The organism is Janthinobacterium sp. BJB426 (assembly GCF_002735705.1).
Taxonomy (GTDB): domain Bacteria; phylum Pseudomonadota; class Gammaproteobacteria; order Burkholderiales; family Burkholderiaceae_D; genus Janthinobacterium.
Genome location: NZ_PDZL01000015.1, coordinates 1 through 55,758, shown reverse-complemented (window position 1 = coordinate 55,758; position 55,758 = coordinate 1). Strand labels below are relative to the sequence as shown.

Here is a 55,758-nt window from a genome sequence, read left to right as displayed (position 1 = left end):
ATGCCGGTGGCCTTGATGGTGATGTCGGCGTTCGAGGTATCCTTCATGCCGACCACGGTGCGCGTGGCAGGCAGGGCCATGCCGATGACGATCAGGAAAGGCACGACGGTCCAGGCGATCTCGACGGTGGTGCTTTCGTGGAAAGTGGCCGGCTTGTGGCCCAGGGACTTGCGGTGCTTGAAGATGGAATAGAACATGACGCCGAACACGGCTACGAAGATCACCAGGCAGATGATCATCATCAGGGTGTGCAAATCGTAGATTTCATGGGCGATCTGTGTCGCCGGCGGTTGCAGATTCATTTCGAACGGCACGGGACCGCCGGTGCCGGGATAGGTACCGGCAGCCGGTGCCGCCGTGGCCCATCGCCCGATGCCAAACGCTGTCAAAGACAGCCCGAGCAGCAACGATTGAAGTCGCTTTGCATGTGTCATGTTTTCCCCAACCACCCAAAAATAATGATATTTTAAACGGCTGCGGACTTCTCCGTACTGGACCGCTGCCGCTCCTCCATGAAAGCAACACGGCCAGAATGCGGCCATGTGCGTCAAGCACCAGCGAATTCCATGCTGGCTGCCGACGCCAAAACGCTGACGGACAACCATGCTGGAACCCTGTTTTTCTTCCCCACACTGAAATGGCCTTGTGTGGAAGATGGTTACTATACTAATGCAGTAACTTCGAATTAGTCTTGCTTTGTTTTTTTTATTTTGTATGCAGCCCTTGTTTTTTCTACTTAACAAGCTGACAAACAATCAACGATTATAATCAAGTAAACTTGAATCCATCAAGCAATAATCGGCTTTGTGCGCGCCCTACTCCCGGCCGCCGCGCGCTTTGCAACGGTTGCTGCAACATCCATGCGCGGATGGCGACCAAGTGTCGGTTTCTTTACACTTTTATTTGGGTTTTCGCGGCAGGTCGAAGCGGATGATCGCCTCGCCATTGCGCGTCACGCGCGGCGCGGGACGGAAGGCGTGGCCATAGATCACCTCGAAACTCAGACCCAGCTTGCCATCGGGACGGCGCATCTTTTCCAGCGCGGCCAGCATGCGCTGCCAGGCCGCCTTGCCCATCAGACCGCGCCGCCGCGTGGTCAGCGGATTGCCGCCAAAGGCGCGCACGTCCGCCAGCAATTTTTCCGCCGTGTCGTAGGTGACAGTGATGATTTCCATGTCCAGCACGGGCGTGGAAAAACCCGTCTCGACCAGCATGTCGCCAAAGTCGTGCATGTCGACAAAGGGCAAGGCATGCGGATATAAATCGGCCTCGGCAAAGGCGTCGCGCACTTCGCGGAAGGTGTCGGGACCGAAACAGGAAAACATCAGCAAGCCATCGAGACGCAGCGCGCGCCGCCATTCGGCAAACACACGGTCGGGCTGGGCATGCCAATGCAGCGCCAGGTTCGACCACACGAGGTCGATGCTGCCCTGCGCCAGCGGCAAATCGCCGAGGTCGCCGCACAATAAATCCACGCCCGCCTTGGCCGGCAGCAGTTTGCTGAGGAACTGGTTCAGGCTCGCCAGTTTCGACGCGGGCGCGCGCGCCGCCTGCATCATCGCTTGCGCTGCATCGAGACCGATAATCTGCGCAGCGGGATAATCCTTTTGCAACTGCGCCAGATCCGCGCCAGGCCCACAGCCGGCGTCGAGCACGCGGTGCGGCGTGATTTTCACCAGCTCCAGGCGCTCGTGCATGCGTGCCGACACTTCGCGGCGCAGGAAGTCCGATGGCGCGACGCGCGCCGGACGGGAAAAGAAATCGCGTACTTGCACCGCATCGATGGGCGCACTCATTTTGGGCGGACTGGTGGGAACTGGCATGTTGAATCGGGTGAGGTGAGATAATGTCGGCAGTGTACATGGAACGACGCCATCGCGATGCGGACGGCCACCCAACTCCGCCTTGAGGCCGCCTGGCAGGCGCTGCGCCAGTGGCTGGGCGCCACGGTGCTGCCGGCCCAGTGCGCGCTGTGCGGCATCGGCTGCCCGCAAGTGCTGTGCCCGCCCTGCCGCGCGCAGTATCTGGGTCTGCTGCGCCCCCGCTGCCGCCAGTGCGCCAATCCGCTCGACGATGTGGCAACACTGTGCGGACGCTGTCTGCGCCAGCGCCCCGCGTATGACGCCACCGTCACGGCGTTTGACTATGCGGCGCCCGTCGACCAGTTACTGCTGCAACTGAAATTCGGCGCGCGCCTGGCGCTGGCGCCCCTGTTGGCAAAGCTGCTGCATGTTGCCATTCAACAACAACCAGCTTGGGAGGTGCCGCAACTGCTATGTCCCGTGCCGCTGGGCCCGGCCCGGCTGGCCGAACGGGGTTTTAATCAGGCGCTGGAAATTGCCCGCCCGCTGGCGCGCCTGCTGGACGTGCCTTTACAGCCCCGCCTGGCGCAGCGGGTGCGCGAAACCCGGGCGCAAAGCGGCGTGGCGCCGCAAGAACGGCAAGCCAACCTGGCGCACGCGTTCGCCATCGCGCCGGAACACGCGCCGTCATTGCAAGGGTGCCATGTCGGCATCGTCGACGACGTGATGAGCAGCGGCCATACCGTCAACGCGCTGGCGGCCGCCTGCAAGAGCGCAGGCGCAGCCAGGGTCAGCATATTGGTGGTGGCGCGCACGCCGCCGCATTGAATTAGTTATATATATGAGGAGAGCATTTTGTTTCACGTTGTTTTGGTAGAACCTGAAATCCCGCCCAATACGGGCAACGTCATCCGCCTGTGCGCAAACACGGGCGCGCAGCTGCATCTGGTCGAACCGCTGGGCTTTCCGCTCGACGATGCCAAGATGAAGCGCGCCGGCCTCGATTACCACGATTACGCCAAGATGAAGGTGCACAAGAACTGGGACGCGTTCCTGGCCGATACCCAGCCCGACCCGGCCCGCATGTTCGCCATGACGACGCGCGGCTCGCGCCCGTTCGGCGACGTGGCCTTCCTCCCGGGCGACGTGTTCGTGTTCGGCTCGGAAACAAAAGGCCTCGATCCGGCCCTGCGCGACGGTTTTCCTGCCGAGCAACGCATCCGCCTGCCGATGCGCCCCGATAACCGCAGTTTGAATCTGTCGAATACGGTGGCCGTGGTCGTCTACGAGGCTTGGCGCCAGCACGGCTACTCTGGGGGAGCTTAACGCTGCGCCAACTGCGGCGCGGCACCGTCCGCATCCAGCATCACCAGTTGCGTGCGCAAGTCGCGCGTGGCGGCCAGCTTGCCGTTCACGTACAAATTCGTCTTGACGCCATACACGCCCTGCGACACGCCGGCCGGCAAGGTCAGCTCGAACGAGTTTTCAAAGCGCCCGCCCGACTTGTTGTTGCTGGCCAGGGATTTCGAACCGGACTTGAATGGCTGGCCTTGCGGGTCGAGCACCACCAGCTCTTCACGCACGTCGTTGACGCTTTGCGCGCTGCCGTTGACCAACTCCACCACCGAATTCACCTTGAACGGCTGGCCGCGCTTGACGGTCGACGCGCTCAGCTGCGGCGTGTACGACACCACTTGCGGTTCGCGCGGCAGTGCGCCGCGTGTGCGGATGTAGTCGCGGTCCGCCTGCGCCGCCGTCTTGGTCTGGCGCGAATTGACATTGATGGCCAGGCAACCGGCCGCCGCCAGGCCGCCGCCGATGGCCGCGCCCTTCAGCGCGCCATTCTTGCCGCCGGCCAGCGCACCCAGCAGCGCCCCCACGGCCGCGCCGGCCGCGGCCGTCGTGCCTACGCTGCACGGGTCCTCATCCGTGGCCGCCTGGCTTCCACCTTGCGGATAGGAAGCGTCCTGGCGCACGCCGTTCGGGCTCATCGGCGCCGTGGCGCAGCCGGCCAGCATGGCGGCGATGGTCAGCGCAGCGGCCGTCCGCAAGGTGGTGTGATTCAGCATGATGATTTCCCAGATTTCTAATTGATCGTTGTTTCCGTCTGCAGCACTTGCCGTTCGCGCTCGCGGATGCGGCGCGACAGATTGTCGATGCGCGCATTGCCCGGATCGACGCGACGCGCGCTTTCCAGATACGTCTTCGCCGCATCGAACTTACCTTCCAGCAAAGAACGCTCGGCGTCGCGCAAGAACGATTGCGCCATTTCGTTACGCATGGCCGCGCCGCTATCGACGGACGGCGTTTCCGGCGGACGGCGTTCGGCCACCGCTGGACGTTCGACCGCGCGCGCGGGCGCAGGTTCCGTTGGCACGACGCGGGCCGGTGCCGTTTCCACGGGTGCCGGGGCAGGCTCCGCTGCCGCAGACAGTGCCTGCACATCGGCCTTCAACTGCGGCAATTCCACCGCTTCGCGGTCGATGGCTTCCAGCCGGGCGATGCCATTTCTTGCCGCCGTCGCATCCTTGCCATCGAGCGCCTGGCGCACGCCCACCAGCACGGACGCGGCTGCCGCCTGCTGGCGCGCCAGCTGCTTGCGCAAGGAATCCACGCTCGATGCGCCCGCGCAATCGGCGTCAAGCGCGGCAATGCCCCTGGCGGCGCTTTGCAATTGATGCCCATCAATATTGCGCTCGATGGCGCGCACGCCGCGCTGGCAACCGCCCGATGCGGCGCCGGCCTTGCCGATCGCCGCCTGCAAATCGTCCGCCTTGGCGCTGGACTTGCCCGTACACACATTCTTTGCCGTCGCCAGCTTCTGGCGGGCGCCGTCCAGGCTGCCATTTGCCACCAGTTTCAGGCCGCTGTCGATGGCGTCATTGCAGGCCGATTCATTCTTGCCGCCCGGCTTGCCATTCATGTAGACGATGACGGCTGCCAGCGCGGCGATGCCGCCCAGCCAGCGCAGCCACTTGCGCGGCGGCGATGACCGTTCGGTTGATGCCGGTGGCGCTGCCGGCACGGGCTTGGGCACGGCTTTCGGCTGGGCCGGCTTAGACGGCGCTGGCGGCGGCACGGCCGCCGGTGCGGACACCGGCACCGGCGCTGGTTTCGGCTTCGGCGCGGGCGCCACCGGCACGGGCGGCGGCTTGGACGCTACTGGCGGCGGCACGGGCAGCGGAGGTGGCACGGCCACAGCTGGCCTGGCCGCGCCAGCCACCGCGTGGCCACAGTACGGGCAATGGCTGACAACGGTCCACAGGCCCGTCTTGCATTTGTTGCAGATATCCAAAACTAATCCTTCATTCCAACGTCATTCCAGCGTTCACAGAGGCGGCGGCATCAACGGTGGCGGCGCGCTGAGGAACAAGGGCGCCAGTTCGGGGAACTGGGCCAGGTCGGCCCAGGCCGGCAAGCCGGCGCGCCACACCTTGGTGGTGGCTGGCACGACCTGTCCCGCCTGCACGTATTGCACGATCTGCTGGGCCGTGAACGGTCCCTGCTGCTGGCCGTTTATGCCCAGAAAATACTGGTATTCCACCAGCGGCGGCGGCATGCCGCCCAGCGGTGGCGGCGCCATGCCGAACGCGGTTGCCGCCGGGGCAGCGGCCGCGCCGGCCGGGCGCAGCAATTGCTCGAGGCGCCCCGCTTCCAGCATTTCCCCCTTGATCGCATATTTCAAACGGGGCTGGCCGTCCGCTTCCGGCTCGCGCACTTCCCAGTCGTATGCATCGCTGTCGGAGTCGCCGATGACGTTCGCCCACTCCTTCAGGCGGCCCAGCAAGGCTTGCACCGTGCGGTCGAGTTCATCGCTGGCCATGCCCTTGCGGCGCGCCGACTCGCGCAGACGCGCGCCCACTTCGGCGGAAATGGCGCTGCCAAAGCCGATGTAGGGCAGCTGCGAGCCGTCGGCCTGCGCCACCAGCTTGGGCGCATACACGCCCCGCTCATAGTATTTTGCCAGCGCCGCCATGGCCGCCGTCTGCACAGCATCAAGCGCCGTCAATTTTTCCTCGATGCGCAGCGCGATATTTTTCTCGTACGAGGCGGGCATGCCGTTCTGGCGGACGGCCCGTTCGTTGCCGATGCGGCGCAAGTCGCCCGGTTCGACGGCAAACTGGTACTGGCCCGGCGGCACGACGCGTCCCGTGTGGCGCGTCAGCACGCCCAGCATGATCGCTTGCAGGAACTCGCCGAAGTCTTCCGCCAGGCGCTTCATCTCGTCCGTGTTCGGCGCGATCGGGTGCGTGAATTGCGTTGGATCGATGTGCGTGTGGGTCGGCGCCTTGTCGTTATCGCCTTCCTTGCGGTAACTGGTGCGCCAGCCTTCCAGGCCGCGCAGCACCGTCATCGGCACGCCGGCCAGCTCGCAATAGCAGACGGCGCGCCCGCGGATACCCGTCTCGACGATTTCCAGCTGGCTCACCGTGATGCCCACCTGGGTCGGCACGCACGATTCGAGCTCGGCGCCGAATTTCGCCTTGAAGGCGGCTGCGTTGGCCACACCGATCACGCACTTGAACTGGTCCGACACGACCGTGAAATCGCCCGCCATGTTGGCGTCGATCCATGGCATGGAGCAGGCCAGCAACTTGCGGAAGCGGTCCAGGCGTTCGGATACATCCATCTGTTCCAGCGCCTCGAACAGCGGGTCGGGCGTGCTCGTCGCCCCTTCGGTCAAGCCCGCCGTGGCGATCATGTTTTCGGCCATGCGCGTGACCTTGGCCAGGATCAAGCCCCGCTGCGCCGGTTCGGCCAACATGGGGAACAGGGCTTTCGAGCCGCCCATGTCCTTGAACGCTTCATCGGCCCACTGGCGCAAGGTGGCCGCCGATGGCAGCGCAATATCTTTTTCCGTGACGGGAATGACGATCAGGGTCGCGTGTTCCTTGTCCAGGTCCTTCTGCAGGATGGTATTGGCCGTTTTGAGTTCCGCCAGCATGGCCAGCACGCCTTCGCGGCCCGTTTGCAGCTCGCCCACCAGGCCATTCCACTGGGCGCGGCCTTGCGCGTCGACGCCGATACGGTTGCCCAGCCAGCGCGACAGTTCGCCCAGCAGGATGACGGACTCGTCCGCCGCCTTGGCGCGCAAATGGAATTTCAGGGCATTCGCCATTTCCGTGCGCAAATGATCCATCACCACGCCGGCCTGCTTTTCGCCATTGCTGAGGAAACCGAAGGTGCTGCGCGTCTGCTCCAGGTTGTTCAACAGGCGCTCGTACTCGCGCGAGCGCACGGCTTCCTTGATTTCGCGATAGCGCTCGGCATTGTTGCCGATCTGCGCCGTCAAGCCGCTGCCCGGCGCCTCGATGCGGTCCTTGATCTGCTCCACCAGCGACAGCACGTATTCCAGGCCGCCGAATTCCTTGTTGTCCAGGTAGCCATACAGCTGGTCTCGCACGACTTTCTTGACGTCTTCCAGCACTTCGCGGCGGCGCTTGCTGATGCGGTCTTCCGTCGTGTCGGCCGTGGAATCCTGGTCGCGCACGGCGTCGCGTTCCAGGTGTTTCATGGCGTCGCGCACCTGAGCCGGCCATTCGCTGCGGTCGAAGCCCGTGCGGATATCGTTGATGCGCGTATTGACCCGGTTTTCCACGCCGGCCAGCAAGTGGCCGTGGCGGTCTTCCAGCAATTCGTCGACGACGCGGAAATCGATGAAGTCGCCGCTGGAACGCTTCAGTTCGATGCTCTTGTCGGAAAACTCGGGGAAATCGCTGAACGGCGTGCCCTTCAGGAACATATTGGCAGCGAGGAAATTATCGCGCTGCGTATCCGTGGCCCGGTTGGCGCCCGCATCCGTGCCGCCCACGCCAAAGAACGCTTGCAGCATGGCGCCGGCCCAGCGGTGAGCCCGCTCGTCGCGCGCCGCTTCCTGGCGCGTATCGAGCACGGCCATGCCGAACGAGGAAAAGCGCTTCGAGAAATACAGGCGCATGTCGCCGAAGCGGTCTTGCGGCACGGGCGCGTTGTACAGCGAATTCTTGTGCTGCGCCTGGTTGACGGCGATCGAACGCTTGGCGCGCGCGAAGTCGGCCGAGGCGAAATCCTCGAACAGCGAATCGGCCACCATATGGTAGACGTCGCTGACATCCTTGGTGTGCTGCTGGGCAAGGTTGCCCGAATCGATCAGGTAAACCTCGCTGTACGGCTCGCGCGTCAGTTCCGGGCGGTCATACGCATCCCAGCGTCCAACATAGCCCTTGTTGCCCATCATCGCCGATTCCAGCTCCATCAGCGCCGCGTAACCGTTGGCCTCGACCCGGTCCTTGTTGGCCTTGGTGTAGCCGGTCGGCAAGAACAGCATCAGCTCGACGTCGGCCGCGCCCACTTCGCTGCGCGCCAGCCAGCGCGCCAGCAAGCCCATGTCCAGGAAGGAACCGGAACCCGTGCCGCCCGCGACGGAGCCGACGATGACGATGCGGAAACGGTTCGTTTCCATGCGCAAACCCAGCTCGGCCAGCTGGCGCTCGTGCGACAGGCCCGCCTTCAACGCTTTCAGCTTCAAGCGGATCTTGTCGCGGATTTTTGCATATTTATCGAAGAAATACAGGCGCGACACGGCGCGGATCTGGCCGGCGCCGCTGCTCATGTCGAAACGCAGTTCGCGGATGCGCTGCGGCGTCAGCGGCAGCCACTCCTTAATGTGCGGATATTTCTCCAAGGAATCTTCATCGCGGCTGTACTTGTCCATGTCGAACGATTCGACCACCTTGTCGTCGTCCGTGAACTTCACCTGGTCGAACTGCAAGTCCTTCGCCTGCGACTCGCCGCTTTCGATCACGGCGCCATTGTCGAGGTCGAAATGGATGAATTGCGCGATGGGAAAGTCGGCCAAGCCCTCGATGCGCGTGCGGTTGCCCGCGCCGCCCCACAGGGTGTTGAGGATACGCCGGCGCACGCGCATCAGCACCTGCATGCCCGTGCCGCCGATGCCGATGAACAGGGTCGGGCGCAGTTCGATGATCTTGTCCTGCTTGCGCTCGCTGGCGCCGCCGGTGATGGTTTGGTTCAGGTTCTCTGCCATGGTGGTTCCTTCGATGATGCGTGTTACGGCGTGCTCTTAGCGGCGGCTCGAGGTGAATGTCAGCAACAGGGCGACCAGACCCACCAGCACCAGCGGTCCCATGAACAATGGCGCGAGGAATTTATGCGCGTTCACGGCGGCCAGCACGACACCGGTCGCCAGGCTGGCCAGGAAGATGAACAGCCACCAGCCCGAGGCATTAGCCTTGTTCGGCGGCACGCGCTTGGCCACCAGGCCATTCGCATAGGCATTCTTGGCAAAGAAAAAAGCGATGAACAGCAGCAACAGCACGACGCCGCCGACCAGGGTGTCGCGCGACGAGGTATCGGTCGTGCTGACAGGATCGAGCGCGGGCGCAGGTTCGGTCGTTGCGGTGGTAGCGGCTGCGCTGGCGGCCGGTGCGTCCGCGGCGGGTGGAGCGGACGCCGGGGCCGGCAGGGTAAAACCTGTGTTGTCTTTAGGAGTCTCTTGCGCCATGGTATGCCTCTGGTGGATTTGAATAGTTTAAAAGGAAATCGTGATCAGGCCAGGCTCAGGGTATGGCCTTCGGCCACGCGCACGACGGCCGGCTTGCCCATACCCCGCTTGAGTTCGCCAATATCTCGGCCGTCATCATCGCGGATCTGCACGCTCTTGAATGGTTTCAACAGCACTTGCCGCTGCACGCCGTCGGCCAGCACCTTGTAGCGCGTGGCGCGCGTGCTGACCAGGCCCAGCGCCAGCAAACCCAGCACCAGCGCCAGCACGCCGCCGAGGATCACCAGCACGGGCAGCAGCGGATACTGGATGCGCACCAGCAGCGGTATCGTCGCCTGCGACGCGCGCACGCTGTCGGGCGGCGTGAACATGCTGGATATCGGGTCGCCAGGGAACAGTTCCTGCAAATCCTTGCCAAAACTGGACGCCAGCGCCAGCCGCTGTTCCGACAGGCCCACCTGCGCCTGCATCGGCAGCATCACCTGCTTGCCCATGGCGGCAATCGCCTGCGCCGACCACGGCGACGGAATCTGCGCCATCGGCAGCGCAAACTGTACCTGCACGGACTGGCTGGCGCCCGGCTGCAGCTGGCGGATTTGATCTGGCGCAACGTGCAGGGGCGCATTCTGGCCCGCCAGACTGGCGTGCACCCTGGCGCTGTCGATCACGTACGGGAAAAACATGTTTTGCAGGGACGCCTGCAGCACCACTTGCGGCACCAGGTTGGCCGCATCGACGTCGAGGACGATGGTGCGCCCGTCGCGGCCCAGGCTGGCGTGCACATTGGCGCTGTTCTTGACGGACTGGGGCACGATGCGCACGGCATCCTGGTCCACCGGTTTCAGGCGGGCGGGCGGGCGCGTCAGCACTTGCGACAAGCGCCCTTCTGCCAGGATGCGGGTCAAAGCCTCGGACGCCGGCTGGCCATACGCGAGCGCATACACCATCAAGCCCTTGGCGCTGTACAGCTTGCCCTGCACGGGCATGCGCAACGGAAACACCACCGTCTTGGTGATCGACGGTTCCAGGTGCAGCAGGCGGTAAAAGTCGCGGTTGCGCTCGGCCGTCTGGCTGTCGTTGTTGGGGCTGTTCTTGTTATTGGTAAAAATCCACACGATGCCGGAGGCGGACTGGAACGGGCCCGTGATGGTCTTGGTGACGGCTTCCTGGAAATCCGTGTCGGCCAGCGCGCCGCCGGCGCTCTTGCGCGCCAGGCCGAGATTGGCCAGCTGGCCCGCCACGCCGGCGCCGCCCTGCCCTTGCCCCAGCAGCGACGGCGACACGTGCGCGCCGCTGCTCTGGCTGAAGGCCAGCGTGTAGACCTTGTCGGACGGGCTCGTGGCGGCCTGCGCCACGGCGCCCACCAGGGCTTTCAGCTGCGAATGCTCATCCGTATAGAACGGCTCCATCCAGCCCGAGTTTTGCACGAGGAACGCTTGCTGGATGCCGGCCGCCTGCACGCTGGCGGTGGCGAAGGCGAGCAAGGCGGCGCCGGCCGCGATCAGGGCGCGCGTTTTCATGCCTGCAAGGCCCAGCCATCGATGCGCGACAACAAGGGGTGATACGCCCACAAGGTGCCTTCATGCACAAACAGGCGCACCCGCCACGGCTCGCTGACGGCAAAGGTATGAAACACGGTTTCGCGCAACTCATCGTCCTGCACCAGCTGGGCCGCCAGGCGCTCGTTCGAGCGCAGCACGCTCGACAGGCCGGCGCTGGTAGCGAACTTCACGCCAAAGACGCTGTTGCCGCCGCTTGACTCCAGCAGCGGCATGACGGCCTGATTCTTGCCGCCATCGTCGCCGTGTTCCGGCTCTTCCCACGGCGCCGTTTTCAGCTTGGTGGCGAAGCGGTAATTGAAGCTGCCCGAACACAGGCGCGGCGCCAGCGCGTCGGCCCGCTCGGACTGCGCGCCCAGTTTCACGTAGACATAGGTGCCGCGGCTGCGCTCGAAGCACAGCTGCCACAGGCCGCCATCGCGCGACACGTACGGGCTGCCGAATTCGAAATGCGGCACCAGCCCTTCGGGCCACGGTGTGAACGAGGCGGCCACGTTGCCATCCGGCTGCAATTGCAGGCGCAGCTGGCCGTTGGCGCAAGGCCACACGGCCATGCGGTTGTAGGCGACGGGGGCGCTGACGGTGCCTAGGTCGAGCACGCCGTCGAGCAGCACGTCGCTGCCCGGCTTTTGTTGCGCATCAAGGTTGACGAAGCGGATGCGGCCATCGTCGTCGCGCAGGGGCGCCCACAGGCGGTTCTGGAACCAGACGGGCGCGGCCACGCATGGCGCGCCGCCCACATGCTCGACCACGTAGGTCAGCGATGGCACGTCGGGACGGATGCAGGCCAGACCATGACTGGTCGGCAAGACCAGCACGCTATTGAACTCCGGCACCAGCTCGGCGCGCCAGGCGCCGTGGGCCAGGTCCGATTCGGCCAGCAGGCTGCCATAGTCGGGATCCAGCGCCAGCCAGCGTTTCGAGGCGGGCAGCCAGGCGTGCAAGACGGCCTTGCGCGGTTCGAGCGCCAGCAGCGCGGCAGCGCTGGTGCCGAACTGGGCGGAAAAGAATTCGTATTCGCCGGGCGGCGGCATGGGCAGCGAGGCATCGGCCTGCGCATGCTCTTCACGCGCGCGCTGGTCGGCCAGTTTCAGGGGTACGCTGGCCTGGCGCAAGCCGGCCGGGCCGGTTGGCGGCACGTCGCTGACGGGATAGGCGCCGTAGGGCGGCACCCAGGGCGACATGGCGGCCGCGTCGGGCGGCACTTGCAAGGCCGCGCCCGAGGCGGGGTCGAACGCAAATTCGGGCGGAAACTGCCGCACGGACGCGCCGGCCGCTACGGGCAGGCGCCGCGCATGCATCAGCTTGCCGATATCGGCATGGCTCACCAAGGGCGAGACGTTCTGGCCGTCCGCGCTGCGCTGCATGCTCCACGCGCCCTCGTCATCCACGTGCCAGGCGCCGGAGGGCAGTGGCCAATCCCCAGAAGTTTTATGATCCATTTATTTTCTATGACTAGCAATGCATTCAGACGGTGTAACGTGCTGGGGCTGTCGAAACGAAGTCGCAGCCCTAGCAGTTCTCATAGTAACGTCTTTTTATCTGTATGGAAACATTGACGAGCTTCCTCAGCCTTGCTGCGTCCGCACTTTCGTCAACAGCTTGGTGGTCGAGCGGTCGTGCTCGAAATCGATGGCCACGGCCTGGCCGCCATATGCGAGCACGGCCTTGCCTTCGGGAATGGCCGCCATGTCGTAGTCGCCGCCCTTGGCATAGATTTCCGGCTCGATATCCTGCACCACTTCCAGGGCACTGTCTTCCGAGAACGGCACCACCAGGCTCACCGCTTCCAATGCGGCCAGCACGGCCATGCGGTCTTCGCAGTTGTTCAGGGGGCGGTCATCGCCCTTGCCCAGGCGTTTCACCGAAGCATCGGTATTCACGGCAACGATCAGCGAAGCGCCCAGCGCGCGCGCCTGCGCCAGATACGTCACGTGGCCACGGTGCAAAATGTCGAACACGCCGTTCGTCACCACCACCGGTTTCGGCAGGGCCGCGGCGCGGGCGCGCAATTCGTCACGGCCGCACAGTTTGTTTTCAAAATCAGGCATGAATATCTCTTGTAGGGTTAAATATGGTCACGCTCAGGCGTGGCTATCGCCTTGGATGCCGCCGGCATCGCGGCGCCAGGCGTCGATCAAGGCCAGGATGGCCGGCTCCAGGCCCTCTTCGGCGATGCGATCTTGCCGGTAGTAAATCATCAGCGCATACACGCCGGCCAGGCGGCTGACGGGCGGCGACAGCGCGTATTCATTGCCGCGCGCCGGTTGCCTGGCACGCCAATAATTGATTGCCGCTTCCAGCGCCTGCATCTGCAATTCCATCGCCGTCTCCCTTCGCTGCCCGGTCCCGCATTATAGGGGGCGATCCGCTACAATACGCCATCGGCGCCACAGTTTCACGTTTGCGCCACCTTTCATTCATTGCAAGTAAGCACTTCCTGTGTTTCAATCAACCTATGACACTGACTGAACTGAAATATATCGTTGCAGTCGCGCGAGCGAAGCACTTCGGCCATGCCGCCGAAGCCTGCTTCGTTGCCCAGCCCACCCTGTCAGTGGCCATCAAGAAACTCGAAGACGAATTGGGCGTGGTCCTGTTCGAACGGGGCGGCGCGGAAATCTCCGTCACGCCCCTGGGCGCGCAGATCATTGCGCAAGCCGAGCGCGTGCTGGAACAGACGGCCGCCATCAAGGAACTCGCCAAGCAGAACAAGGACCCGCTGGCCGGCCCCCTGCGCCTGGGCGTGATCTACACGATCGGCCCCTACCTGCTGCCGCCCCTGGTCAAGGCCATGATAGACCAGGTACCGCAGATGCCCTTGATCTTGCAGGAAAACTTCACGGTTCGCCTGCTCGAATTGCTGCGCCAGGGCGAGCTGGACGTGGCCATCATGGCCCTGCCCCTGCCCGACCATGGCATGGCCATGCAGGAACTGTATGACGAACCGTTCGTCGTCGCCATGCCGCGCCAGCATCCGTGGACGGCGCGCGAGAAAATCGCCGCGCAAGACTTGAAATCGGAAACCATGCTGCTGCTGGGCAATGGTCACTGTTTCCGCGACCAGGTGCTGGAAGTGTGCCCCGAAATGGCGCGTTTTTCCTCGCCCGGCAACGGCATGCAGCGCACCTTCGAAGGTTCCTCGCTGGAAACTATCCGCCACATGGTGGCCAGCGGCATCGGCCTGACGGTCTTGCCGCGCGCCTCCGTCGCCAATATGCACGCCACCGACGGCATGCTCGAATACCGGCCCTTCGCCGCCCCCGTGCCATCGCGCCGGGTGGTCATGCTGTGGCGCAAGAGTTTTACGCGCAAGGCCGCCATCGACGCCCTGTGCGCGGCCATCGCCAGCTGCAACTTGCCTGGAATAACGCCGCTCTGCGAAGACGACGACTAGCGCCCCAGGCGCAAAATAGTACATTTACATACTATTTGCGATAATCGACCTTTCTCTTCAACAAGATCGAGTCTTCCATGAACAAGCTGGCGCTGTATTTCCGCCTGATACGGCTGGACAAGCCTATCGGTACCGTATTGCTGCTGTGGCCGACCCTGTGCGCGCTGTGGCTGGCGCAGCAGGGCGTGCCGGACTGGCGGCTGCTACTCATCTTCACTCTTGGCACTTTCCTGATGCGCTCGGCTGGCTGCGCCATCAACGACTACGCGGACCAGGATATCGACAAATTCGTCAAGCGCACGGCCGAGCGCCCCATCACCAGCGGACGCATCAGCGGCAAGGAAGCGCTGGCCGTGGCCGGCGTGCTGACCGTGCTGGCCTTTTGCCTGATCCTGCCCTTGAATGCGCTGACCAAGCAGCTGTCCGTGGCCGCCGTCATCATCGCCGGCACCTATCCCTACTTCAAGCGCTTCTTTGCCATCCCGCAAGCGTATCTGGGTATCGCCTTCGGTTTCGGCATCCCCATGGGCTTTGCCGCCATCACGGATGCCGTGCCCGTCGTCGCCTGGCTGCTGCTGCTGGGCAATGTCTTCTGGGCCGTGGCCTACGATACGGAATACGCGATGGTCGACCGCGATGACGACTTAAAAATCGGCATCAAGACGTCAGCCATCACCTTTGGCCGCTACGACGTGGCCATCGTCATGTTCTGCTATGCCGTTTTCCTGCTGCTGTGGCTGGCCTGCGGCTGGTATCTGGGCTTGCGTTACTGGTTCGTCGCGGGCCTGGTAGTTGCGGCCGGTTGCGCCGTTTACCACTACACCCTGATCCGCGCACGCGAGCGTATGCCGTGTTTTGCGGCATTCCGGCATAATAACTGGCTAGGAGCGGCGGTGTTTGCGGGCGTGGCACTGGACTTTGCTTTCCGTTAAGCAATGACCCTTGCGCCGCAGTAGCCCTTGAGGCGGCGCAAGACTAGCCTGGCCGCAGTTGCCTACACTGGTATTTCACTGTGCAGTTTCACTTCCATGAGGTAATACATGAGCTCGATACATACCGGAAAATCCAGCAGCGACAGCATCCTCGCCGACGCCGACAAGGCCCGCGACAAACTGGTCGGCGACTTGAAAACCGTCATCAATGAAGCGGAAGGCTGGCTCGATGGCGCCAAGGATCAGACGGGCGAGAATGTCAAAGCCGTCAAGGACAAGTTCATCGCCACGCTGGAAACGGCCAAGAAAGACTTGATCAAGCTGGAAGAAGACTTGCTCGAACGTACCAAGAAGGCGGCCAAGGCCACCGACGAATACGTGCAGGACAATCCCTGGAAAGCCGTGGGCGCGGGCGCCGTCGTCGGCGTGCTGTTCGGCCTGCTGCTTTCCTCGTCACGCCGCTAGACAGTACCGACGGCCTTGGCCGTCTCCTGACGCGAAAGGCAGCATATGGCTATCGTGCACCATGTCGCCCAAGTCGCAGCGACCCTCGCCGCCATCGTCCAGACCCGTCTGGCCCTGGCGGCCGTGGAAATGGAAGAAGAGTCGCTGCGCTTCCTGTCCTATCTGGCGCTGGCCATGCTGGCACTGCTGTGCCTGTTTGTCGGCCTCGTATTGATCGTGTTCCTCGTCATCGTGCTGTTCTGGGATACGCACCGCATCGCCGCCATCGCCATCACGGCCGCCGTCTTCATCGTCGCCGCCATCGCCACCCTGCTGGGCGTACGCGCCAGTTTCCGCAGCAAGCCGAAACTGCTGTCCTTCACACTTTCCGAACTGAACAAAGACCTGGACGAGCTGCAATTGCTGGCGCGCCGGGGATCGGAGCGGCCATGACCACGCATCCCACCAAGTTGTCGCATGTGCACACGGCCGCCAGCCTGGCGCAGCGGCGCGACGCCCTGCTGGCCGAATGCGCGCTGCAGCGGCTGGCCCTGGGCGTGCAGACGCGCCAGTTGCTGGAACCGCTCACGGGCGGCAATCTGCGCCACACCCTGGCCACGCGCTTCAAAATTCCCCTGATGATAGGGGGCGCCGTGCTGGGCTTGCTGCTGGTGCGCCCGCGCCGTTTCCTGCCGCTGCTGCGGGCCAGCGGCGCGCTGCTCAAGCATGCCACCACCGCCCTGCCCGTCGTGATGGCGCTGATGCAGCGTTTCCGCAAGAAAGAAACGCCGGACTAAAATATTTTCAGCTGGCTGCATCCAAATGGCAGACCCATGTGTAGTAATGGTATCAACCAGCCGGTTGAGCCAACTACCAGGAGTTCGCCATGCTTGCCTTCACCGCCCCACGCCACGCCATTCCCGCCCTCACTGTGCTGGGCGCCGCCCTGCTGCTGAGCGCCTGCGCCCCCATGAGCGCACGCTATTCGCAGGAACAATTGCCGAACGCCGTCAAGGTGCCCGATGGCCACCAGGTTGCCATGCAAACGGTGGGCGTGGGCAAGATCGCCTACGAATGCAAGGCCAAGAAAGACATGACGGGCCATGAATGGGTCTTCGTGGGACCGGACGCGGCCTTGAACGACCGCAACGGCATGCAAGTCGGCACCTATGTCGGCCCACCGGCCACCTGGGCCAACCTGGACGGCTCGAAAGTGACGGCAACACAAGTGGCCGTGGCGCCGGCCGGCGCGGGCAACATTCCGTATCAGTTGGTGAAAGCCAACCCTGCCACGGGCAGCGGCGCCATGCAGGGTGTCAGCTACATCCAGCGCGTAGCCACCAGCGGCGGCGTGGCACCAAGCAGCCCCTGCGGCATGGAGTCCATCGGCGCCAGGCAATGGGTACCCTACCAGGCTGACTATATCTTTTGGAAAGCCGCATAAGTCAGTGAAAACGACGGTTGGCAAGCCGGTTTCTGGCCTATACTCGGTCTTGAAAACTTGCTAACCGTCAACTCCAACGATTGCGCCGACCTTGCCAACCCTAGCCACTCCGTTCGATTACGATGCCGCCCTGCGCGCCTGCGCCAGGGGCGAGCAGCAGGCATTGCATGGCCTGTACCAGCAGGAAAGCCGCTACCTGCTGGGCGTGGCCCTGCGCATCGTGCGCCAGCGGGCTCTGGCCGAAGACGTGCTGCACGACGCCTTCCTGAATATCTGGCGCCGCGCCAGCAGTTTCGACGCCACGCGCGGCAGCGGCAAGGGCTGGATCTATGTGGTGGTGCGACACCAGGCGCTGAACGTGGCGCGCGCCCGCGCCCATGAAGTATCGGCCGACGAGGATAGCGTGGAAACCCTGCTGCACCAACGCCACGGCGACGACGCCGGCGACGCCTACGCCCTTCAGGCGAACATGGGCAAGCTGCACGATTGCCTGGGCCACCTGGACGAATCCAAGCGCAACAGCATCCTGTATGCCTACGTCGATGGCTGTTCCCACAGTGAAATCGCGCAGCGCCTGCAAGCGCCGCTGGGAACCGTCAAGGCCTGGGTCAAGCGGGGCCTGACCGCCTTGCGGGAGTGCATGGGATGATCAACAGCGACGAGGAATTGCACAGGCTGGCCAGCGAGTACGTGCTGGGCACATTGGAACTGGCCGAGCGCGCGGAAGTGGAACAGCGCCTGCCGCGCGACGCTGCCTTGCGCGATGCCATCGATGCCTGGGAACAGCGTTTGCTGCCCTTGACGACCCTGGCGCCGCCCGAAACACCCTCCGCCCAGCTATGGCCGCGCATCAGCGCCAGCCTGTTCACGCCGAAAGCCGTGCGGCAAGTGGGCGGCTGGCAAGCGTGGTGGAACAGCCTGGCCTTCTGGCGAGTATTGGCCGGTGGCGGCCTCGCAGCCACGGCCGCGCTGGCCGTGCTGGTCACGGTGCAGCTGCAGGCGCCAGGCGGCCCCGGCTATCTGGTGGTGCTGGTGGCGCCGCAGGACCAGTCGCCGGGCTGGATCGTGCAGGCGGGCGGACGCGGCGGCAAGAACCGCGACCTGAGCCTGATCCCGCTGGGGCCGACCACCGTGCCGCAGCAAAAAGCCCTGCAATTCTGGACCAAGGGAAAGGACTGGGGTGCGCCTGTCTCGCTGGGCCTGGTCAAGCCGGGGCAAAGCCTCAAGTTGACCCTGGACAAGCTGCCGCCGCTGCAGCCCGATCAACTGTTTGAAATCACGCTGGAGCCGGCAACCGGTTCGCCGACGGGCCGGCCGACGGGGCCGATCCTGTATATCGGCCGCGCCGTCAAGGTGATCTGATTACCTGGACAACTCGTCGCCCATCTCGCGCCCGCGCTGCGCGGCCGCCTTGATGCCCTTGACGATGGCCGCCTTCACGCCGCTCTCTTCCATGCTGGTGAGCGCCGCATACGTTGTGCCGCCTTTCGACGTGACCCTCTCGCGCAGCAAGGACACGGGTTCGCTGGAGTTCGCCGCCAGCTGCGCCGCGCCCGTAAACGTGGCAATCGCCAGTTGCGTGCCTTGCTCGGGCGTCAAGCCCAGCTCGGCGGCCGCCTGCTGCATCGCTTCGATAAAGTAAAACACATAGGCGGGACCGCTGCCGGACACAGCCGTCACTGGGTCGATCTTGGCTTCGTCATCGAGCCAGACGGTCTGGCCGACGGCGCGCAGGATGGCGTCCGCCGTCTTTTTCTGTTCTTCGCTGACGCCATCGCTGGCCACCATGCCCGTGATGCCCATGCCGATCAGGGCCGGCGTGTTCGGCATGCAGCGCACGATGGCGGGATAATCGCCGAGCCAGCGCGACAGGTCTTGCGCGCGAATGCCGGCAGCGATCGACAGGATCAATGGCGCCCGTTCCCCGTCGAGGAAAGGCAGCAACTGCGCCGCCACCTCACGCATGCTTTGCGGCTTCACGGCCAGCACGATCACGTCCACGCCGCGCAGCGCGTCGCTGACGGAGGTCGCCGTCGTCACGCCGAATTGCGCCTGCAGTTTTTCCAGCGCGGGCGCATGCGGGTCGATCACGTGGATGTTGCCGCCCAGGGTCAGCTTGCCGGCCAGGCCGGCGATCAGGGCTGCCGCCATGTTGCCGCCGCCCACAAAGGCGATATTCAATTCTGTCGTCATGCTTGTTCTCTCTTCATCAGGAATAGTTGCGGGAACCGAAAATGGCGCTGCCCACGCGCACGATGGTGGCGCCTTCCAGCACGGCGGCGCGCAAGTCGGCCGACATGCCCATCGACAGGGTGTCGAGCGCCAGCCCTTCGGCCTTCAATTGTTCGTACAACACGCGCAATTGCGCAAAGGCAGCGCGCTGCAGCGTGATATCCGTTTCCGGTTCGGGAATCGCCATCAGGCCGCGCAAGCGCAAACGCGGCAGCTGCGCCACGGCATGCGCCAGCGCCGGCAAGTCAAATGGCGTCACGCCGCTCTTGCTGGCTTCGCCGCTGATATTGACTTGCAGGCAGATATTCAGGTCCGGCAAGCCGGCCGGGCGCTGCTCGGACAGGCGCACGGCGATCTTTTCCCGCTCCACCGTATGCACCCAGTCAAAATGTTCGGCGATGGGACGCGTCTTGTTGCTCTGGATGGGGCCGATGAAATGCCAAACGGGTGCGCCTTGCGGCAGCGCAAGCTTGACGGCGCTAATCTTGTCGAGCGCTTCCTGCAGGTAGTTTTCGCCAAACGCCGTCTGTCCCGCGCGCATGGCTGCCAGCACGGCGTCCGCGCCGAAGGTTTTCGACACGGCCAGCAGGGTCACGTCGGTCGGGGCGCGCTGCGCGTCAGCGGCGGCCTGCGCAATACTGTCTCGCACGGCTTGCAAGTTCTGTTCGATTGTGGACATAATCATTTTCTAGTGTATAGGGGCGGCGGCACAGTGCGCCAACCCATCAATGCAGGCACAGGGATTATAAATGGACATTTCCGAACTACTCGCTTTCTCCGTCAGCAACAAGGCTTCCGACCTGCACCTGTCCTCCGGCCTGCCGCCGATGATACGGGTCAACGGCGACGTGCGCCGCCTGAACGTGGCGCCGCTCGAGCACAAGGAAGTGCACGGCATGATCTACGACATCATGAACGACAGCCAACGCAAGGCGTATGAAGAAGCGCTGGAATGCGATTTCTCGTTCGAGATTCCCGGCCTGGCCCGCTTCCGCGTCAACGCCTACAACCAGGAACGGGGCGCCTCGGCCGTGCTGCGCACGATTCCGTCGAAAGTGCTGACCCTGGAAGAGCTGAACGCCCCGCGCATCTTCGGCGAGCTGGCCATGCGTCCGCGCGGCCTCGTGCTGGTGACGGGGCCGACGGGTTCCGGCAAGTCGACCACCCTGGCGGCGATGGTGAACCACGTCAACGAGCGCCTGCACCACCATATTCTGACCATCGAAGACCCGATCGAATTCGTGCATGAACCAAAGAAATGCCTGATCAACCAGCGCGAAGTCGGTTCGCACACGCATTCTTTCAGCAATGCGCTGCGCTCGGCCTTGCGCGAAGACCCGGACGTGATTTTAGTGGGCGAATTGCGCGACCTGGAAACCATCCGCCTGGCGCTGACGGCCGCCGAGACGGGCCACCTCGTGTTCGGCACCCTGCACACCTCGTCGGCGGCGAAATCGATCGACCGCATCATCGACGTCTTCCCCGCCGAGGAAAAGGAAATGGTGCGCGCCATGCTGTCCGAATCCTTGCAAGCCGTCATTTCGCAAAATTTGCTCAAAACCAAGGATGGCGCGGGCCGCGTAGCCGCGCATGAAATCATGCTGGCCACGCCGGCCGTGCGCAACCTGATCCGCGAAGCGAAAGTGGCGCAAATGTATTCGGCCATCCAGACGGGCAGCAATGTGGGCATGCAAACGCTGGACCAGTGCCTTTCCGACCTGGTGCGGCGCGGCATGATCTCGGCGGAAACGGCCCGCTCGGCCGCCAAGTCGCCTGAAAACTTCCCCGGATAAGCCATGCAGACGACGCACGAACACTATGGCGCCATGCACGCGCTGCTGGCGCAGATGCGCGCACGGGGCGGCTCCGACCTGTTCATCACGGCCGGCTTTCCTGCCGCCATCAAGCTCGACGGCAAGCTGACGCCGCTGGCCGGCGGCGCGTTAACCGCGCAGCAGGCGGCCGGCTATGTGCACGCCGTCATGAACGAACGCCAGGCGGCCGAGTTTGAATCCAGCCGCGAAGCCAATTTCGCCATCAGCCCGGAGGGACTCGGGCGTTTCCGCGTGTCCGCCTTCGTGCAGATGGGCCAGGCAGGCATGGTCTTGCGATTGATCAATACCGCCATTCCCACCCTCGATGGGCTCGGTTTGCCCGCCATCCTGCAAGACATCGTGATGAGCAAGCGCGGCCTCGTCATCATGGTGGGCGCCACGGGCTGCGGCAAGTCGACCACCCTGGCGGCCATGGTGGGCCACCGCAACGCGCACAGCCATGGCCACATCATCACCATCGAAGACCCCGTGGAATTCATCCATCCGCACGGCAACTGCATCGTCACCCAGCGCGAAGTGGGCGTCGATACGGACGACTGGGCCACGGCCCTGAAAAACACCTTGCGCCAGGCGCCCGACGTGATCCAGATCGGAGAAATCCGCGACCGCGACACCATGGACCACGCCATCGCGTTCGCCGAGACGGGCCATCTGTGCCTGGCAACCTTGCACGCCAACAACGCCAACCAGGCGCTGGACCGCATCATCAATTTCTTCCCCGAAGAGCGGCGCCAGCAGTTGCTGATGGACCTGTCGCTGAATTTGAAGGGCATGATTTCGCAGCGCCTGATCCCGAACAAGGACGGCGGCGGGCGCAAGGCGGCGCTGGAAATCCTGCTCAACTCGCCGCTGATGAGCGACCTGATCTTCAAGGGCCAGGTACACGAAATCAAGGAATTGATGAAAAAATCGCGCGAGCACGGCATGCAGACGTTCGACCAGGCCCTGTTCGACCTGCACGAAGCGGGCGCCATCAGCTATGAAGACGCGCTGCGCAATGCGGACTCCGTCAACGACCTGCGCCTGACGATCAAGCTCAAGGGCGCCACGGTGCCGGAACCAGCCCCGCAAGCGGGCGCCACCAAACTGGGACTCCTCTGACATGACCAGCATCCACGATTTCCAGGCCGAAGCACTGGACGGCACGCCGGTCGACCTGGCGCGCTACAAGGGCAAGGTGCTGCTGATCGTCAATACGGCCAGCGCCTGCGGTTTCACGCCGCAATACCAGGGGCTCGAAACGCTGTACCGCGAATTCCACGAGCAGGGCCTGGTCGTGCTGGGTTTTCCCTGCAATCAATTCCGCCAGCAGGAACCGGGTTCGAATGAGGAGATCGGCGCCTTTTGCGAAAAAAACTTCGGCGTCACCTTTCCCCTGTTTGCCAAAGTCGACGTGAATGGCCCGCATGCCCATCCCGTATTTGAGCAATTAAAACAGGCGGCGCCCGGCATATTGGGCACGCAATCGATCAAATGGAATTTCACCAAGTTTTTAGTGCGCAAGGATGGCAGCGTATTTCGCCGCTACGCGACGGCCAGCAAACCGGCCAGCCTGGCGGCCGACATACGGCAGTTGCTACAAGAGTAGAAACGAAATACTTTGATTTAAGACAACAATCATGCGAAATCCATAAAACCGTATTTATTTCATGCTTGATATCAATATTGTGTTTCAAATAGCAAATATCGGTGATAATGTTTACATAATTATTCGCAGATATCGATCATAAAACGATGCCAGTCTTTGGGAAAATATTATCTTCTTGGATGCGGATGGGCAGTTATCCCCGCCTCTTCATCCCTATTACCTTCCTGATACTCGCCGTTTCCGCCGTTCGCTATCACGCCCTGCTCGGTACGGAAACGGCGCTGGCCAATGCGCGCTACCAGAGCGACGCGCGGCAACTCGACCTGTTCCTGGCCAATAGCGTGCTGCCGCTGGCCGTGCACACGGACCGGCATGCGACGCACGACAGCGTGCGGCAGGCGCTGCGCAGCGCCTTGCCGCTGAACCGCAGCCTCGTTTCCGCGCGCTGGGATACGGCTGGCGCGCATGTCGAAGTGCTGGCCGACAACAAGCCGGGCGACACGCTGGCCGACGGCGTGCCGGCGTGGTTTGCGCGCCTGGCGGGCATGGCGGCCATCCGCAGCCGCCTGACGGTGGCGCTGCCTGACGGCGGAGACGGCATCCTCGACCTGCACTACACGCCCGGACGGTCCCTGGCGCAGGTGTGGCAAAGGGTGCTCGAGCAGGCCGTCCTCAGCAGCATCAATATCGTCCTCGTCTTCCTCCTGCTGGGCTTGATCCTGGCGTCGCACCGCAAGCTGCTGGCGCGCTTCGTGCAAGCGACCGACCATTTTCGTGATGGCAATTTCGCCGTGCGCCTGGCGGCTGGCGCCACGCCCGAGGCGCAAGCCGTGTCGCAATCGTTCAACGGCATGGCCGGCGATATCGAAGGACTGCTGACTTCGCTGAAAACCAGCCAGCGCCAGCTGGGCGAACAGCTGAACGAAACCGTGCACATGCAGCAGGCGCTGCAAAAGCTGTCGTGGCAAAACTACAATGACGTGCTGACGGGCTTGCCCAACCGTGCCGCGCTGGCCGCCCGCTTCGAGCAGGAACTGTTCCTGGCGCGCGAACGCCAGCGCCTGCTGGCCGTCTGCCTGTTCGACCTCGACCACTTCCAGTCCATCAACGACCGCTATGGCGCCGAGGCCGGCGATGAAATCCTCAAGCAGGTGGCCGGCCGCCTGCACGGCTTTACGGGCCAGGTCCATTACGCGGCGCGCCTGGGCGGCGATGAATTCGTCATGCTGCTGTGCGGTCAGGCCAGCATCGCCAGCATCGAACAAAACATCACGCAATTGATGCAGGAACTGAGCCGCCCCTACCAGTGCGACCAGCAGGCGCTGCACATGACGGCCAGCGCCGGCATCGCCGTCTACGCGGGCAAGGACTTGAATACGGAAAGCCTGCTGCGCCACGCCGACCACGCCGTCTACCAGGCGAAACTGACGGGGCGCAACCAGTACCACTTCTTCGACACCAACCTCGATGAGGAGGTGCGCACGCACCACAACCAGCGCACGGAAGTGCGCCAGGCCCTGATCAATGGCGAACTGCGGCTGTACTACCAGCCCAAGGTGAACATGCGCGCCGGCACGGTGGTGGGCATGGAAGCGCTGCTGCGCTGGCAGCATCCGCGCCGCGGCGTGCTGGCGCCCGCGCAATTCCTGCCGCTGGTGGAGCAAACGGATTTGATCATCGACATCGGCGAATGGGTGCTGCGCCAGGCCCTGTGGCAGATGCAGCGCTGGGTGGCTTGCGGCAAGCACTGGGTCGTCAGCGTGAATATCGCGGCGCGCCACTTCCAGCAACCGGATTTCGTCTCGCGCCTGGAAACCATCCTCGGCGAATTTCCCGGCGTGCGCGCCAGCATGCTGGAACTGGAAATCCTCGAATCGTCGGCGCTGCACGACATCGAAGACGTGCGCCGCATCATCCGCGCCTGCCAGGCGCTGGGCATCACGTTTGCGCTCGACGATTTCGGCACCGGCTACTCGTCGATGTCATATTTAAAACGCCTGCCGGCGAATATCGTCAAGATCGACCAGAGCTTCGTGCGCAACATGCTCAACGACCGCGACGACCTGCACCTGGTGCGCGCCGTCATCGGCCTGGCCCGTTCCTTCAGCTTGACGGTGATCGCCGAAGGCGTGGAAAGCGTCGAGCATGGCGCGCGCCTGATCCAGCTGGGCTGCGACCTGGCGCAAGGCTACGGCATCGCCCGCCCCATGCCGGCAGACGCCGTGCTGGAATGGGCTGCCAACTTCGTGCCAGCCCCCCAATGGCGCATTGCGCAGTACAGCGAAGCGCCTATTTGATCGGAGACAAAGCTGAATCAATCAGCTCGATCCAGTGCCGCACGGGCGTCTCCGTGCCCGACTGCAAATGACTCAGGCAGCCGATATTGGCCGACACGATCATCTCCGGCTCGCACGCTTCCAGGTTCGCCACCTTGTTGTCGCGCAGCTGCTGCGACAGTGCCGGCTGCAGGATCGAATACGTGCCGGCAGAACCGCAGCACAGATGGCTATCGGCGCACAGGCGCACATCGACGCCAACGGCGCGCAGCACCTGCTCCACCTTGCCACGGATTTGCTGGCCGTGCTGCAGGGTGCAGGGCGGGTGATACGCCACTTTTTTGCCGATGCGCCCTTTCAGCAACGCCACCAGCTCGTTTTCAAACGCCGGCATGATCTCGGACAAATCGCGCGTCAGCGCCGCGATGCGCCGCGCCTTGTCCGCATACTGTGCATCGTTCGCCAGCAGATGGCCATATTCCTTCACCGTGGCGCCGCAGCCGGACGCCGTCATGACGATGGCTTCGGCACTTTCCACGTATGGCCACCAGGCGTCGATATTGCGACGCATGTCGTCCAGCGCCGCGTCCTGGTCGTTCAGGTGATGGCGCAGCGCGCCGCAGCAACCGGCCTTGGGCGCGACGATCAATTGCACGCCGAGCGCATCGAGCACGCGCGCCGTGGCCGCGTTGATGTTCGGCGACATGGCCGGCTGCACGCAACCGTCGAGCAGCAGCATGCTGCGCGCATGCTGGCGCGCGGGCCATGCACCGGCGGCGGCGCCCGGACGCAATTTATCCTGCAAGCTTTTCGAGAGGAGCGGGCGCAGCGCCTGCCCCGCCTTGTACACGGGCGTAAACAGCCAGCGGCGCGGCAAGGCTTCCTTCAGGGCGAAGCGCAGCGCGCGCTCGCGCAAGGGGCGCTGCACGCGCTGCTCGACGACGTTGCGGCCGATGTCGACCAAACGCCCGTACTGCACCCCCGAGGGACAGGTCGATTCGCAGTTGCGGCAGGTCAGGCAGCGGTCCAGGTGGGTCTGCGTCTTGGCCGTGACGGGCGCGCCCTCCAATACCTGCTTGATCAGGTAGATGCGTCCGCGCGGGCCATCGAGTTCGTCGCCCAGCAGCTGGTAGGTGGGACAGGTGGCCGTGCAAAAGCCGCAATGCACGCAGGCGCGCAAAATGGCTTCGGCTTCGTCGCCTGCCGGCGTATTCTTGATGAAATCGGCGAGATTGGTTTGCATGCGCGCTCAATACATTCTGTGCGGGTTGAAGATGCCGGCAGGGTCGAACGCCTGCCGCAGGCGCTGGTGGATGGTGGCAATGGCCGGCGCCAGCGGGTGGAACACGCCCACGGCCTTGTCGTCGCCGCGAAACAGCGTGGCGTGGCCGCCGGCGGCCGCCACGGCCTGGCGGATGTGCCGCGCGCAGTCGGCATCGGCGTCGCCATCGAGCTTGAGCCAGCGCTGGGCCCCGCCCCACTCGATCAACTGGCGCCCCTTTAAAATCATGGCGCTGGCGTGCGGCGGCAGAGATAAGCGCCACAGACTGCCCGCGCCCGCGAAGAATGTGTGCGTCTGCTCGCGCACGGCCAGCCAGAAGGCGGCCGCGTCATCGGCTGCCAGCAGCTCGCCCCCCAGCGATTGCAGGGCCGCCGACACGGCCGCCTCGGCGCCGGACAGGCGCACCGTCAACACGCCATCGTGCCAGCAGCTGGCCGATATCGGCAGCGGCTTGCCCGCCCATTCATTGAGCATGCGCAAGGCGGCGATTTCCGCGCACGGCAAGCGGAACGTCGCTTCGCGCAGCGGCAAGGGCAGCACCTTCAGCGACACTTCCAGGATCAGGCCCAGTGTCCCCAGGGACCCCGCCAGCAGGCGCGAGACATCGTAGCCGGCCACGTTCTTCATCACTTGCCCGCCAAACGCCAGGCGTTCGCCATGGCCATCCATCAGCACGGCGCCCAGCACAAAATCCCGTAACGCGCCCGCGCTGGCCCGGCGCGGGCCGGACAAGGCGCTGGCGACGACGCCGCCCACCGTGGCGCCGGGGCCGAAGTGCGGCGGCTCGAAGGCCAGCATCTGGTTGCGGGCGGCCAGCGCCGCCTCGATCTGCGCCAGCGGCGTGCCGCAGCGGGCCGTGATCACCAGCTCCGTCGGTTCATAGTCGATGATGCCCGCATACGCGCGCGTATCGAGCACCTCGCCGTCGAACCGCTGGCCATACCAGTCTTTCGTGCCCCCGCCGCGCAGGCGCAAGGGGCTGCCCGCCGCGCTGGCCACCAGGATCTGCTGCCTGAATTGTTCCACGATTGCTTGCAAAGGAGTCTCCGGCAGATTAAAAACGGGGCAGGTTGGCGAACGGCAGCCGCCCCGCCGTCACATGCATCTTGCCGAATTCGGCGCAGCGGTTCAAGGTGGGGATCGCCTTGTCCGGGTTCAGCAAGGTATGCGGATCGAAGGCGCGCTTGACGGCAAAAAAGGCATCGAGTTCGGCGCGTGTAAATTGCACGCACATGGAATTGATCTTTTCCATGCCCACGCCATGTTCGCCCGTGATGGTGCCGCCCACGGCCACGCACAGGGCCAGGATGTCGGCGCCAAACGCTTCGGCGCGCTCGAATTCGCCGGGCATATTGGCGTCAAACAGGATCAAGGGGTGCAGATTGCCGTCGCCCGCGTGGAATACGTTGGCGCAGCGCAAGCCATGCGTCGTTTCCATGGCGGCGATGCCCGTCAGCACTTCCGCCAGTTTTTTTCGCGGGATGGTGCCATCCATGCAGTAGTAGTCGGGCGAGATGCGCCCGGCGGCGGGAAAGGCGTTCTTGCGGCCGGACCAGAATTTCATGCGTTCCGCTTCCGACTGCGAGACGGCAATCGCGCTGGCGCCCGCCCCTTCCAGCACGGCCGTCATGCGGGCGATTTCCTCTTCCACTTCCTCGTGCGTGCCATCCGCTTCGCACAGCAAAATGGCGGCCGCGTCGATGTCGTAGCCGGCCTTGACGAACGGTTCGACCATGCGCGACGACGTCTGGTCCATCATTTCCAGCCCGGCCGGGATGATGCCGGCGGCGATCACGTTGGCCACGGCGTTGCCGCCCGTGACGACGTCGTCGAACGAGGCCATGATGACTCTGGCTGTGGCCGGCTTCGGTATCAGTTTCACCGTCACTTCCGTGACAATGCCCAGCATGCCTTCGGAGCCGATGAAGACGGCCAGCAGGTCGAGACCGGGCGAGTCCAGGCATTCGCCGCCCAGTTCCAGCACGTCGCCATCAATAGTAACAACGCGCACGCGCAGCACGTTGTGCACGGTCAAGCCGTATTTCAGGCAATGCACGCCGCCCGAGTTTTCCGCCACGTTGCCGCCGATGCTGCAGGCGATCTGCGAGGATGGATCGGGCGCGTAATACAAGGCATATTGCGCCGCCGCCTCGGAAATGGCCAGGTTGCGCACGCCCGGCTGCACCACGGCGATGCGCGCATACGCGTCGACGCGCACGATGCGGTTCAAACGCGCCGTCGACAGCACCACGCCATCGGCGATCGGCAAGGCGCCGCCCGACAGGCCCGTGCCGGCGCCGCGCGGCACGATCGGCACCTTCAACTCGCGGCAGACGCCGAGGATGGCGATGACCTGTTCTTCCGTGTCCGGCAAGGTGACCACCATCGGCAACTGGCGGTAGGCGGCCAGGCCATCGCATTCATACGGGCGCGTATCTTCGGCGTCGGACAGCACGCAGCGTGCCGGCAGCACGGCCAGCAGGGCCGCGACGACGGCTTGCTGGCGCGCGGCGGTCAATCCGGATTCAGGGGCAGCATTGAGCATAAGATGGGAGGCAAATGGGCATGGGCGTGCAACGATTGTAAGCACAAAAGTGGCGCGCAGCGCATTTTTTGTCACAATGGCGGGCAAATGCGGGGCCAGGCGGCGCGCGGTGTCGTATGCTGCCCCCATTCTTCTTTACAGGATCGACATCATGGGCAACCGACTTTCGAAAATCGCCACGCGCACGGGCGACAATGGCAGCACCGGCCTGGGCGACGGCAGCCGCACCAGCAAGGACAGCGCCCGCATCCACGCCATGGGCGACGTGGACGAACTCAATTCGAATCTGGGACTGCTGCTGTGCGAAGCCATGCCCGACGCCTTGCGCGAGGAGCTGGTGGCCATCCAGCACGATCTGTTCGACCTGGGCGGAGAAATCTGCATTCCCGGCTACCAGCTGATCAAGGAAGAGCACGTGCTGCGCCTCGACGATTTGCTGGCGAAATACAATGCGGACTTGCCGGCCTTGAGTGAATTCATCCTGCCAGCCGGCTCGCGCGCCGCCTCGCTGGCGCATGTATGCCGCACCGTGTGCCGCCGCGCCGAGCGCAGCATCGTCGCGCTGGCCAATGCGGAAGCCCTCCACGAGCATCCGCGCCAGTACGTGAACCGCCTGTCCGACCTGTTGTTCGTGCTGTCGCGCGTGCTGAACCGCTTTGCCGGCGGCAGCGACGTGTTGTGGCGGCATGAGCGCGCCAGATGACGCGGCCATGCACGTGTTGCTTATTCCGGCATCTCGGGATAGATGCCATTACGGCAGTTTTCAACGCAGAAATTGTAGTTGTCGCGGCAGGAAGCGTCACCCCGGCCTTCGTCGAGACAAATTCCCCTTAATTGGGCGCACTGGAAACCACAGCTTGGGGTGCTGTTTGCCGCCTTGTTGAACGACAGGCTGGCACCTGCAACAAAAAGAAAAAAAGCGATTTTTTTAAACATGCTGTTCCTTAGTGAGCGACGTGAAGTAAACACGCAACATGCCGCCGTTTCATGTTGCGCCCAAAGACAAGGGATAGAATCGGCTAGCGCCTTTCTTCAGCACCGGCCAGAATAGTTATTGGATTTTCCTAGCCGCAGGCCTGAAGACACACTTTATTGGCGCGGACGCATGAAGGAACACTGAACTCCATGACACAGGCATCGAACGCCATATAGCACTCGGACTGGCATTCGGAAATGTCGGCGGTACTACTGGCCATCGCATACGAGGCGCTGACGCCCATGGCAAACAAAAAGAAACCCAGTTTTTTGAACATAAGTACTCCTTTGTGGAAATGAGGCACTGCAGGACGGATGAGGTGATTCGGCCGGCCTGGCCAGGAGACTGGCAGACCGGCAATCATTATTTACGGCAGGTATGGATCGCAGCTTTGATTGCACATCTGGTGAATCTTGGAGCAAGCGCCTGGCGACCTCGGATGGTCCGTCATGCACTGCACCAGATCGTCGTCACACTGCGTATAGCATTCCGGCTCGCCGCCGCCAGCGATCGCATACGAGGCGCTGACGCCCATGGCAAACAAAAAGAAACCCAGTTTTTTGAACATAAGCACTCCTGTTGAATTGACAGACGATGAACAACAGCCATGGCGCGCCGTCTCTTACGCGCCATCCACAAGCGGATACTGCCGCCGCGCGTCAATTACGCGGTGGGCGCAGGCATTCCTTCTGGCAAGCCTGGTAATTTTCCATACAGGCCGGCTGGCCGAATTCCACGCAATCGAGCAGGTTGCGTTCGCAGACAAAGGTGCAGTCAGGGCCAAATGCCTGGGCACTGAAGGACAGGGCGGCACCGGCGGCAAACAGGAACGCGGCAATCTTTTTGAACATGGTCAGCCTTTCAAGTTGACAAGTTGAAACGTCAGATTTTCTTCAGCGCCGCGTCCAGCGCGCCCGTATTGAAACCCTGGATCTTGCGGTTGCCGATCAACACCACGGGCACGCCGCCGCCGCCCAGTTCTTCATGGGCTTTTCTTGCTTCCGGGGATTTTTCAATATCGAGATCGACGAAATCGATCTTGTTCTCCTTGAAGTACGCGCGCGTCTTGGCGCAATAGCCGCACCAGTCCGTGCCGTACAACACCACCTTTGCCTGGGCATTCGGGAAATACGCGGCGTAATTGCCCTCGGTGTAATTCGACTTGAGCAAGCCGGGCAACAAGGACAGGCCATAACCGCTGCCCAGGCCGGCGGCCAGGATCAAGCCATACATGGCGATGGTTTTAATTTTTTTCTGCATCATAAGTATTGTCAGAGGCTTCAATGATCGAGGGCGGCGGATGCAGCATGCGCTGGGCGGCCGCCTGGCAATGCAAAACGGCTATCAGGCGCCGGCTTGGCAGCCTCTCAGGCAGCCTTTATAACTGCTGCTGCAGAATGGGGATCTGTCGCCATACATCATCTGGCATTCCCGCAATTCCTCCTCGCAGCTGTAACAGCTGTTATCCGAAGCGATGGCATAGGAAGCGCTCAAACCCAGGGTAAAAATAAACGCGGCAATCTTTTTCATTTACTACTCTCCATGTTAGCGATTGCACCAGGCAAACCAGGCAATCGCATCAGACCAGTCGTAAAAATCCATACAGATTTCGTCTTTGCTTGCTACGAAAACGACTATAGACCGCACTTATTTTAGAGTCAATGTTTCCTTCCGATAAATTTTCAGTTTGGAAAATATATCGGGAAAGCCCATGAAATGTGGAATTTGGAGAGATTGGGAGACGCCAAACGTCTATACAATATCGGCGCCGCAAGCAAGTAAAGGCCGGTTGCGGGCGCAGCCGGCCGAGCGGCTACAGCACCTCAAGAAAACTCTTCAGCGCGATGATTTCATCGGACGTCAGCTGCAAACGCTGCAGCAGCGGCGAGGTGACGGGAAACTTCGGATCGGCCGCCTGCTGTGCGTTGTGCGGCTCGGGGCGCGACATGCCCGCGTTGTACATGTTCAGCATGCCCACCATCTGCCCGAACGCGCCATTGTGCATCCACGGCCCCGATTGCGCCACGCCGCGCAAGCCCGGCGTGCGGAACTTGCCCACATCCTCATTCTTGCCCGTCACCAGGTAGCGCCCCAGGTCTTCATACTTGCGGCTGCCGTAATTGCTCAGCCCGAGATTGTGGAATTGCTGGTCCGTCAGCAAGGCGCCGCTGTGGCACGTCATGCAGCGCGCCTTGGTGCGGAACAGGTGCAGGCCCAGCAGCTCGCGGTCGTTCAGGGCCGTGCGTTCGCCTTCCAGGAAGGTATCGAAGCGCGTGACGGGCGGCAGCAGGGTACGCTGGTAATCGGCCAGCGCCGTCAAAATGCGCGGCAAGGTCACGCCATCTTCCTTGCCGAAAGCCGCATCGAACTGTGCCGGGTAGTCATCGAGCGCGGCCAGCTTGGCGGGCAATTGCGCAGCCACGGCCGCCATTTCATCCGGATGCTGCAAGGGCCCCAGCGCCTGCTCTTCCAGGGTGCTGGCGCGGCCATCCCAGAACAGCGGCGTGAGCTGTCCCACGCCCAGCAAGCCCGGCACATTGCGCTGGCCCAGCCGCCCTTCGTGTCCCACGGAAACACGCTTGCTGTCGGCGAAGCTGTGCGCCGGACTGTGGCAACTGAGGCAAGCCACCGCGTTCGAGTGCGACAAACGGGGATCGTTGAACAGGCGCTGCCCCAGCGCCACGATGGCCGGCGCCACGGCCGGTACGGGCATGGCCGAGACGGGCGCCATTTCCGCTGCGGTCACGCCATCGGGCAGTTGCGGACGGGGCCAGCTGCTGACCGGTTGCGCGTAGGTCTGGCGCAGGCAGGCGAAATTCCAGCCATCCGGCGTGGCGCAAGCGACGGCTTCGGCTTCGCGCGCCGCCGCATCCCCTCCTGCCGGCCATCCCACGGCCATGGCCAGCACGGCAGCGGCCACCCATCCATTCTTGCTTACTGTAAATCTATACACGTCGCTCATTCCTGTTTTGCACGCTGACATCGACAAATGATAACCATCAACATGGCAGCGGCACAGCGAAACCGGGCAAACGTTATCTATTCGGCGACCTGCGTCAATTTTTCCGCCTTCCCCTGCGCTTGCACATGCGCGCGCAGCAAGCCGCGCAGCAACTGCACCTGGGCCACGGCGTCGGCTTGCAGGGCTGTCAAGCCATCGCTGGCACAGGAGCCAGGCGTCGGGGCGCCGGACTCGCCGCGCAGCAAGGCATCGATTTCCCCGCTGACCTCGGCAATCCACCGTTGCAATGCGGGCGGCGCCGGCTCTGCCTCGGGACTCAGGCTGATGCGCGCCGTGCTGCCCGCCACGCGGCGCAGCAGCGGCAAGGTGCGCAGCGCCGCCAGGCCCACGCCGCTGCTGCGGTCCAGCCGGCGCTCGATGCGCAAGCGCTGCAAGACCTGTTCCGCATTATTGCTGGCCAGTCCCGCCTCGCGGCGCAGGCGCGCAATGGCGCTGTCCCATTTACCGCCGGCCGCCAGCACGGCCAGCAGGTATTTCAGGTTGGCCGACACGGCTTTCGCCAGGCGCTGGTCCAGGTCGTCCGCCTCGCGGTCGGGCCACAGGAAAAACGTGGCCAGCAAGGCCAGCACGCAGCCCAGCACATTGTTGCCGAGGCGACTCATCGCATACACCATCTCGCTGGCGGGCGCCGCATAGTCGGCCACCAGCACGAAGGCGGGCGTCATGAACAGCACATGCAGGCTGTAGCTGACGCGGCGCAAGGCCATGGTGGCGACGATCAGGGGAAACACCACCAGCGAGATGCCCAGCGGCGTGTAAATGACCAGGCCGATCAGCACGGCCAGCACGGCGCCCAGCACGCTGCCCGCGACCCGTTCGATGCCGCGCGGCCAGGTGGTCGACACGGACGGCTGCAGTATCAACAAGGTCGCCATCGTGGCCCAGTAGCCGAACGGAATGTGCAGCGCCTCGACCAGCAGGAAGCCGGCCGTCGTCGCCAGCGATACGCGCGCCGCATGGCGCCAGCTCAGCGACTGCGGCGTGGCGTTGACTTTCGCCGTTTGCCACGCCTGCCCCAGCGCCAGGAAAGCCGCCTCGCGCCACGGCAGCTGCGCCGCGCGCGGCAAACCCAGTTCCATGAAGTCCACATTCAGGCGCAGCGGCAGCAAGGCGCCCAGCGCCCCTTCCAGGCGCCGTCCACAGCCAGCCAGGCGGCGCTGCAAGGCCAAAGGCGGCGTTTCCGGCTGGCGCTGCAGGGCTTGCCCCAGGCGGCGCAGCAGCACGGCCATCACTTCCAGGCTGCGCCGCGCGCGCGGGTCCTGGCGCAGGCGCTGCTGCTCGCGCTCGCACGTATGCGTGACGGCGATCAGATAAGCGAAGATGCGCTCGGCGTCGCTGAGCGCCAGCAGCAGGTTGTCGTACAGGGCGCTGCGCCCCGCGCGCGCGGGCGGCACGGCGGCCAGCGCCACACGCGCCGCTTCCAGCGCGGCGCGCGCCTGCGAACGGTAGCTGGCGCCATGCGCGGCAACACCCGCTTTCGCGGCGTCATGTTCGAGGAAGCGCGCATTGTCGCGCGCGATGCCGGCCAGGCGCGAATACGCGGCGCGGATGGCGCGTCTGGCCGGGCTGAACGGGTGGATGCGCCAGACCGTAAAACTGAGCACGGTGGCGAACAGGCAACCGAACATGTACAGGCCAAGGAAAGGCGCCGTCTGCGTCATCGATTCCAATGGGTGCGTGACCATCACCACGCAGGTCGTGGCCGCCAGGATGGCCACCTGCGCCGTGGCCGCACCCCAGATGCGCGCCAGCGCGCCGGCCCAGGAAAACAGCAGCACGGCGATGGCCGCCGCCGCCACACCATGCCCGGCCGCCAGCGCCGTCAGGCCGCCGGCGACCGTCGACAGCAAGCCGAAGCCCACCATCGAGACAAAGCGCATGCGCCGCGTGCCCGCCGCGTCAGCCAGGCAGGTCCAGAAGGCGCCGATGGCGGCCCAGGAAAAATCGGGGTGGTCGAACAGCAGGCCCAGCAGCAGCATGGCGCTGGAAGCGCAGGCGGCCCGCAAGCCCTCGGACAGATTCGTTTCGTCGATAGCCAGGCTGACCATCCACAGGGGACGGCGCTGTGCCAGGGTATCGGTATAGGCGTGCATGCCCGTCAGCCAGCGGCCGGCCAGTGCGCGTGTACGGCGGTGAAGTTTCCTGAAATGCAAGTTGGACTTTGAAAGAAGTATCAAAGCGTCATCGTAGCATTCCCCGGCAGAAAATGTTGCAGTGCAACGTAAAATCCCGACAGGCGAAAAAAAAGCGGCACCGCAGTGCCGCTTTCCTGTCGACAGGCAAACTTAGCTGACGACGGCCAGGCGCGGCTGCATGCCGCCAAAACGCTGCTCGATCGACGCGGCGATGCCGGTGGCGTCCAGGCCCACGCTTTTCAGCAGTTGCACGGGGTCGCCATGATCGATAAAGGTGTCGGGCAAGCCCAGCATCAGGATCGGCTTGACGATGCCTTCCGCCGCCAGGGCTTCGGCCACGGCCGAGCCGGCGCCGCCCATGATGCAGCCCTCTTCCACCGTCACCAGGTAATCGTGCTCGGCGGCAAGCTGCTTCACCAGCGCCACGTCGAGCGGCTTGACGAAGCGCATGTTGGCCACCGTCGCGTCGAGCTTCTCGCCCGCTGCGGCGCTCGGCGCCACCATCGAGCCGAAGGCCAGGATGGCAATGCGCTTGCCCTGGCGCTTGATTTCGCCCTTGCCGATCTCGATGCTGGTCAGTTCCGGCACGATCGCCGCGCCGGCACCGGCGCCGCGCGGATAGCGGATGGCGGCCGGACCCGGATAGTGGTAACCCGTGGTCAGCATTTGGCGGCATTCGTTTTCGTCCGACGCGGCCATGACGACCATGTTCGGGATGCAGCGCAGGAACGCCATGTCGTAGTTGCCCGCGTGCGTGGCGCCGTCGGCGCCCACCAGGCCGGCACGGTCCAGGGCAAACGTCACGTCCAGGTTCTGCAGGGCCACGTCGTGGATCAGCTGGTCGTAGGCGCGCTGCAAGAACGTCGAATAGATGGCCACGACGGGTTTGAGGCCTTCGCAGGCCAGGCCGGCGCCAAACGTCACGGAATGCTGCTCGGCGATGCCGACATCGAAATAACGGTTCGGGAATTGCTGTTCGAACTTGACCATGCCCGAGCCTTCGCGCATGGCTGGCGTGATGCCCACCAAGCGCTTGTCGTGGGCGGCCATGTCGCACAGCCAGTTGCCGAACACTTCCGTGTACGTCATCTTGCCAGGCGCCGTGGCCGGCTTGATGCCCTCGGCCGGATTGAATTTCGGCGTGCCGTGGTAGAGGATCGGTTCCGCTTCGGCCAGCTTGTAACCTTGCCCCTTCTTGGTCACCACGTGCAGGAATTGCGGGCCCTTCAGTTGCTTGATATTTTGCAAGGTCGGGATCAGCGAATCGAGGTCGTGGCCATCGATGGGGCCGATATAGTTAAAACCGAATTCCTCGAACATGGTGGCGGGTACGACCATGCCTTTGGCGTGCTCTTCAAAGCGCTTCGCCAGTTCCAGCACGGGGCCGGGCAGGACGGACTTGCCGACATTTTTGGCGGCCGCATAGAACTGGCCCGACATCAAGCGCGCCAGGTGGCGGTTCAGCGCGCCGACGGGTGGCGAGATCGACATGTCGTTGTCGTTCAGGATCACCAGCAGGTTGACGTCCTCTTGCACGCCAGCATTGTTCATCGCCTCGAAGGCCATGCCGGCCGTCATCGAACCGTCGCCGATCACGGCGATCGCGTGCAGCGGGTCACCCTTGATTTTGGCGGCCTGCGCCATGCCCAGCGCGGCCGAGATCGACGTCGACGAGTGCGCCGTGCCGAAGGTGTCGTACTCGCTCTCATCGCGCTTCGGGAAGCCGGAAATGCCGTCTTTCTGGCGCAAGGTGTGCATGCGCTCGCGGCGGCCCGTGAGGATCTTGTGCGAATAGGTCTGGTGGCCCACGTCCCATACGATGCGGTCGTGCGGCGTGTTGAACACGTAATGCAGCGCGACGGTCAGCTCGACGGTGCCCAGGTTGGACGACAAGTGGCCACCCGTCTTGGAAACGGAATCGAGCAGGAAGCTGCGCAATTCCTGCGCCAGCGGCACCAGTTGCGAGCGGGCCAGCTTGCGCACTTGCGCTGGTTCATTGATGGTTTCTAACAGTTTCATTTATGCCTTCCGCTGCACGACCAGGTCCGCCAGCTCGCGCAAACGGCGTGCCTTGTCCCCGAATGGCGCCAGCGCCGCATGGGCGTCGCACCGCAATTGTTCTGCCAGGGCTCTCGATGGTTCCAGCCCCAGTATCGATACGTAAGTGGGCTTGTTGGCGGCCGCATCCTTGCCTGCCGTCTTGCCCAGGGTGGCCGAATCAGCCGTGGCGTCGAGCACATCGTCGACCACCTGGAAGGCCAGTCCGACGGCGCGCGCATACGCGTTCAGCGCCGTCATATCGTCCGCCGTCAAGTCCTTGCCGGCCAGCGCGCCGAGAATCACGGCCGCGCGCAGCAAGGCGCCCGTTTTCAGTTGATGCATCTGTTCCAGCTGCGGCAAGGTCAAGGCCAGGCCGACGCTGTCGAGGTCGATCGCCTGGCCGCCGCACATGCCGGCCGAACCGGAGGCGTGCGCCAGCAGCTTGAGCATCGCCATTTGCCGCGCAGGTGGAATGGCCGCGCCGTCGGCCAGCAGCATGAAGGCCTGCGATTGCAGCGCGTCGCCGACCAGCAGGGCCGTCGCTTCATCGTAGGCGATGTGCACGGTGGGCTTGCCACGGCGCAAGGCATCGTCATCCATGCATGGCATGTCGTCATGCACGAGCGAATACACGTGAATCATTTCCAGCGCACAAGCAGCGCGCGCGAGGGTGTCTTGATCCGCATCAAACAGTTCGCCAGCCGCCATCACCAGCAGCGGACGCACGCGCTTGCCGCCACCCAGCAGCGCATAACGCATGGCGGCATGCAGCTTGTGCGGCACCGCATCCGCCGAAGGCAAAAACTGGTCGAGCCGGCCTTCCACGCCCGACTGGGTGCTTTGCATCCAGTCGCCGAAGGTCACGCTGTCTTGTTGCATGTTCGCCATCATTGGGCGGCCTCGCCGGCATCCACGAAAGGTTTCAACATGTCGCCTTCCAATACTTTCACCTGCGCTTCGACACTGTCGAGCTGGGTGGCGCAATACTTGACCAGTTCCGAGCCGCGCTGATACGCCGCGACCGATGCTTCCAGCGGCAACTGGCCCGCTTCCATTTGCGTTACCAGCTGCGCCAGTTCCGCCATTGCCTCTTCAAACGAGGCCGGCGCTGCGGCAGCGGCAGTTAATTTCTTCGACATAGACTCAGATCTCTTCGTGGCACGAGGGGCTTGTAGGGAGACGCCGGGGATTCCCGGCCAGCATAGAAGCGTTATTTTAGAACAAACCACACTATTAAGTGAAAACTTAAGCGCAATCGACGCGCTCAAAGTCAATAGCGTTGCCAGCTTGTCAGTGGATTTTAGCCGAATCGCCCCTCTCCGCCGGAAATTGCGCGCCAAATGACAATGTTTCTCATTAATAGCCTATTTGCCGGGGGGGTTTTGATAATGCCGAGGCCGATCCGCGCTATAATCGCCGGTTCTGTCCGAAATACCGTTTCAACAAATTTGAATTCAGGTCTTTGCGGATTCTTTCTCTCTGTAGCGGTTGCCCAGGGAATGGCCTGGGGCACTGCTGACCGTTGTACATTTATGGGGGGTTGGGATGTCCGATCTGGCTACTCACGCCAAGCTGGCGCGTTCAAACGCGCAACTTCCGGTCCACGTCTATTTTGACGAAACGCTGTTGCAGCGTGAAATGCAGCAATTGTTCCAAGCCGGCCCGCGCTATGTCGGGCATGCGCTGATGGTGCCGGAAACCGGCGATTTTGCGACCCTGGCGTCTGAGAACGAAGGGCGCATGCTCGTGCGCAACGCCAATGGCATCGAAGTACTGTCCAACGTGTGCCGCCACCGGCAGGCGCTGATGTTCAATGGCCGCGGCAATGCGAACCATATCGTCTGCCCGCTGCACCGCTGGACCTACGACCTCAAGGGTGAATTGATCGGCGCGCCGCATTTCCCCGAGACGCCGTGCCTGAACCTGTCGAAAACGCCGCTGCAAAGCTGGAATGGCTTGCTGTTCGAGCAAAATGGCTACAACGTGATGGAAAAATTGAAAGATTTGTCCGTCTCGAAAGACCTCGATTTTTCCGGCTATATGTTCGACCACGTGGAAATCCACGAGTGCGACTACAACTGGAAGACCTTCATCGAAGTCTATCTGGAAGACTATCACGTGGAACCGTTCCATCCGGGCCTGGGCAGCTTCGTCAGCTGCGACGACCTGCGCTGGGAATTCGGCAAGGATTACAGCGTGCAAACGGTGGGCGTGCACCGCGGCTTGCAGCAGGCCGGTTCGCCTGCCTACAAGAAATGGCAGGAGCAGGTGCTGCAATTCCGTGGCGGCGAAGCGCCGCCGTATGGCGCCATCTGGCTGACCCTGTATCCGAACATCATGGTCGAATGGTATCCGCACGTGCTGGTCGTCTCGACCCTGTGGCCCGATGGCCCGCAAAAGACGCGCAACGTGGTGGAGTTTTATTACCCAGAAGAAATTGTGTTGTTCGAGCGCGACTTCGTCGAAGCGGAACGGGCTGCCTACATGGAAACCTGCGTCGAGGACGATGAAATCGCCCAGCGCATGGATGCGGGCCGCAAGGCCCTGATGGCGCGTGGCGTGAGCGAAGTGGGTCCTTACCAGTCGCCGATGGAAGATGGCATGCAGCATTTCCACGAGTGGTACCGCAACAATATCGAACTGTAACTCCCTCAAGGGCCGCCTCGTGCGGCCTTTTTCATTTTCATCACCAGGATTTACTCATGCAATCGCTTTGGATGTTATTCGCCAGTTTCATGTTCGCCATCATGGGCGTGTGCGTCAAATTGGCGTCGGATATGTATTCGACCTCCGAAATCGTCATGTACCGCGGCATCATCGGCATGACCGTCATGAGCTGCACGATTTTGTACCAGGGCGGCAGCTTTAAAACCACGATGCCGGGCCAGCATCTGTGGCGCGGCGTGGTGGGCGTAATCGCCCTGTGGCTGTGGTTTTATGCCATCGCCATCCTGCCACTGGCCACGGCCATGACGCTCAATTACATGGCGCCCATCTGGATCGCCGTGATCCTGCTGGCCGGCGGCTGGTGGAAAGCGACGAAGCAAGTCGAGTGGCCGCTGGTGGCGGCCATTGCCATGAGCTTTGTCGGCGTGACCCTGCTGCTGCAACCCGTGTTCGAGACGGACCAGGCGGCCGGCGCCATCACGGCCTTGATTTCCGGCATGCTATCGGCCCTCGCCTACCTGCAGGTGCGCAAGCTGGGCTTGCTGGGCGAACCCGAATACCGGGTCGTGTTTTATTTCTCGGTCGTCAACTTCCTGGCCGGCGTGATCGGCCACGTGGCCAGCGCCGGCGGCGGCCCCGTCGTCTGGCACGCACACACGAGCGGCTATGGCATCGGCTTGCTGGCCGCCATCGGCCTGTGCGCCACCATGGCGCAGATGGCCATGACGCGCGCCTATCGCCTGGGCAAGACCCTTGTGGTTGCCAATTTGCAATACACGGGCATCGTCTTTTCCAGCTTCTGGGGCGTGGTGATCTTTGGCGACCTGTTCGACTGGCATGGCTGGGCCGGCATCGGCATCATTCTCGCTTCCGGCATCGCGGCAACCTATTACAATACCCGCAACACGGCCCGAGGCGCGGCGATAGCGCGCACGGATCCGATTGCCAGCGAAGTGTAAAGGAGCGTTCCTGATGTACACCACCTTGTTACAGGCCAGCGAACTGGCCAGCCACCTGAATGACAGCAACTGGGTCATCCTCGATTGCCGCCACGATTTGCTCAACCCGACAGCCGGCAGCGACGCATTTGCCGCCGGCCACATCCAGAACGCGCAGTTTGCCGATATCGACACGGCCCTGTCCAGCCCCAAGACGGCGCGCGGCCCGGCCTTTACGGGACGGCATCCCTTGCCCGAGCGCAACGCCCTGCTGGCCACCCTACGCGGCTGGGGCATCAATGACGACACGCAAGTGGTCGCCTACGATGGCCAGGGCGGCATGTTCGCCGCCCGTGTGTGGTGGCTGCTGCGCTGGCTCGGCCATCCGAATGTGGCCGTGCTCGACGGCGGCCTGGTCGCCTGGCAGGCGCAAGGCTTGCCGCTGGTCACGCCCGTGGCGCCCCGCCCTGTCGGCACCCTGACGGAAAAAGCCAGCCTGACACGCACGGTCAGCGTGCAGGACGTCATCGCCAACCTGGAAACCCAGGCCTTGACCGTCATCGACGCGCGCGCGCCCGACCGTTATCGGGGCGAGAACGAAACCATCGACCCCGTCGGTGGCCACATCCCCGGCGCGAAAAACCGTTTTTTCAAAGATAACTTGCAGGCGGATGGCCGTTTCAAAAGTGCGGATGAATTGCAGCGCGACTTCAGCGCATTGATCGCCTCGCCGCAAGCAGCCATCCTGCAGTGCGGCTCCGGCGTGACGGCTTGCCACAACCTGCTGGCCCTGGAAGTGGCCGGCTTGCCTGGCGCGGCCCTGTATCCGGGCTCGTGGAGCGAATGGTGCGCCGATCCGGCGCGGCCCGTGGCGACAGGAAATTAAAAAATGGCGGACCAGATGGTCCGCCATTTTTTACCAGTGGATAACTACGACGTTATCCCCAGCGATTGATTCAAGCGCTCCAGCTCCGCCTGCCATGCCAGCTGGCTGGCCGGCTTCTGGTGGCGCGGCTTGCGGGCCAGATCCTCGGCCAGCAATTGTTCCAGTTCGCACAAGCGTTCCAGCTGCACGTCGATGTCCGTCAGGACCGCAGACGCATGTTCCACGCGCGGCGCGGGCGTCAACGCTTGCCCATCTTCCGCGCTCAGCCGTGCATACGCGCTGGCCGCGTCAGGCCACTCTTCCAGTCCGCCATCGGCCACCACCCAAAACCGGTTGCACGCCGTCTCGATCAGGTCACGGTCGTGCGACACCAATAAACAGCCGCCGGCAAAGCCGCGCAAGGCTAGTCCCAGTTCCGCCTTGCCCTGCATGTCCAGATGGTTGCTGGGCTCGTCCAGCAGCAGCAAGTGGTAACTGGCCATGGACAGGCCCAGAAACAGCAGCCGCGCCCGCTCGCCGCCACTCAGGGTAGCGACTGTCTGGCCATGGCGCGCATACGGGAAACCGGCCGCAATCAACGCCTGCTTGCGCGCCACCTGGCTGCGCGCAGCTTCGTTTTGCACGGCAAACGGGTAGAGGGCGTCGGACAGGTCAGCTGTATCGGCCAGTTGCTTGAGCGACTGGTCGTAATAGCCGATGTTTGCCGCCTTGTGGTAGCGCAAGTCGCCCCGTTCCTCCTGTGCCTGGATCGCTTGCCAGCATAGGCGCAGCAAGGACGACTTGCCGCTGCCGTTGGCGCCCAGCAAGGCGATGCGATCGCCCGGTTTCAGCCACAGCTGGCCCACGTGGAACAGCAGCGGCGAGGCAGGCACGGCGCGCACGTCCAGGGCATCCAGCGCCAGCAGCTGGTCGGCCGCCAGCGCCTTGCCGCGCAGGCTCAAGCGCCACGGCGCGCCGTCGCTGACGAAGGACTGTTCATCCTGCAGCTTGTCGATGCGCCGCTGCATGCTCTTCGCCTTGCGCGCCATGCCGACGTTATCGTAGATCTTGCCCCACAGGGCCAGGCGGGTGCTGCTCACGGCCAGGCGGTCGATTTCCTTCTGTTCGGCCGCATGGCGGGCGGCCGCGGCAAGATCGGCTTCGGCCAGCGCCGCCAGCGCGGGGCCGCACGGCAAGTCGAAGTCGTACAGGCGGCTATCGCGCAAGATCCAGCTGCGCGTGGCCACATTGTCGAGCAAGCGCTGGTCGTGCGAGACGAGGATGAAGGCGCCGCGCCAGGCCAGCAGGAATTGCTCCAGCCACAGCAGCGACGGCAAGTCCAGGTGATTGCTCGGCTCATCGAGCAACAGCACGTTCGGCTCCTGCAGCAGGGCGCGCCCCAGCAGCAGCCGCGTGTGCTGGCCGCCGGATAAGGAATGCACGGGTACTTGCGCCGTCTCGTGCTCGAAGCCTAACTCGGCCAGCAGGCTGTCGACCCGCCAATGCAGCTCAGGCTGGTCCAGCACGGGCGCCAGCAAGGCGTCGTACAGGCTCAGGCTGGCAAGTTCCGCCGGCAAATGCTGTTCCACATGCTGCAAGCGGCAGGCACGGGCGTAGTGGATGGTGCCGGCAGTGGCTTCCCGCGTGCCGCTGAGCAATCCCAGCAAGGTGGATTTGCCGCAGCCATTGTGGCCGATCAGGCCGATGCGGTCGCCCTGGCGCAAGGTAAAGGCGAGTTCATTGAAGAGGAAACCGTCGTGGGTATCCAGTTGTAAAGCTTGTGTCGAGATAAGGGTAGTCATGGCTCTTGTCTTTATTCAGGATGCAAGCATCCGCGTTAACAGGAGCGCTAACGACAACGGAGTACCAGGAAAGGACTCGTGTAGGAGGGTAACTTTGCTCTGGCCAGGTTATCGCAGCGCGATAGAACGTGGGCAAGAGCTGGCAAATGCGCTTAAAGAGCGTGCGCGCCACAAGGCGAGCAACAAATTTTCTTCCATGATATTTTCCTCCTTTCTGTGCAAGTTAGTCAGAAAGGCAATATAGCATAGGTGGCACTGCGCCGACAGAACGGCGTATCAACCGCCGTGGCGCTTGTGCGTCAAAAACAGCACGATGCACACGCCCAGCGCGATCAACAGCACTTGCGGGATGGTTTCGCGCAAGGTGGCGCGGCGCTGCATCTGCGGCATCAAGTCGGACAGGGCTATATAAATGAAGCCGGACGAGGCGAACACGAGCACGTACGGGATCAAATTGCTGGCGCGGTCCAGGGTGAAATAGCCGAGCAAGCCGCCCGCCACCGCCATCAGGCTGCACAGCAGATTGAAGATGTAGGCGCGCAAGCGCGAGAAGCCGGCATTGAGCAGTACGATGAAGTCGCCGATTTCCTGCGGGATTTCATGCGCGATGATGGCCAGGCCCGTCACCAGGCCCAGCTTCGGGTCGGCCAGGAAGGCGGCGGCGATCAGGATGCCGTCCGTAAAGTTGTGCATGCCGTCGCCGACGAGAATCATCCAGCCGGCCTTGCCCGCTTCGTGCTTGTCGTGGCCGTGCGCGTGGTGGTGGCCATCGCCTTCGTGGTGGTGCGAATGGCGCAGGATGGCGAATTTTTCCAGCATGAAAAAGGCCAGCAAGCCCGCCAGCAGGGTGGCGAAAAGGCTGCGCGGATCCGCCTGCGATTCAAACGCTTCGGGCAAGGCGTGCAGCAAGGATGTCGACAGCATGATGCCAACGGACAAGCTGACCATGCGCTCGACCACTTTGGAGAGGAATGCAAACGAAAAGATCGCCGCCGCGGTAATGCTGAACACGCCCGCGATCGTGGTCGCGAGCAAAATGGATATAAGGACGGGATCGATGATTTTCTTACCTCAAAATGGCGCCGGGTCACTGGCGCCCGCGATGCTGGCGTCTGGCCTGATGAATGCGTTGTTATCTATTGTTTAATTTTTTGCGCGTCTGGCGGCAGCGTAGCGCGATGAAGATGCAATTGTACTGCATTGGCGCGCACCGGGCATTTTACAGCCCGGTGCGCCTTTCGCGCCAACTTCTGGAAGATGGGGTATTTTTCTGTTGCGGATCACGCCACGCCGTGGCGCTTGAACCAGGCTAAACAACGCGCATAGCCGTCCTTCGCATCGGCCGCCACATAGCTGGAGCGGTAATCGGCATTGAAGGCGTGGCCCGCATCGGGATACACGACAAATTCCGACTTGTTGCCGCCCTTGGCCAGCGCATCCTTCATCTTGCCGATCGATTCCTGGCTGATGCCCGTATCCTTGCCGCCATACAAGCCCAGCACGGGGACCTTCAAGGTGGCGGCGATATCGATGGGATTGCTCGGCTGCAAGGGAGTCGGCTCACCCACCAGGCGGCCATACCAGGCCACGCCCGCCTTGACGGCCGGATTGTGCGCCGCGTACAACCACGTGATGCGCCCGCCCCAGCAAAAGCCCGTGATGCCCAGGCGGCTCGTGTCGCCGCCATTCTGTTTCGCCCACGCAACAACAGCATCGAGGTCCGCCATCACTTGCGCATCCGGCGTCTTGGCGATGATGCCTTTCATCAACTCAGGGATGCTGGCCACCTTGGTGGGATCGCCCTGGCGCACGAACAAATCGGGCGCCAGCGCCAGATAGCCCTGCTTGGCGAAGCGGCGCGCCATGTCAGCGATATGTTCATGCACGCCAAAGATTTCCGAAATGACCAGTACCACGGGCAATCCCGTCTTGCCTTCCGGCTGGGCCGCATACACGGGCACGGCCTGGCCATCGACCATCACCGACATGCTGCCCGTGACGAGACCGGCGGAATCCGTCTTGATGACATTTTGCGCCGCCACGGGCAGCACGGCCACGGCAAAACCCGCGCCCAGCGCCACCTTCAGGAAACCACGCCGGCCATCCGGCCCGGACACACTGCTCTGGCCCAGCAAACTTTCACAATCGGTGATCATGTCGCTCATGCGTTTCTCCTGAAAATGTTGCATTAAGTGAAGTCAAATCTCTGGACCCAGACAAAATCGTAGCGAGCGGCCCCGAGTTCTGGCCGAGAAGCGCAACTGTGCCAGGGCACAGTGAGCATCGCAGGCCGGAAATCGCGCCGCGCAGTAGATTTGGTCTGGCGTCCTAGTGCGCTTCGTCCCAATTCTTACCAATACCGACTTCAGCCGTCAGCGGCACCTTCAGCGCGGCCACGCCGGCCATCAGTTCCGGCAGCTTGCGCTTGACCAGTTCCAGTTCCGCGTCCGGCACTTCCAGCACCAGTTCATCGTGCACCTGCATGATCATCTTCGTCTGCAAGCCATCCGTTTCCAGCCAGCCTTGCACGGCGATCATGGCCAGCTTGATCAGGTCGGCCGCCGTGCCCTGCATCGGCGCGTTGATCGCCGCCCGTTCCGCGCCCTGGCGGCGCGGGCCGTTCGGCGAATTGATTTCCGGCAGCCACAAACGGCGGCCGAACACGGTTTCCACGTAGCCGCGCGCCTTCGCTTGCTGGCGCGTGTCTTCCATATACTGTTTCACGCCGGAAAAACGGGCGAAATATCGGTCGATATAGCTTTGCGCGGCCGTGCGGTCCACGCCCAGGTTACCGGCCAGGCCGAATGCGCTCATGCCGTAGATCAAGCCGAAGTTGATGACCTTGGCGTAGCGGCGCTGCTCGCTCTGCACTTCCGCGGCCGGCACGCCAAAGATCTCGGCGGCCGTGGCGCGGTGAATGTCGATGCCGTCGGCAAACGCGCGCAGCATGGCTTCATCGCCCGAGATGTGCGCCATGATGCGCAATTCGATCTGCGAATAGTCGGCCGAAACGATGTGACTGCCCGGCGGCGCAATAAACGCTTCGCGGATGCGGCGCCCTTCCGCGCTGCGGATGGGAATATTCTGCAAGTTCGGGTCATTCGACGCCAAACGCCCCGTCACGGCCACGGCTTGCGCATAGTTCGTGTGCACGCGTCCCGTCGTGACGTTGATCATCTTCGGCAATTTATCGGTATAGGTCGACTTCAGCTTGGCCATGCCCCGGTATTCCAGCAGGACTTTCGGCAGCGGATAATCCTCGGCCAGCTTTTGCAGCACTTCCTCGTCCGTCGAAGGCGCGCCCGTCGGGGTTTTCTTAATTACCGGCAGTTTCAATTTCTCAAAGAAAATTTCACCGATCTGCTTGGGCGAACCGAGGTTGAACGGCTGCTCGGCCAGTTCATACGCCTTCTTTTCCAGCTCGAGGATTTTCACGGCCAGCTCGGCCGACTGGATGTTGAGCAATTCGTCATCGATCAGCACGCCGTTGCGCTCGATCTTTTGCAAGACCACGGCCGTCGGCATCTCGATCTTTTCATAGATGAAAGTGAGTTTTTCATCATTTGCCACATTGCCCCACATGGCATTGTGCAGGCGCAAGGTGACGTCGGCATCCTCGGCCGCATACTTGGCCGCCTGCTCCACTTCCACCTGATTGAACGTGATCTGCTTGGCGCCCTTGCCGCACACGTCTTCGAACGGGATCGTCGTGTAGTTCAGGTGACGCAGGGCCAGGCTGTCCATGTCGTGCTTCTTGTGCGACTCGAACACATACGATTCAAGCAGGGTATCGTGGGCGATGCCGCGCAACGTCACGCCGTGGTTGGCGAAGATGTGGCTGTCATATTTCAGGTTCTGGCCCAGCTTGGGCTTGTTGGCATCTTCCAGCCACGGGCGCAGTTTCGCCAGCACGTGTTCGCGCGTCAACTGTTCCGGCGCGCCCGCGTAATCGTGGGCCAGCGGGATGTAGCAGGCGGCGTGTTCTGCAACGGAGAGGGAAATGCCGACCATTTGCGCAGTCATCGGTTCCAGCGACGTGGTTTCCGTGTCGACAACCGTCAGGGCAGCCGCATCGATCAGCGCGATCCATTTGTCCAGCTGCTCATCGGTCAGCACGGTTTCATACACGGCCTCGACTGCTGGCACGGCATCGGCGAACATGTCGCCGGTCGTATTGCTCGTCGCTATCGGTGCGCCAACGGGCGACATCGGCGGCGAGGCGCCCAGTTCGCGCAGCAGGGCCTTGAAGCCGTAGCGGTTGAAGAAGGCCAGCAGCGCTTCCTTGTCTTCGTGTTTTGCCACCAGCGAGTCGGCGATCGTCGTCATGTGTTGCGACAAATCGCAATCGGTCTTGACGGTGATCAAGGCGCGCGCCTGCGGCAGCCATGGCAGGGCCGTGCGCAGGTTTTCACCGACGGCGCCGCCCACCTTGGCCGCGTTTTCCATCACGCCTTCCAGGCTGTCGTACAAGGTCAGCCATTTGACGGCCGTCTTCGGGCCGCATTTCGACACGCCCGGCACGTTGTCGACCGTATCGCCGATCAGCGACAGATAATCGATGATGCGGTTCGGCGGCACGCCGAATTTGACCAGCACGGCCGCTTCGTCGAGCTTTTCATTGCTCATGGTATTGATCAGGGTCACCTGGCTGTTGACCAGCTGCGCCAGGTCCTTGTCGCCCGTGGACACCACCACGTTCATGCCGGCACTAGCGGCCTGCACGGCCAAAGTACCAATCACGTCGTCCGCTTCCACGCCGTCGACCATCAAAATTGGCCAGCCCATGGCGCGCACAGCTTCGTGGATCGGCTCGATCTGCAGGCGCAAGTCGTCCGGCATCGAGGCGCGCGTGGCCTTGTATTCGGGATACATGTCGTCGCGGAAAGTTTTACCTTTGGCATCGAACACGCAGGCGATGTAAGCGGCCGGGAAATCGGCGCGCAAACGGCGCAGCATGTTGACCATGCCGTGCATGGCGCCCGTGGGATAGCCGTCCGGGCTGCGCAGATCGGGCAGCGCATGGAAGGCACGATAAAGATAACTGGAACCGTCGACTAACAGCAGGGTGTTTTGCATAATGCCAATAAAATAAGGTGAGCCGCGCCAGCCGGGAAGACACAGCGGCGAACGGGCGGAATATCGCACAATTATCGCAGAGTTTAGGGCCGCGCCACCGGCCGCCACGCTTGCCGTTCCTGGTGTTTTTGCCACCCTGGCGGCCCAGTGCGGGCGCGCAGGCGGCCACTGCGGGCCATTTCGCCTCATTTAAACAGCATTGCCTACCAGTTTGTTACAATGCCTTATAGATAAATTGACGGCATTACACCACTGCACGCGCTGCAGTCCCACACATGGAAGCGAACCCATCATGATGCGTACATCGACACTCTGGACATTCCTCGCCCTGCCCCTGCTGGCATGTTCGGCCATCGCCAGCGCCCAGACGCCGGCCAAACCGAGCGACGCGCCACCCCAGCTCGAACGTATCGAGGAAATGGGCGAAGCGCCCATCACCGTGGCGCCAGCCGCGGCCAAGCAGCAGATTACCGAAAAACGCGAAGCGGGCGTGACGTCCGAAGTGAAAGTGACGAGCGGCGGCAGCACGTATTACATGAAGCCGGCCGCCGGCGCCGACCAGGCGCACGGCGGCGCCCTGCGCGGCCCGCAATGGAAAGTGCTGGAATTTGACCTGGGCAAGAAGAAACAGAAACAACGCGACGAAGAGGCAGCGGACGCGCCAGCGCCGCCCACACCAGCGAAGTAAGCAGCCACTCTCTTCTGCCCTGCCCCGGCCACCTGCGGGGCAGCCGGCTTTTTTTGACCTTTTAGACCATTCCCCTCTTTCCCATGGCAGTTTTTACCGCGCTACACCTGGACGATATCGGCCAGTGGATCACGCAATTTCCACTCGGCAAACCTCTGGCGCTCAAGGGCATCGCGTCCGGCATCGAAAACAGCAATTTCTTCCTGAGCACGGAGCGCGGCGAGTATGTGCTGACGATCTTTGAAAACCTCAGCTTCGAGCAATTGCCGTTTTATCTGCAACTGATGCGCCATTTGGCGGACCGGGGCGTGCTGGTGCCGGCGCCGATCGCCAATGCCGACGGCGAACTGGTGACGGCCCTGCAAGGCAAGCCGGCCGCCATCGTCAGCAAACTCGACGGCAGCTCGCAGATGGCGCCGCAAGCCGTGCATTGCGCGGCTGTCGGCGCCATGCTGGCAAAAATGCACCTGGCGGCGCAGGACTTCCCCCTGCAGCAGCCGAATCTGCGCGGTCTGGACTGGTGGAACACCACCACGCCGCTGGTCTTGCACCACCTCGACGATGCCAAGGCGCATCTGCTGCGCGCGGAAATCCATTTCCAGGACGCCTTTGCTGCCTGCGATACCTATAAAGCCATCCCGCGCGGTCCCGTGCATGCCGACTTGTTCCGCAACAACGTCATGTTTGACGGCGAACAACTGACGGGTTTTTTCGACTTTTACTTTGCCGGCTGCGACACGTGGCTGTTCGACGTGGCCGTCACCGTCAACGACTGGTGCGTGGACCTGGCCACGGGTGTGCTCGACACGGCAAGAGTGCGCGCCCTGCTCGACGCCTACCAGGCCGTGCGCCCGTTTACGCATGAAGAACAGACGGCATGGCAACCGATGCTGCGCGCCGCCGCGCTGCGCTTCTGGCTGTCGCGCCTGTACGATTATTACCAGCCGCGCGAAGCGGAAATGCTGACCCCGCACGATCCGGCGCATTTCGAACGCATTCTGCGCGAACGTATCGCCACACCTGCTCCGGAACTGTTTTAAACATGGAAAAATTACCTGCAAGTACAGGTTGGCAATGGGTGAAACAAGGCTTCGCCCTGTTTCGCAAGCAACCTGGCGGCATGTCGATGCTGTTTCTCGGCTATATGTTCTGCATGCTGGCCGTCAGCATCGTGCCCGTGCTCGGCCAATTGCTGCCCGTCATCCTGGTGCCCGTGTTTTCCGTCGCCTTCGTGCAAGGCTGCCTGAATATCGACCAGGGCAAGCGCGTCCTGCCCAGCCTGCTGATCTCGGGCTTCCGCAAGCCGGCCTTTCCTTCCCTGTTCGGCCTGGGCGTGCTGTACATCCTGATGGCCATCGTCGCCATTGGCGCCTCGACCCTGGTCGATGATGGCTTGCTGTGGCAACTGGTCACCGGGCAATTGACGGAGGAGGCGGCGCGCACCGCCATCCCCGAATCGCGCCTGGGCCTGGGCATCCTGCTGGCCATCGTGCTGTACGTGCCGGCCGCCATGGCCTTCTGCTTTGCCGCACCGCTGATCTACTGGAAACAAACGGGGCTGGGCAAGGCGCTGTTCTTCAGCTTTTTCGCCGTCTGGCGCTCGCTGTCGGCCTTCATCGTCTTCGCCGCCACCTGGTTCGCCATCAGCGTCGTCACCAGCCAGTTGCTGGCCGTCATCTTCGGCCGCACGCCGCTGATGATGCAACTGATGATGCCGCTGTCGATGATCTTGACCATCATCATGCATTGCTCGTTCTATGCCGCCTACCGCCAGATCTTCGGCCTACCCGTCGATGAGAGCAAGACGGTGTCGCTGGACAAGACCGGCGAGTGATCGCCGGCCAGATGTAAAAAGGGGCAGCCTGCGCAGGCTGCCCCTTTTTTATGGCCGCTGATTGTATATCAGCGTCACAGTCGTTCCAATTTGGCGATGCCCAAATCCAACACCTTCATGCCGTGCTGTCCGAAATTGATCTGCGCGCGCGCATTGCCGCCGCCGCCTTCGATATTGACGATCACGCCTTCGCCGAACTTGGCGTGCGCCACGGATTCACCGATGCGCCAGCCGCCGCCCGTGGCTTTTTGCGCGATCTTTTGCGCGATCGCATTGTCCGAACCCAGGCTGGCCACGCGCGGCGCCTCGTCCCAGGCCGACTTGCGGTTGCCGAACCAATTCGCCTGCACCTTCGGCGACAGCCATTTCAGCGCTTCTTCCGGCAATTCGTCAAAGAAACGCGACTTCATGTTGTAGCGCGTCTGGCCGTGCAGCATGCGCGTCTGCGAAAAGCTCATGTACAGCCGCTTGCGCGCGCGCGTGATCGCCACGTACATCAGCCGGCGTTCTTCTTCCACGCCATTGTCTTCCTTCGAACTGCTTTCGTGCGGGAACAGGCCCTCTTCCAGGCCCGTGATGAACACATTGTCGAATTCCAGGCCCTTGGCCGAGTGCACCGTCATCATCTGCAGCGCATCCTGGCCCGCCTGCGCCTGGTTGTCGCCCGCTTCCAGCGACGCGTGCGACAGGAAGGCGGACAGCGGCGACATCACGGCCGGCAGCGGCGCATCGGCATCGAGGATTTCGATGCCATCCTGGTTCACGACGGGCGCGCCCGACTGCGCCTGGGCGGCTGGCCCAAGATGGGCCGGTGCCCCCTGGCCAAAACCCTCTTCGGAAATGAACTGGCTGGCCGCGCTGACCATCTGCTCCAGATTTTCGATGCGGTCGGCGCCTTCCTTTTCATTCTGATAATGCTGCAGCAAGGTACTCGCTTCCAGCACCACTCTGACCATTTCCGGCAGCGACAACTGCTGCGTTTCGAAACGCACGCCTTCGATCAGCTTGACGAAGCCGGCCAGCACGCTGCCCGCCTTGCCGGCCACATACGGCACGGATGCGTACAAGGAAATACCGTACTGTTCCGAGGCGGCCTGCAATTGCTCGATCGAGCGCATGCCGATGCCGCGCGTGGGGAAGTTGACCACGCGCAAGAAGGCCGAATCGTTGTGCGGATTGTCCATCAATTGCAAGTAAGCAATCGCGTGCTTGACTTCGGCGCGCTGGAAGTAGCGCTGGCCGCCATACACGTGATACGGAATGCTGGCTGAAAACAACGCGTGCTCGATCACGCGTGACTGCGCGTTCGAGCGGTACAGGATGGCGATTTCACTGCGCGAAGCGCCATCGGCGATCAGGCTTTTCGCCTCTTCGATGATCCACTGCGCTTCCTGCAGGTCGGAACTGGCTTCATACACGCGCACCTGCTCGCCATGGCCCGCATCCGTGCGCAGATTCTTGCCCAGGCGCTTGCTATTGTTCGCGATCAACACGTTGGCACTGTCGAGGATGTGGCCATGCGAGCGGTAGTTCTGCTCCAGCTTGATCAAGTTCTTCACCTGGAACTCGTGCTCGAAGGCGCTCATATTGCCCACGTTAGCGCCGCGGAAGGCGTAGATGCTCTGGTCATCGTCGCCGACGGCAAACAGGGCGCCGCCATCGCGGCTGCCGTGGCCAGCCAGCAATTTCAACCAGTTGTATTGCAAATTATTCGTATCCTGGAACTCGTCCACCAGAATGTGGCGGAAGCGCGCCTGGTAGTGTTCGCGCAGGGGCTGGTTGCGGCTCAGTAATTCATACGTGCGCAGCAGCAATTCGGCAAAATCGACGACGCCTTCGCGCTGGCACTGGTCGTCGTACAGCTGGTACAGCTCGACCATCTTGCGCTCGTGCGCGTCGTACGCTTCCACGTCCGTGGCGCGCAAGCCCTGGTCCTTGGCATTGTTGATGAAATACATCACCGTCTTCGGCGGGAATTTTTCATCATCGATGTTGTTTGCCTTCAACAAGCGCTTAATCACGGACAATTGATCCTGGGAATCGAGAATCTGGAACGTTTGCGGCAAGGCCGCGTCGCGGTAGTGCGTGCGCAGCAAGCGGTTGCACAGGCCGTGGAAGGTGCCGATCCACATGCCGCGCGTATTGATCGGCAGCATGGCCGACAAGCGCGTGAGCATTTCCTTGGCGGCTTTATTCGTAAACGTCACGGCCAGGATGCCGGGCGGCGATACCTGCTGGGTCTGGATCAGCCACGCGATGCGGGTGGTCAGCACGCGGGTCTTGCCAGAACCGGCGCCAGCCAGGATCAGCGCATGTTGTGCCGGCAAGGTGACGGCAGCCAATTGTTCGGGATTGAGGTTGTGAAGAAGATTTTGCATCCCGTGATTATACCGGCATGGCTAAAAATACTGTGCATTTGTCCAGCGGTCGCGCCAGTTTTTCATGTGCGCGCTACAATCGGCGTCCCGACACAGCGGCCTGTATCCCATGACACCATCCACTCACCTCGACGGCGCCCGCGTACTGGCCTGGGCCTGGTCCGACCTGCCCTTCGGCCATGTCGCAGATGCGCACGGCACCGCCCCCATCGCCATCCACGGCCTGGCCGTGTGCCGCTACGGGGACGAAGCGCAAGTCTACCGTTTCAGCTGCGATGCGCGCTGGGAGACCGTACAGGATGACGTGTATGCCAGCGAGAATGAGGCCAGGGAGCAGTTGCCGGCACAATACCGCGCCGTGGCTGCCGCGTGGAACACGCCATGAGCAACACCATCCGCGCGGCCACCCGCGCCGACCTGCCGTTGCTGGCCCAGGTCGAGCGCAGCGCCGCAACCCTGTTTGCCCAGGCCGGCCCCGAACTGGCCTGGCTGGCGCATGGCGAACCCTTGCCACTGGACACCTTGCAGGCGCTGCAGCAGGATGGCGGCGTGTGGGTGGCCGCCGATGGACAGGACGCGCCAGCGGGTTTCCTGGCCGCCCAGCCGCTCGACGGCCAGTTGTTCATCGTGGAATTGTCCGTTGCACTGCCGCAGCAACGGCAGGGACTGGGCGCGCGCCTGCTCGACGCGGCGGCGGCCCATGCCCGGGCGCTGGGCTGCGCCTGGCTGACACTGAGCACGTATCGCCACCTGCCGTGGAACGCGCCCTACTATGCGCGCCATGGCTTCAGCGAAATCGAGGCCGGGGCGCTGGGCGCTGGGCATGCGCTCAAGCTGGCGCGCGAAGTGCAGGACGGGCACGATCCGGCGCTGCGCTGCCTGATGCGCAAGCCGCTGGCCCGCTGATTCGGCACGGCACTCAGCGCACCAGTTTTGCCTTGCCTTCGCTGAGCGCCTGGGCGATCACCTGGCGCGTGGTCTTGTCGGCGATCTTGACGACTTTTTCCTGCTGGCGGCCCAGGTCGCCCATTTGCTTGCCCAGCGCTTCCATCGGCTTGCTGCGCTGCTCCATCTGGCGCGACATCTGCTCCGCTTTCTCAGCCTCGCGCTCGTGCACGTCGGCGATGCGGTCGTTGATCTCTTCCATTTCTTCCTGTGCATCTTCCATCTGCTGCTGCAGGCGCTCCACGTCGCGCTCGGCCGCGCGGCGCGCCGTGTCGCTCGTTGCAAGCGCCTGGCGGCGCGAGGCGTCGCCAAGCTTGCGGCCCAGTTCCTGCTGCTGGCGGCCCAGCGCGCGCAGCTGCTCCGACTCGCGCGCGCTGCCTTTTTCCAGGCTGCGGGCACCCATCTTGCGGCCCATTTCGCCCATGGCCTTGCCATGCGCGCCCATTTGATCGCCGAGCGCGCTCATTTCCTTACTGAGCTGTCTCGATGGCTGCCATGCCGTGCGCACCTTGCCCAGCAAGGCCGCATCCTGCAGCACATAGGCCTGGCCCTGGTCGCGGAACCACAGGAACGGGCCCTTGATCGAGCGCTTGAGCTTTTCCACCTGCTGCGAGTGGATATCGCTGTCGACGACGATGACGCCCTCGCTATCCGTGGCGCCATCGACGAGCGCATAGCTTTCGCCCTTGTCGAGCGAACGGCTGACCTGCACGCTGGGTGCGGCTGGCGGGGCCGGTGGCGCGGGCGGCTGCGGCGGCTGCACGGCCAGCGCGCTGCCGCCAAGCAGGATACCGGCCAGGCTGAGGATCAAACGGTGGGAAGTGGACATGGCTGCCTCGTCGCAAAAGTAGTGGAGCATTGACTGTAGCGGCAACGGGACCTGGCCTCCAGCGCGCTGCGACAGGCTGCAAAAAGACCTGCCTGGATGGCAAACATGGACGATGGATGGCAAGCGGGCAAAAAAAAGGCTATGTCACCATCAAATGTGGGAATGCTCCCAGCGTTGCTTTCAATAACGTTTCTGGCGAGCGGATGCGCCCGGCGTCGAGTATCCAGCGCCAGCCCAGGTAATTTGGCAGGTAGCGCGTGGCCACGCCATGAAACGGACGCAGCCATTGCCGCAAGCGGCTGTGATACGCATTGACGTTCTGCACATGCGCGGCGCCCTGCACACGGATGCCGGCGCGCAAGTTGACGGCCTCGTGGCTGATACCCGCTTCCCTCGCAAACGCCCGGTAGACCGCATGACCATCCGTTACCAGCAGAACATCCTTGTCGATGACAGGCAACAAACATCGGTGCAGCTGCGCCTTCGTCAACGCGCCTTTGCCCGTGACGAAATCAAGGGTCTGGCCCGTGCGGTCGCGCGCCATCAGGATGCAGACTTGCTCATTCGATATACCGCGTTTAAAGGCATGGCCGCCCCGGCGGCGGGCCGGCCGCGTCATCTGCCTCGATCCCTTTTCCGATTCCAGCACGTAGAGTTCATCGGCCTCGGCGATGCCATGCAGGCCATGCGGCCGGTCCGTCTTCGCCACGCTGAGAAAGCGGT

The 55,758-nt window shown here is 63.0% G+C and carries 57 protein-coding genes (1 of these 57 only partly in view); 25 read left to right on the top strand and 32 right to left on the bottom strand.

The window, feature by feature from the left end:
* Positions 1–434 carry the start of a cytochrome c oxidase subunit II gene (gene coxB / locus CSQ93_RS21120; protein ID WP_099379735.1) on the bottom strand. It extends 775 nt beyond the left edge of the window, so only the first 434 of its 1,209 coding nucleotides appear in the window; the start codon lies at positions 432–434; its stop codon lies off the left edge, out of view.
* A gap of 465 nt (positions 435–899) precedes the next feature.
* Entirely contained in the window at positions 900–1,823 is a 924-nt protein-coding gene (locus CSQ93_RS21115; protein ID WP_233516282.1) for a methyltransferase domain-containing protein, read from the bottom strand.
* A gap of 57 nt (positions 1,824–1,880) precedes the next feature.
* Between CSQ93_RS21115 and CSQ93_RS21110 the strand changes: the two genes are divergently transcribed.
* Together CSQ93_RS21110 and trmL are read left to right on the top strand one after the other, a co-directional pair.
* Complete coding sequence (locus CSQ93_RS21110; RefSeq protein WP_099379733.1) at positions 1,881–2,630, top strand: ComF family protein; 750 nt, start codon at positions 1,881–1,883, stop codon at positions 2,628–2,630.
* Between the two features lie 27 nt (positions 2,631–2,657).
* Positions 2,658–3,128, top strand: coding sequence for a tRNA (uridine(34)/cytosine(34)/5-carboxymethylaminomethyluridine(34)-2'-O)-methyltransferase TrmL (trmL, locus tag CSQ93_RS21105; RefSeq protein WP_099379732.1), 471 nt, complete (start codon positions 2,658–2,660; stop codon positions 3,126–3,128).
* On the opposite strand, the gene CSQ93_RS28980 is transcribed toward trmL, so the two are convergent.
* The 8 genes from CSQ93_RS28980 to CSQ93_RS21065 all read right to left on the bottom strand — a co-directional run bounded on the left by CSQ93_RS28980 (position 3,125) and on the right by CSQ93_RS21065 (position 13,189).
* Complete coding sequence (locus CSQ93_RS28980) at positions 3,125–3,871, bottom strand: hypothetical protein (protein ID WP_158301311.1); 747 nt, start codon at positions 3,869–3,871, stop codon at positions 3,125–3,127. The genes trmL and CSQ93_RS28980 overlap by 4 nt on opposite strands.
* A 17-nt stretch (positions 3,872–3,888) precedes the next feature.
* Complete coding sequence (locus tag CSQ93_RS21095) at positions 3,889–5,097, bottom strand: hypothetical protein (RefSeq protein WP_099379730.1); 1,209 nt, start codon at positions 5,095–5,097, stop codon at positions 3,889–3,891.
* 33 nt (positions 5,098–5,130) lie between these two features.
* Positions 5,131–8,829, bottom strand: a complete 3,699-nt coding sequence (locus CSQ93_RS21090) for a tubulin-like doman-containing protein (protein WP_099379729.1) — start codon at positions 8,827–8,829, stop codon at positions 5,131–5,133.
* Between the two features lie 36 nt (positions 8,830–8,865).
* Complete coding sequence (locus tag CSQ93_RS21085; RefSeq protein WP_099379728.1) at positions 8,866–9,306, bottom strand: hypothetical protein; 441 nt, start codon at positions 9,304–9,306, stop codon at positions 8,866–8,868.
* A gap of 44 nt (positions 9,307–9,350) precedes the next feature.
* Positions 9,351–10,826, bottom strand: coding sequence for a hypothetical protein (locus CSQ93_RS21080; protein ID WP_099379727.1), 1,476 nt, complete (start codon positions 10,824–10,826; stop codon positions 9,351–9,353).
* Positions 10,823–12,307: a hypothetical protein gene (locus tag CSQ93_RS21075; protein WP_158301310.1), complete on the bottom strand. Its 1,485-nt coding sequence runs from the start codon at positions 12,305–12,307 to the stop codon at positions 10,823–10,825. Before CSQ93_RS21075 ends, CSQ93_RS21080 begins: the two co-directional genes overlap by 4 nt.
* Positions 12,308–12,433: 126 nt before the next feature.
* Positions 12,434–12,916, bottom strand: coding sequence for a D-glycero-beta-D-manno-heptose 1-phosphate adenylyltransferase (gene rfaE2 / locus CSQ93_RS21070; protein WP_035824719.1), 483 nt, complete (start codon positions 12,914–12,916; stop codon positions 12,434–12,436).
* Between the two features lie 33 nt (positions 12,917–12,949).
* Positions 12,950–13,189 carry a DUF3717 domain-containing protein gene (locus tag CSQ93_RS21065; protein WP_099379725.1) on the bottom strand — a complete coding sequence of 80 codons (240 nt, stop codon included), beginning with the start codon at positions 13,187–13,189 and terminating at the stop codon, positions 12,950–12,952.
* Positions 13,190–13,323: 134 nt separating this feature from the next.
* Here CSQ93_RS21065 and CSQ93_RS21060 point away from each other — a divergent pair, with 134 nt between their 5' ends.
* The 8 genes from CSQ93_RS21060 to CSQ93_RS21025 all read left to right on the top strand — a co-directional run bounded on the left by CSQ93_RS21060 (position 13,324) and on the right by CSQ93_RS21025 (position 18,444).
* Positions 13,324–14,262, top strand: a complete 939-nt coding sequence (locus CSQ93_RS21060; RefSeq protein ID WP_099379724.1) for a hydrogen peroxide-inducible genes activator — start codon at positions 13,324–13,326, stop codon at positions 14,260–14,262.
* 77 nt (positions 14,263–14,339) lie between these two features.
* A complete protein-coding gene (gene ubiA / locus CSQ93_RS21055; protein ID WP_099379723.1) occupies positions 14,340–15,194 on the top strand; it encodes a 4-hydroxybenzoate octaprenyltransferase in 855 nt (284 codons plus the stop codon).
* A gap of 108 nt (positions 15,195–15,302) precedes the next feature.
* Positions 15,303–15,659, top strand: coding sequence for a glycine zipper domain-containing protein (locus CSQ93_RS21050; RefSeq protein ID WP_046683402.1), 357 nt, complete (start codon positions 15,303–15,305; stop codon positions 15,657–15,659).
* Positions 15,660–15,704: 45 nt separating this feature from the next.
* Complete coding sequence (locus tag CSQ93_RS21045; RefSeq protein ID WP_046683403.1) at positions 15,705–16,091, top strand: phage holin family protein; 387 nt, start codon at positions 15,705–15,707, stop codon at positions 16,089–16,091.
* The gene (locus CSQ93_RS21040) at positions 16,088–16,435 is read left to right on the top strand and encodes a hypothetical protein (RefSeq protein WP_099379722.1); all 348 of its coding nucleotides are present in this window, start codon (positions 16,088–16,090) and stop codon (positions 16,433–16,435) included. The genes CSQ93_RS21045 and CSQ93_RS21040 overlap by 4 nt, the downstream gene beginning before the upstream one ends.
* Before the next feature lie 89 nt (positions 16,436–16,524).
* Positions 16,525–17,082: a DUF3455 domain-containing protein gene (locus CSQ93_RS21035; protein WP_099379721.1), complete on the top strand. Its 558-nt coding sequence runs from the start codon at positions 16,525–16,527 to the stop codon at positions 17,080–17,082.
* A gap of 91 nt (positions 17,083–17,173) precedes the next feature.
* Positions 17,174–17,731, top strand: coding sequence for a sigma-70 family RNA polymerase sigma factor (locus tag CSQ93_RS21030; protein ID WP_199534471.1), 558 nt, complete (start codon positions 17,174–17,176; stop codon positions 17,729–17,731).
* Positions 17,728–18,444 carry an anti-sigma factor gene (locus CSQ93_RS21025; RefSeq protein WP_099379719.1) on the top strand — a complete coding sequence of 239 codons (717 nt, stop codon included), beginning with the start codon at positions 17,728–17,730 and terminating at the stop codon, positions 18,442–18,444. The genes CSQ93_RS21030 and CSQ93_RS21025 overlap by 4 nt, the downstream gene beginning before the upstream one ends.
* Here CSQ93_RS21025 and proC read toward each other — a convergent pair whose 3' ends face one another.
* Together proC and CSQ93_RS21015 are read right to left on the bottom strand one after the other, a co-directional pair.
* On the bottom strand, positions 18,445–19,275 hold the full coding sequence (gene proC, locus CSQ93_RS21020) for a pyrroline-5-carboxylate reductase (protein WP_099379718.1): 831 nt from the start codon (positions 19,273–19,275) through the stop codon (positions 18,445–18,447).
* A gap of 16 nt (positions 19,276–19,291) precedes the next feature.
* On the bottom strand, positions 19,292–19,993 hold the full coding sequence (locus CSQ93_RS21015) for a YggS family pyridoxal phosphate-dependent enzyme (RefSeq protein WP_099379717.1): 702 nt from the start codon (positions 19,991–19,993) through the stop codon (positions 19,292–19,294).
* A gap of 70 nt (positions 19,994–20,063) precedes the next feature.
* Here CSQ93_RS21015 and CSQ93_RS21010 point away from each other — a divergent pair, with 70 nt between their 5' ends.
* The 4 genes from CSQ93_RS21010 (at position 20,064) to CSQ93_RS20995 (ending at position 25,034) form a co-directional block, all read left to right on the top strand.
* Positions 20,064–21,107, top strand: a complete 1,044-nt coding sequence (locus CSQ93_RS21010; RefSeq protein ID WP_099379716.1) for a type IV pilus twitching motility protein PilT — start codon at positions 20,064–20,066, stop codon at positions 21,105–21,107.
* Between the two features lie 3 nt (positions 21,108–21,110).
* Entirely contained in the window at positions 21,111–22,250 is a 1,140-nt protein-coding gene (locus CSQ93_RS21005; RefSeq protein WP_442778342.1) for a PilT/PilU family type 4a pilus ATPase, read from the top strand.
* A 1-nt stretch (position 22,251) separates the two neighbouring features.
* On the top strand, positions 22,252–22,737 hold the full coding sequence (locus CSQ93_RS21000; protein WP_099379715.1) for a glutathione peroxidase: 486 nt from the start codon (positions 22,252–22,254) through the stop codon (positions 22,735–22,737).
* A 185-nt stretch (positions 22,738–22,922) separates the two neighbouring features.
* Positions 22,923–25,034: a putative bifunctional diguanylate cyclase/phosphodiesterase gene (locus tag CSQ93_RS20995; protein WP_099379714.1), complete on the top strand. Its 2,112-nt coding sequence runs from the start codon at positions 22,923–22,925 to the stop codon at positions 25,032–25,034.
* Here the strand turns inward: CSQ93_RS20995 and glcF are convergent.
* The 3 genes from glcF to CSQ93_RS20980 are packed head-to-tail and all read right to left on the bottom strand — an operon-like array spanning position 25,027 to position 28,840.
* Positions 25,027–26,256, bottom strand: a complete 1,230-nt coding sequence (gene glcF / locus CSQ93_RS20990) for a glycolate oxidase subunit GlcF (RefSeq protein ID WP_099379713.1) — start codon at positions 26,254–26,256, stop codon at positions 25,027–25,029. The genes CSQ93_RS20995 and glcF overlap by 8 nt on opposite strands.
* 6 nt (positions 26,257–26,262) lie before the next feature.
* Positions 26,263–27,333 (bottom strand): glycolate oxidase subunit GlcE, encoded by a 1,071-nt coding sequence (glcE, locus tag CSQ93_RS20985; protein ID WP_099379712.1) that lies wholly within the window; start codon positions 27,331–27,333, stop codon positions 26,263–26,265.
* A gap of 16 nt (positions 27,334–27,349) precedes the next feature.
* The gene (locus tag CSQ93_RS20980) at positions 27,350–28,840 is read right to left on the bottom strand and encodes an FAD-linked oxidase C-terminal domain-containing protein (RefSeq protein ID WP_099379711.1); all 1,491 of its coding nucleotides are present in this window, start codon (positions 28,838–28,840) and stop codon (positions 27,350–27,352) included.
* Between the two features lie 151 nt (positions 28,841–28,991).
* Between CSQ93_RS20980 and CSQ93_RS20975 the strand changes: the two genes are divergently transcribed.
* Positions 28,992–29,543 carry a cob(I)yrinic acid a,c-diamide adenosyltransferase gene (locus CSQ93_RS20975; RefSeq protein ID WP_099379710.1) on the top strand — a complete coding sequence of 184 codons (552 nt, stop codon included), beginning with the start codon at positions 28,992–28,994 and terminating at the stop codon, positions 29,541–29,543.
* 20 nt (positions 29,544–29,563) lie between these two features.
* On the opposite strand, the gene CSQ93_RS28975 is transcribed toward CSQ93_RS20975, so the two are convergent.
* The 5 genes from CSQ93_RS28975 to CSQ93_RS20955 all read right to left on the bottom strand — a co-directional run bounded on the left by CSQ93_RS28975 (position 29,564) and on the right by CSQ93_RS20955 (position 31,079).
* Positions 29,564–29,776: a hypothetical protein gene (locus CSQ93_RS28975; RefSeq protein WP_139143510.1), complete on the bottom strand. Its 213-nt coding sequence runs from the start codon at positions 29,774–29,776 to the stop codon at positions 29,564–29,566.
* Between the two features lie 128 nt (positions 29,777–29,904).
* Entirely contained in the window at positions 29,905–30,093 is a 189-nt protein-coding gene (locus CSQ93_RS20970) for a hypothetical protein (RefSeq protein ID WP_099379709.1), read from the bottom strand.
* A 90-nt stretch (positions 30,094–30,183) separates the two neighbouring features.
* A complete protein-coding gene (locus CSQ93_RS20965; RefSeq protein ID WP_099379708.1) occupies positions 30,184–30,384 on the bottom strand; it encodes a hypothetical protein in 201 nt (66 codons plus the stop codon).
* A 91-nt stretch (positions 30,385–30,475) separates the two neighbouring features.
* Positions 30,476–30,667: a hypothetical protein gene (locus tag CSQ93_RS20960; protein ID WP_099379707.1), complete on the bottom strand. Its 192-nt coding sequence runs from the start codon at positions 30,665–30,667 to the stop codon at positions 30,476–30,478.
* A 31-nt stretch (positions 30,668–30,698) separates the two neighbouring features.
* Positions 30,699–31,079, bottom strand: a complete 381-nt coding sequence (locus CSQ93_RS20955) for a glutaredoxin family protein (protein ID WP_233516281.1) — start codon at positions 31,077–31,079, stop codon at positions 30,699–30,701.
* 93 nt (positions 31,080–31,172) lie between these two features.
* Between CSQ93_RS20955 and CSQ93_RS29530 the strand changes: the two genes are divergently transcribed.
* Positions 31,173–31,472 carry a hypothetical protein gene (locus CSQ93_RS29530; RefSeq protein WP_233516280.1) on the top strand — a complete coding sequence of 100 codons (300 nt, stop codon included), beginning with the start codon at positions 31,173–31,175 and terminating at the stop codon, positions 31,470–31,472.
* Between the two features lie 157 nt (positions 31,473–31,629).
* Here the strand turns inward: CSQ93_RS29530 and CSQ93_RS20945 are convergent, their stop codons facing one another.
* The 5 genes from CSQ93_RS20945 to CSQ93_RS20925 form a co-directional block, all read right to left on the bottom strand.
* Complete coding sequence (locus CSQ93_RS20945) at positions 31,630–32,769, bottom strand: cytochrome-c peroxidase (RefSeq protein ID WP_233516279.1); 1,140 nt, start codon at positions 32,767–32,769, stop codon at positions 31,630–31,632.
* Positions 32,770–32,855: 86 nt separating this feature from the next.
* Positions 32,856–34,931: an FUSC family protein gene (locus CSQ93_RS20940; protein WP_099379705.1), complete on the bottom strand. Its 2,076-nt coding sequence runs from the start codon at positions 34,929–34,931 to the stop codon at positions 32,856–32,858.
* Between the two features lie 192 nt (positions 34,932–35,123).
* Positions 35,124–36,992, bottom strand: coding sequence for a 1-deoxy-D-xylulose-5-phosphate synthase (gene dxs / locus CSQ93_RS20935; protein ID WP_099379704.1), 1,869 nt, complete (start codon positions 36,990–36,992; stop codon positions 35,124–35,126).
* A complete protein-coding gene (locus tag CSQ93_RS20930) occupies positions 36,993–37,892 on the bottom strand; it encodes a polyprenyl synthetase family protein (protein WP_099379800.1) in 900 nt (299 codons plus the stop codon).
* Positions 37,893–37,900: 8 nt separating this feature from the next.
* On the bottom strand, positions 37,901–38,152 hold the full coding sequence (locus tag CSQ93_RS20925; RefSeq protein ID WP_046683420.1) for an exodeoxyribonuclease VII small subunit: 252 nt from the start codon (positions 38,150–38,152) through the stop codon (positions 37,901–37,903).
* 406 nt (positions 38,153–38,558) lie between these two features.
* Between CSQ93_RS20925 and CSQ93_RS20920 the strand changes: the two genes are divergently transcribed.
* The 3 genes from CSQ93_RS20920 to CSQ93_RS20910 are packed head-to-tail and all read left to right on the top strand — an operon-like array spanning position 38,559 to position 41,504.
* The gene (locus CSQ93_RS20920) at positions 38,559–39,659 is read left to right on the top strand and encodes an aromatic ring-hydroxylating oxygenase subunit alpha (RefSeq protein ID WP_046683421.1); all 1,101 of its coding nucleotides are present in this window, start codon (positions 38,559–38,561) and stop codon (positions 39,657–39,659) included.
* A 56-nt stretch (positions 39,660–39,715) separates the two neighbouring features.
* Positions 39,716–40,639, top strand: coding sequence for a DMT family transporter (locus CSQ93_RS20915; RefSeq protein ID WP_035824654.1), 924 nt, complete (start codon positions 39,716–39,718; stop codon positions 40,637–40,639).
* A 13-nt stretch (positions 40,640–40,652) separates the two neighbouring features.
* The gene (locus CSQ93_RS20910) at positions 40,653–41,504 is read left to right on the top strand and encodes a sulfurtransferase (protein ID WP_099379703.1); all 852 of its coding nucleotides are present in this window, start codon (positions 40,653–40,655) and stop codon (positions 41,502–41,504) included.
* A gap of 44 nt (positions 41,505–41,548) precedes the next feature.
* On the opposite strand, the gene CSQ93_RS20905 is transcribed toward CSQ93_RS20910, so the two are convergent.
* A complete protein-coding gene (locus CSQ93_RS20905) occupies positions 41,549–43,285 on the bottom strand; it encodes an ABC-F family ATP-binding cassette domain-containing protein (RefSeq protein WP_099379702.1) in 1,737 nt (578 codons plus the stop codon).
* A 276-nt stretch (positions 43,286–43,561) separates the two neighbouring features.
* A complete protein-coding gene (locus tag CSQ93_RS20900) occupies positions 43,562–44,296 on the bottom strand; it encodes a ZIP family metal transporter (protein WP_034785349.1) in 735 nt (244 codons plus the stop codon).
* Here CSQ93_RS20900 and CSQ93_RS29525 point away from each other — a divergent pair.
* Positions 44,208–44,432: a hypothetical protein gene (locus CSQ93_RS29525; protein ID WP_233516289.1), complete on the top strand. Its 225-nt coding sequence runs from the start codon at positions 44,208–44,210 to the stop codon at positions 44,430–44,432. The genes CSQ93_RS20900 and CSQ93_RS29525 overlap by 89 nt on opposite strands.
* Before the next feature lie 133 nt (positions 44,433–44,565).
* Here CSQ93_RS29525 and CSQ93_RS20895 read toward each other — a convergent pair whose 3' ends face one another.
* Together CSQ93_RS20895 and polA are read right to left on the bottom strand one after the other, a co-directional pair.
* Positions 44,566–45,450 carry a dienelactone hydrolase family protein gene (locus CSQ93_RS20895; protein ID WP_099379701.1) on the bottom strand — a complete coding sequence of 295 codons (885 nt, stop codon included), beginning with the start codon at positions 45,448–45,450 and terminating at the stop codon, positions 44,566–44,568.
* Between the two features lie 163 nt (positions 45,451–45,613).
* A complete protein-coding gene (polA, locus tag CSQ93_RS20890) occupies positions 45,614–48,361 on the bottom strand; it encodes a DNA polymerase I (protein WP_099379700.1) in 2,748 nt (915 codons plus the stop codon).
* Positions 48,362–48,653: 292 nt separating this feature from the next.
* On the opposite strand from polA, the gene CSQ93_RS20885 reads away from it, so the two are divergent.
* The 3 genes from CSQ93_RS20885 to CSQ93_RS20875 all read left to right on the top strand — a co-directional run bounded on the left by CSQ93_RS20885 (position 48,654) and on the right by CSQ93_RS20875 (position 50,883).
* Positions 48,654–49,049, top strand: coding sequence for a hypothetical protein (locus CSQ93_RS20885; protein ID WP_099379699.1), 396 nt, complete (start codon positions 48,654–48,656; stop codon positions 49,047–49,049).
* A gap of 83 nt (positions 49,050–49,132) precedes the next feature.
* On the top strand, positions 49,133–50,089 hold the full coding sequence (locus CSQ93_RS20880; RefSeq protein ID WP_099379698.1) for a homoserine kinase: 957 nt from the start codon (positions 49,133–49,135) through the stop codon (positions 50,087–50,089).
* A gap of 2 nt (positions 50,090–50,091) precedes the next feature.
* A complete protein-coding gene (locus CSQ93_RS20875) occupies positions 50,092–50,883 on the top strand; it encodes a BPSS1780 family membrane protein (protein ID WP_099379697.1) in 792 nt (263 codons plus the stop codon).
* A gap of 74 nt (positions 50,884–50,957) precedes the next feature.
* Here CSQ93_RS20875 and CSQ93_RS20870 read toward each other — a convergent pair whose 3' ends face one another.
* Entirely contained in the window at positions 50,958–53,261 is a 2,304-nt protein-coding gene (locus CSQ93_RS20870; protein WP_099379696.1) for a UvrD-helicase domain-containing protein, read from the bottom strand.
* Between the two features lie 109 nt (positions 53,262–53,370).
* Here CSQ93_RS20870 and CSQ93_RS20865 point away from each other — a divergent pair, with 109 nt between their 5' ends.
* Together CSQ93_RS20865 and CSQ93_RS20860 are read left to right on the top strand one after the other, a co-directional pair.
* The gene (locus CSQ93_RS20865) at positions 53,371–53,646 is read left to right on the top strand and encodes a hypothetical protein (protein ID WP_099379695.1); all 276 of its coding nucleotides are present in this window, start codon (positions 53,371–53,373) and stop codon (positions 53,644–53,646) included.
* Positions 53,643–54,167: a GNAT family N-acetyltransferase gene (locus tag CSQ93_RS20860; RefSeq protein WP_099379694.1), complete on the top strand. Its 525-nt coding sequence runs from the start codon at positions 53,643–53,645 to the stop codon at positions 54,165–54,167. Before CSQ93_RS20865 ends, CSQ93_RS20860 begins: the two co-directional genes overlap by 4 nt.
* Before the next feature lie 13 nt (positions 54,168–54,180).
* Here the strand turns inward: CSQ93_RS20860 and CSQ93_RS20855 are convergent, their stop codons facing one another.
* The gene (locus tag CSQ93_RS20855; RefSeq protein WP_158301309.1) at positions 54,181–55,035 is read right to left on the bottom strand and encodes a hypothetical protein; all 855 of its coding nucleotides are present in this window, start codon (positions 55,033–55,035) and stop codon (positions 54,181–54,183) included.
* A gap of 139 nt (positions 55,036–55,174) precedes the next feature.
* Positions 55,175–55,758, bottom strand: a 584-nt coding sequence (locus tag CSQ93_RS20850; protein ID WP_158301308.1) for an IS1595 family transposase, incomplete at its 5' end; no start/stop codon positions are given.

Bases quoted from the DNA above. Each gene is read 5' to 3' on its own strand.
- CSQ93_RS21115 (WP_233516282.1), bottom strand. From the start codon at position 1,823: ATGCCAGTTCCCACCAGTCCGCCCAAAATGAGTGCGCCCATCGATGCG.
- CSQ93_RS21110 (WP_099379733.1), top strand. From the start codon at position 1,881: ATGCGGACGGCCACCCAACTCCGCCTTGAGGCCGCCTGGCAGGCGCTG.
- CSQ93_RS28980 (WP_158301311.1), bottom strand. From the start codon at position 3,871: ATGCTGAATCACACCACCTTGCGGACGGCCGCTGCGCTGACCATCGCC.
- CSQ93_RS21090 (WP_099379729.1), bottom strand. From the start codon at position 8,829: ATGGCAGAGAACCTGAACCAAACCATCACCGGCGGCGCCAGCGAGCGC.
- CSQ93_RS21085 (WP_099379728.1), bottom strand. From the start codon at position 9,306: ATGGCGCAAGAGACTCCTAAAGACAACACAGGTTTTACCCTGCCGGCC.
- CSQ93_RS21080 (WP_099379727.1), bottom strand. From the start codon at position 10,826: ATGAAAACGCGCGCCCTGATCGCGGCCGGCGCCGCCTTGCTCGCCTTC.
- CSQ93_RS21075 (WP_158301310.1), bottom strand. From the start codon at position 12,307: ATGGATCATAAAACTTCTGGGGATTGGCCACTGCCCTCCGGCGCCTGG.
- rfaE2 (WP_035824719.1), bottom strand. From the start codon at position 12,916: ATGCCTGATTTTGAAAACAAACTGTGCGGCCGTGACGAATTGCGCGCC.
- CSQ93_RS21065 (WP_099379725.1), bottom strand. From the start codon at position 13,189: ATGGAATTGCAGATGCAGGCGCTGGAAGCGGCAATCAATTATTGGCGT.
- CSQ93_RS21060 (WP_099379724.1), top strand. From the start codon at position 13,324: ATGACACTGACTGAACTGAAATATATCGTTGCAGTCGCGCGAGCGAAG.
- ubiA (WP_099379723.1), top strand. From the start codon at position 14,340: ATGAACAAGCTGGCGCTGTATTTCCGCCTGATACGGCTGGACAAGCCT.
- CSQ93_RS21050 (WP_046683402.1), top strand. From the start codon at position 15,303: ATGAGCTCGATACATACCGGAAAATCCAGCAGCGACAGCATCCTCGCC.
- CSQ93_RS21045 (WP_046683403.1), top strand. From the start codon at position 15,705: ATGGCTATCGTGCACCATGTCGCCCAAGTCGCAGCGACCCTCGCCGCC.
- CSQ93_RS21040 (WP_099379722.1), top strand. From the start codon at position 16,088: ATGACCACGCATCCCACCAAGTTGTCGCATGTGCACACGGCCGCCAGC.
- CSQ93_RS21035 (WP_099379721.1), top strand. From the start codon at position 16,525: ATGCTTGCCTTCACCGCCCCACGCCACGCCATTCCCGCCCTCACTGTG.
- CSQ93_RS21025 (WP_099379719.1), top strand. From the start codon at position 17,728: ATGATCAACAGCGACGAGGAATTGCACAGGCTGGCCAGCGAGTACGTG.
- proC (WP_099379718.1), bottom strand. From the start codon at position 19,275: ATGACGACAGAATTGAATATCGCCTTTGTGGGCGGCGGCAACATGGCG.
- CSQ93_RS21015 (WP_099379717.1), bottom strand. From the start codon at position 19,993: ATGTCCACAATCGAACAGAACTTGCAAGCCGTGCGAGACAGTATTGCG.
- CSQ93_RS21010 (WP_099379716.1), top strand. From the start codon at position 20,064: ATGGACATTTCCGAACTACTCGCTTTCTCCGTCAGCAACAAGGCTTCC.
- CSQ93_RS21005 (WP_442778342.1), top strand. From the start codon at position 21,111: ATGCAGACGACGCACGAACACTATGGCGCCATGCACGCGCTGCTGGCG.
- CSQ93_RS21000 (WP_099379715.1), top strand. From the start codon at position 22,252: ATGACCAGCATCCACGATTTCCAGGCCGAAGCACTGGACGGCACGCCG.
- CSQ93_RS20995 (WP_099379714.1), top strand. From the start codon at position 22,923: ATGGGCAGTTATCCCCGCCTCTTCATCCCTATTACCTTCCTGATACTC.
- glcF (WP_099379713.1), bottom strand. From the start codon at position 26,256: ATGCAAACCAATCTCGCCGATTTCATCAAGAATACGCCGGCAGGCGAC.
- CSQ93_RS20980 (WP_099379711.1), bottom strand. From the start codon at position 28,840: ATGCTCAATGCTGCCCCTGAATCCGGATTGACCGCCGCGCGCCAGCAA.
- CSQ93_RS20975 (WP_099379710.1), top strand. From the start codon at position 28,992: ATGGGCAACCGACTTTCGAAAATCGCCACGCGCACGGGCGACAATGGC.
- CSQ93_RS28975 (WP_139143510.1), bottom strand. From the start codon at position 29,776: ATGTTTAAAAAAATCGCTTTTTTTCTTTTTGTTGCAGGTGCCAGCCTG.
- CSQ93_RS20970 (WP_099379709.1), bottom strand. From the start codon at position 30,093: ATGTTCAAAAAACTGGGTTTCTTTTTGTTTGCCATGGGCGTCAGCGCC.
- CSQ93_RS20965 (WP_099379708.1), bottom strand. From the start codon at position 30,384: ATGTTCAAAAAACTGGGTTTCTTTTTGTTTGCCATGGGCGTCAGCGCC.
- CSQ93_RS20960 (WP_099379707.1), bottom strand. From the start codon at position 30,667: ATGTTCAAAAAGATTGCCGCGTTCCTGTTTGCCGCCGGTGCCGCCCTG.
- CSQ93_RS20955 (WP_233516281.1), bottom strand. From the start codon at position 31,079: ATGATGCAGAAAAAAATTAAAACCATCGCCATGTATGGCTTGATCCTG.
- CSQ93_RS20940 (WP_099379705.1), bottom strand. From the start codon at position 34,931: ATGCACGCCTATACCGATACCCTGGCACAGCGCCGTCCCCTGTGGATG.
- dxs (WP_099379704.1), bottom strand. From the start codon at position 36,992: ATGAAACTGTTAGAAACCATCAATGAACCAGCGCAAGTGCGCAAGCTG.
- CSQ93_RS20930 (WP_099379800.1), bottom strand. From the start codon at position 37,892: ATGCAACAAGACAGCGTGACCTTCGGCGACTGGATGCAAAGCACCCAG.
- CSQ93_RS20925 (WP_046683420.1), bottom strand. From the start codon at position 38,152: ATGTCGAAGAAATTAACTGCCGCTGCCGCAGCGCCGGCCTCGTTTGAA.
- CSQ93_RS20920 (WP_046683421.1), top strand. From the start codon at position 38,559: ATGTCCGATCTGGCTACTCACGCCAAGCTGGCGCGTTCAAACGCGCAA.
- CSQ93_RS20915 (WP_035824654.1), top strand. From the start codon at position 39,716: ATGCAATCGCTTTGGATGTTATTCGCCAGTTTCATGTTCGCCATCATG.
- CSQ93_RS20910 (WP_099379703.1), top strand. From the start codon at position 40,653: ATGTACACCACCTTGTTACAGGCCAGCGAACTGGCCAGCCACCTGAAT.
- CSQ93_RS20905 (WP_099379702.1), bottom strand. From the start codon at position 43,285: ATGACTACCCTTATCTCGACACAAGCTTTACAACTGGATACCCACGAC.
- CSQ93_RS29525 (WP_233516289.1), top strand. From the start codon at position 44,208: ATGATGCCAACGGACAAGCTGACCATGCGCTCGACCACTTTGGAGAGG.
- CSQ93_RS20895 (WP_099379701.1), bottom strand. From the start codon at position 45,450: ATGAGCGACATGATCACCGATTGTGAAAGTTTGCTGGGCCAGAGCAGT.
- polA (WP_099379700.1), bottom strand. From the start codon at position 48,361: ATGCAAAACACCCTGCTGTTAGTCGACGGTTCCAGTTATCTTTATCGT.
- CSQ93_RS20885 (WP_099379699.1), top strand. From the start codon at position 48,654: ATGATGCGTACATCGACACTCTGGACATTCCTCGCCCTGCCCCTGCTG.
- CSQ93_RS20880 (WP_099379698.1), top strand. From the start codon at position 49,133: ATGGCAGTTTTTACCGCGCTACACCTGGACGATATCGGCCAGTGGATC.
- CSQ93_RS20875 (WP_099379697.1), top strand. From the start codon at position 50,092: ATGGAAAAATTACCTGCAAGTACAGGTTGGCAATGGGTGAAACAAGGC.
- CSQ93_RS20870 (WP_099379696.1), bottom strand. From the start codon at position 53,261: ATGCAAAATCTTCTTCACAACCTCAATCCCGAACAATTGGCTGCCGTC.
- CSQ93_RS20865 (WP_099379695.1), top strand. From the start codon at position 53,371: ATGACACCATCCACTCACCTCGACGGCGCCCGCGTACTGGCCTGGGCC.
- CSQ93_RS20860 (WP_099379694.1), top strand. From the start codon at position 53,643: ATGAGCAACACCATCCGCGCGGCCACCCGCGCCGACCTGCCGTTGCTG.
- CSQ93_RS20855 (WP_158301309.1), bottom strand. From the start codon at position 55,035: ATGTCCACTTCCCACCGTTTGATCCTCAGCCTGGCCGGTATCCTGCTT.